At 54.2% G+C, this 57671-nt stretch carries 31 protein-coding genes (2 of these 31 cut by a window edge); 18 read left to right on the top strand and 13 right to left on the bottom strand.

Features of this window, described 5'->3' with window-relative positions; all coding sequences use genetic code 11:
- The 4 genes from H8L32_RS06665 to H8L32_RS06650 form a co-directional block, all read left to right on the top strand.
- Window positions 1-4404, top strand: partial view of a cupredoxin domain-containing protein gene (locus tag H8L32_RS06665; protein WP_186946406.1) — the 3' portion only. The gene continues 1026 nt to the left of window position 1, outside the view; the window shows 4404 of its 5430 coding nt (coding positions 1027-5430); its start codon lies off the left edge, out of view; the stop codon is at window positions 4402-4404.
- Window positions 4404-6365, top strand: coding sequence for a YncE family protein (locus tag H8L32_RS06660; protein ID WP_186946405.1), 1962 nt, complete (start codon window positions 4404-4406; stop codon window positions 6363-6365). Before H8L32_RS06665 ends, H8L32_RS06660 begins: the two co-directional genes overlap by 1 nt.
- 137 nt (window positions 6366-6502) lie before the next feature.
- A complete protein-coding gene (locus H8L32_RS06655; RefSeq protein ID WP_222619247.1) occupies window positions 6503-7462 on the top strand; it encodes an SCO family protein in 960 nt (319 codons plus the stop codon).
- Window positions 7459-8847, top strand: a complete 1389-nt coding sequence (locus H8L32_RS06650; protein WP_186946403.1) for a cytochrome c/ABC transporter substrate-binding protein — start codon at window positions 7459-7461, stop codon at window positions 8845-8847. The genes H8L32_RS06655 and H8L32_RS06650 overlap by 4 nt, the downstream gene beginning before the upstream one ends.
- Before the next feature lie 56 nt (window positions 8848-8903).
- Here H8L32_RS06650 and H8L32_RS27670 read toward each other — a convergent pair whose 3' ends face one another.
- From H8L32_RS27670 to H8L32_RS06630, 5 genes are all read right to left on the bottom strand, one after another.
- A complete protein-coding gene (locus H8L32_RS27670; RefSeq protein WP_230412094.1) occupies window positions 8904-9587 on the bottom strand; it encodes a 4'-phosphopantetheinyl transferase family protein in 684 nt (227 codons plus the stop codon).
- Between the two features lie 11 nt (window positions 9588-9598).
- A complete protein-coding gene (locus H8L32_RS06645; RefSeq protein WP_230412093.1) occupies window positions 9599-11305 on the bottom strand; it encodes a thioesterase domain-containing protein in 1707 nt (568 codons plus the stop codon).
- The gene (locus tag H8L32_RS06640) at window positions 11302-12462 is read right to left on the bottom strand and encodes a Gfo/Idh/MocA family oxidoreductase (protein ID WP_186946402.1); all 1161 of its coding nucleotides are present in this window, start codon (window positions 12460-12462) and stop codon (window positions 11302-11304) included. Before H8L32_RS06640 ends, H8L32_RS06645 begins: the two co-directional genes overlap by 4 nt.
- A complete protein-coding gene (locus H8L32_RS06635) occupies window positions 12455-19570 on the bottom strand; it encodes a beta-ketoacyl synthase N-terminal-like domain-containing protein (protein WP_186946401.1) in 7116 nt (2371 codons plus the stop codon). Before H8L32_RS06635 ends, H8L32_RS06640 begins: the two co-directional genes overlap by 8 nt.
- Before the next feature lie 85 nt (window positions 19571-19655).
- A complete protein-coding gene (locus H8L32_RS06630) occupies window positions 19656-32531 on the bottom strand; it encodes a non-ribosomal peptide synthetase/type I polyketide synthase (RefSeq protein ID WP_186946400.1) in 12876 nt (4291 codons plus the stop codon).
- A gap of 209 nt (window positions 32532-32740) precedes the next feature.
- Here H8L32_RS06630 and H8L32_RS06620 point away from each other — a divergent pair, with 209 nt between their 5' ends.
- From H8L32_RS06620 to H8L32_RS06595, 6 genes are read left to right on the top strand one after another with little or no spacing between them, the layout of a single operon-like run.
- Window positions 32741-34795, top strand: coding sequence for a TonB-dependent receptor (locus tag H8L32_RS06620; protein ID WP_186946398.1), 2055 nt, complete (start codon window positions 32741-32743; stop codon window positions 34793-34795).
- Window positions 34795-36126: an MFS transporter gene (locus H8L32_RS06615; protein WP_186946397.1), complete on the top strand. Its 1332-nt coding sequence runs from the start codon at window positions 34795-34797 to the stop codon at window positions 36124-36126. Before H8L32_RS06620 ends, H8L32_RS06615 begins: the two co-directional genes overlap by 1 nt.
- On the top strand, window positions 36123-37781 hold the full coding sequence (locus H8L32_RS06610) for a thioesterase domain-containing protein (protein ID WP_186946396.1): 1659 nt from the start codon (window positions 36123-36125) through the stop codon (window positions 37779-37781). Before H8L32_RS06615 ends, H8L32_RS06610 begins: the two co-directional genes overlap by 4 nt.
- Complete coding sequence (locus H8L32_RS06605) at window positions 37778-38989, top strand: FAD-dependent monooxygenase (RefSeq protein WP_186946395.1); 1212 nt, start codon at window positions 37778-37780, stop codon at window positions 38987-38989. The genes H8L32_RS06610 and H8L32_RS06605 overlap by 4 nt, the downstream gene beginning before the upstream one ends.
- A complete protein-coding gene (locus H8L32_RS06600; RefSeq protein ID WP_186946394.1) occupies window positions 38989-40821 on the top strand; it encodes an ABC transporter ATP-binding protein in 1833 nt (610 codons plus the stop codon). Before H8L32_RS06605 ends, H8L32_RS06600 begins: the two co-directional genes overlap by 1 nt.
- Complete coding sequence (locus H8L32_RS06595; RefSeq protein ID WP_230412092.1) at window positions 40821-42578, top strand: ABC transporter ATP-binding protein; 1758 nt, start codon at window positions 40821-40823, stop codon at window positions 42576-42578. Before H8L32_RS06600 ends, H8L32_RS06595 begins: the two co-directional genes overlap by 1 nt.
- A gap of 22 nt (window positions 42579-42600) precedes the next feature.
- On the opposite strand, the gene H8L32_RS06590 is transcribed toward H8L32_RS06595, so the two are convergent.
- Window positions 42601-43509 (bottom strand): helix-turn-helix domain-containing protein, encoded by a 909-nt coding sequence (locus H8L32_RS06590; protein ID WP_230412091.1) that lies wholly within the window; start codon window positions 43507-43509, stop codon window positions 42601-42603.
- A gap of 404 nt (window positions 43510-43913) precedes the next feature.
- On the opposite strand from H8L32_RS06590, the gene H8L32_RS06585 reads away from it, so the two are divergent.
- The 4 genes from H8L32_RS06585 to H8L32_RS06570 are packed head-to-tail and all read left to right on the top strand — an operon-like array spanning window position 43914 to window position 48700.
- The gene (locus H8L32_RS06585; RefSeq protein WP_186946392.1) at window positions 43914-46364 is read left to right on the top strand and encodes a TonB-dependent siderophore receptor; all 2451 of its coding nucleotides are present in this window, start codon (window positions 43914-43916) and stop codon (window positions 46362-46364) included.
- A 4-nt stretch (window positions 46365-46368) separates the two neighbouring features.
- Window positions 46369-46674, top strand: a complete 306-nt coding sequence (locus tag H8L32_RS06580; protein ID WP_186946391.1) for an iron uptake protein — start codon at window positions 46369-46371, stop codon at window positions 46672-46674.
- A 15-nt stretch (window positions 46675-46689) separates the two neighbouring features.
- Complete coding sequence (locus H8L32_RS06575) at window positions 46690-48396, top strand: PepSY-associated TM helix domain-containing protein (protein ID WP_186946390.1); 1707 nt, start codon at window positions 46690-46692, stop codon at window positions 48394-48396.
- On the top strand, window positions 48389-48700 hold the full coding sequence (locus H8L32_RS06570; protein WP_186946389.1) for a DUF3325 domain-containing protein: 312 nt from the start codon (window positions 48389-48391) through the stop codon (window positions 48698-48700). Before H8L32_RS06575 ends, H8L32_RS06570 begins: the two co-directional genes overlap by 8 nt.
- 42 nt (window positions 48701-48742) lie before the next feature.
- Here the strand turns inward: H8L32_RS06570 and map are convergent, their stop codons facing one another.
- Window positions 48743-49510 (bottom strand): type I methionyl aminopeptidase, encoded by a 768-nt coding sequence (gene map / locus H8L32_RS06565; RefSeq protein WP_186946388.1) that lies wholly within the window; start codon window positions 49508-49510, stop codon window positions 48743-48745.
- 2 nt (window positions 49511-49512) lie between these two features.
- Window positions 49513-49719 carry a ParD-like family protein gene (locus tag H8L32_RS06560; protein WP_186946387.1) on the bottom strand — a complete coding sequence of 69 codons (207 nt, stop codon included), beginning with the start codon at window positions 49717-49719 and terminating at the stop codon, window positions 49513-49515.
- Window positions 49720-49843: 124 nt separating this feature from the next.
- Here H8L32_RS06560 and H8L32_RS06555 point away from each other — a divergent pair, with 124 nt between their 5' ends.
- Window positions 49844-50419 carry a hypothetical protein gene (locus tag H8L32_RS06555; protein WP_186946386.1) on the top strand — a complete coding sequence of 192 codons (576 nt, stop codon included), beginning with the start codon at window positions 49844-49846 and terminating at the stop codon, window positions 50417-50419.
- A 39-nt stretch (window positions 50420-50458) separates the two neighbouring features.
- Here the strand turns inward: H8L32_RS06555 and H8L32_RS06550 are convergent, their stop codons facing one another.
- The 3 genes from H8L32_RS06550 to metE all read right to left on the bottom strand — a co-directional run bounded on the left by H8L32_RS06550 (window position 50459) and on the right by metE (window position 54308).
- Window positions 50459-51115, bottom strand: a complete 657-nt coding sequence (locus H8L32_RS06550; protein WP_456243403.1) for a phosphohydrolase — start codon at window positions 51113-51115, stop codon at window positions 50459-50461.
- 59 nt (window positions 51116-51174) lie between these two features.
- A complete protein-coding gene (locus tag H8L32_RS06545; RefSeq protein ID WP_222619246.1) occupies window positions 51175-51870 on the bottom strand; it encodes an epoxyqueuosine reductase QueH in 696 nt (231 codons plus the stop codon).
- Between the two features lie 113 nt (window positions 51871-51983).
- Entirely contained in the window at window positions 51984-54308 is a 2325-nt protein-coding gene (metE, locus tag H8L32_RS06540) for a 5-methyltetrahydropteroyltriglutamate--homocysteine S-methyltransferase (protein ID WP_186946384.1), read from the bottom strand.
- A 110-nt stretch (window positions 54309-54418) separates the two neighbouring features.
- On the opposite strand from metE, the gene H8L32_RS06535 reads away from it, so the two are divergent.
- Entirely contained in the window at window positions 54419-55318 is a 900-nt protein-coding gene (locus H8L32_RS06535; RefSeq protein WP_186946383.1) for a LysR family transcriptional regulator, read from the top strand.
- A 111-nt stretch (window positions 55319-55429) separates the two neighbouring features.
- Here the strand turns inward: H8L32_RS06535 and H8L32_RS06530 are convergent, their stop codons facing one another.
- The gene (locus tag H8L32_RS06530; protein ID WP_186946382.1) at window positions 55430-56005 is read right to left on the bottom strand and encodes a hypothetical protein; all 576 of its coding nucleotides are present in this window, start codon (window positions 56003-56005) and stop codon (window positions 55430-55432) included.
- Here H8L32_RS06530 and H8L32_RS27960 point away from each other — a divergent pair.
- A complete protein-coding gene (locus H8L32_RS27960) occupies window positions 56004-56132 on the top strand; it encodes a hypothetical protein (RefSeq protein ID WP_268977616.1) in 129 nt (42 codons plus the stop codon). The two genes, H8L32_RS06530 and H8L32_RS27960, sit on opposite strands and share 2 nt — an antisense overlap.
- Before the next feature lie 130 nt (window positions 56133-56262).
- Window positions 56263-56832, top strand: a complete 570-nt coding sequence (locus H8L32_RS06525) for a TetR/AcrR family transcriptional regulator (RefSeq protein WP_186946381.1) — start codon at window positions 56263-56265, stop codon at window positions 56830-56832.
- A 13-nt stretch (window positions 56833-56845) separates the two neighbouring features.
- Here the strand turns inward: H8L32_RS06525 and H8L32_RS06520 are convergent, their stop codons facing one another.
- Window positions 56846-57671, bottom strand: partial view of an SDR family oxidoreductase gene (locus H8L32_RS06520; protein WP_186946380.1) — the 3' portion only. 2 nt of this gene lie beyond the right edge of the window; 826 of the gene's 828 nt are visible here — the last part of the coding sequence; its start codon straddles the right edge of the window (only 1 of its three bases is visible, at window position 57671); the stop codon is at window positions 56846-56848.

Here is a 57671-nt window from a genome sequence, read left to right as displayed (position 1 = left end):
CTCAAGGTCGGACCAACTGCTGATTGCCCTGAATGCAAGTTTGAAGAGTTTTTCCTCAGTTCCTGGGCCGGTGGTGACCCTGCCATGGTGGTCGATAATCCAGCCAACCTGATATGTTCCCCCAAACCTTGCACGCCGCCAAAAGCCAGCGTGGCTTTGTACCCGGATGATCCATCCAATGTGTATCATACTTACCAGGGCGACCGTGCCCGGTTCCGTGTCTTGCATGCGGGGCAGGGTATCTTCCACGTGCATCATCATCATGCGCATCAGTGGCTGTATACATCTGATAGCGACACCAGCAGTTATCTCGACAGCCAGACCATAGGCCCAGGTTCATCCTACACCATGGATCTGGTGTACGAGGGTAGTGGCAACCGCAATCTGACGCCAGGTGACTCTATCTTCCATTGCCATTTCTATCCTCATTTTGCCAGTGGCATGTGGGCCTTGTTCCGCGTGCATGATGTGCTTGAGTTAGGTACGCCCCTTGGTAGTGATGGCAAGCCAAGACCAGGTTCACGGGCGCTGCCTGATGGCGAGATTGTGGCTGGTACACCTATCCCTGGTGTAGTGCCCTTGCCAACTCGCGCCATGGCACCATTGCCAGCGGCAGTGCATATCGACAAGGGCCAAGTCAGGGTTACTGGTGCAGGCAACCCTGGCTATCCATTTTTTGTACCGGGCATCGCCGGGCACCGGGCGCCACACCCGCCGAATGATTTTGCGGTGGAAAATGGTGTGGCCCTGAATGGCGGCTTGCCACGTCACTTGATTGCCGGTGGCACGATTTCTGTCGATAAGTACACGCCGACTGACTTCACCAAGGAAATGAGTAGCATCAAGGCCATAGAATTGCCAGAGCAGGGCACCGCGACAGAACAGGCGGCGATGAGCATGCATGAACAAAAGTCAGTTGCCACCAGATTACCCGATGGCAGCCCCGCACAATTTGCCATGAATGGCTTGAAGCGTGCGCCTGGCGCCCCCTTTGCCAACCCCGCCAGAGGCGCAGTGGACACGCCACCGTTACGCATCTACAAGGGTGCGGCGATGCAGACTGACGTGGTACTCAATAAAAAGGGCTGGCATTTCCCGCAACAACGCATCCTTGCACTGTGGCAGGATGTCACACCCATACTCAGCGGTGAAAAGCCACCAGAACCATTGTTCTTCCGCGCCAACAGCAACGACCTGGTTGAGTACTGGCATGCCAATCTGGTACCCAGTTATTACGAGCTTGATGATTTTGAGGTGCGCACACCTACCGATATCATAGGTCAGCATATCCATCTGGTTAAATTTGACGTACTTGCTTCTGATGGCGCAGCCAATGGCTTCAATTATGAAGATGGCACCTTCAGCCCGGATGAAGTGCGTAGTCGTATTGACGGCATCAACCGGGCAGGTGGCATAGCAGTGAATGGCAAGCAAGTAAAATTGAGCCCTAAAACCATACCTGCATTTGGCAATGGCCCAACACCAGGCAGCATGCAATGGCTGGGCGCGCAGGCTACGGTGCAACGCTGGTGGGTTGATCCTGTACTGGACAAACAGCAAGCAGACCGTACCCTGCTGACAGTATTTACCCATGATCATTTTGGTCCATCGACACACCAGATGGTGGGGCTGTATGCCGGGCTGGTGGTAGAGCCGACAGGTTCAAGCTGGACCACGGCTGATGGCAAAACCAGGATGGGCACACGCAATGATGGTGGCCCTACCAGTTATGCCGCCAACATATTGCCACGCCAGGGCAAGGCATACCGTGAATTTGCTCTCGCCGTTGCCGACTCACAATTTGCCTATCTGCCAGGTAGCCGCACCAGTTTCGATTGTTATCCTGGGCAAGAGCCCAAATATAGCGGTTGCAAACCAAACGCGAAAGGCACTTATACAGGCTGGGCCGATCCGCTTAACGGTATCAACTGCAATGGTTGCCTGCCGGTGGCCATCAGCAATCCAGTGAACCCACCTGTACCACCCACCACTACGCCCAGCATCATTGCCGGTTTTGGTGTCGGTGTGTCGGTACTCAATTACCGCAATGAGTCATTGGCATTGCGGGTTGCTTCACCTGCTGGAGCTACTAGTCCCACTGGTCCTGCTACCGATTCGGCTATGGCATTCAGCTCCATTCCACGCAATGATGTACAGTTGAATGTGCAGCCTGCGGGTGGGTCAGCCATCAATCCCAAATGCGTCAGGAGTGCTGACAATCCTTGTTTTATCTTCCCTGTACAGGCCATCAGCGCACAAATGGGAAAAACCGATCCTTACACACCGCTCTTGCATGTCTATGAGAATGACCCTGTGCAATTGCGCCTGATCGATGGTGCTCTGGTCGGCAACCATAACCTTACTGTCAATGGCAATAAATGGCTGTTCGAACCCTTTAACCCTGACTCGGGTTACCGTGGCAGCCAGACTATGGGCTTATCTGAGCATTTCGAAGCATTGTTTACTGTCCCGCAAACTGGCAAAGCCCAGAACCTGGATTATCTGGTCAACCCCGGCAGTGCGTATGATGGCTTGCTTAGCGGCGCATGGAACCTGATGCGCAGCTATAACCAGCAAGTGTCCTGGCTGGCTCCCTTGCCCGGCAACCAAAACATCCAACCCGTGCCGACCACCATGCCAAGGCTCAGCACGGATTGCAGTTTGCGTCAGCCCTGCCTGCGTCAGTTCAAGGTATCTGCAACCACAATACAACAATTGCTGGGCCCAAATGGCACACTGCTGTACAACAGCCGTGGGGCTAATCTTGGGAACGCACAATTTTCCACACAAAGCCTGAGCGACCCGAATGCCATCATCTACGTGCAAGACCAGGATCTGAACCCGAATGGCACACTGAAAGCTGGCCTCAAGCCAGAGCCACTGACCTTGCGGGCTGCCGCTGGCGACGTGATCCAGCTGCAATTGAGCAATCGTGTCCATGCCAAGGCGTCAGTGTTTACCACGGGTGAGTCAGCAGCGCGCCCCACCAATGGTTTTACCGATGCCTATGCCAACATCAAACTGCTGCCATCCAGCCAGGCTGGTTTGCATCCGCAATTGCTGGCGATGGATATCAGTCACAGTGATGGCATGAATGTAGGTAATAACCCAGTGCAGACTGTGGCGGCCTGCAACCCGGCACCTTGTACTGGCACACCGCCTTCCGTTACCTATACCTGGTATGCCGGTAACCTGAAAAATGAAAACGGAGTCACCAGGGCCACCCCAATAGAATTTGGTGCCCTGAACCTGACGCCTGCCGATATGCTGATGCAGGCTTACCACGGCTTGTTTGGCGGCATGATCATAGAGCCGCTGGGTTCGCAATGGCAAGACGACACAGGTACCCATGTTTCTGCCACTGTGGTGCCAGCCAATGGCAAGCCTTTCCGTGATTTTGCGGTGTTCATGCAAACCGACATCGCCATGCAGTTAGGGGGTAATTCACTATATGGCGCGGGTATGCCATTGATGGCAGTCAACTATCGTACCGAACCTTTCTTCTACAGGTTTGGTGCACTGCTTAATCCAGGGTTCAAGCAAAACAATTTGTCCATACCTGACTGGAGCAACCTGAAGGCCGCTGATCTGAACAATATCGGCACCAATATCAATGGTGTGCTGCCAAGCACCAATACCACTGCCGAAGTATCAAATACACTCATAGGCAGAGACCCGCAAACGCCGGTTTTCAGCGCCAATGCGGGTACGCCGGTACGCTTCCGCCTGCTTGGCCCGCCGGGTAATGCAGATGCGCTCAATGTCTTCGAGCTGACCGGGCATCAATGGCAATTCGTCCCTTATATCAACCAGTCAAGCAAGATAGGCAGCAACCCGGCGTCACCAGCGACTGGCACCACTTCGGGATATGGGACATCATCACACTTCGATGTCGTCGTTGACAAAGCCGGTGGCAACTTCGCTGTGCCAGGCGACTATTTATACCGTAGTTGGCCCAATGCACAGTATTCGACGGGTGGCTGGGGCGTACTGCGGGTTAACCGTATTGCGCAACGCGAGCCTGTCGATTTTTCGGATACCGTCGTTATAGATGAGGTCCTGGCCAATGGTGACAAGCTGGAACTGGCAGGCCGTGTTACTGCCCGCCCTGGCAATGTGCAATGGTCATTCGCTGAATTTGTAACTATCGTGACCGACGGCAAAGAGATCGCAACAGTCAAAGTTGATCAAAGCGGACGCTGGCAATACAGTGCTACTGCACAGATGCCTCAGATCCTGGAGGTGCGTTCAAACTTTGGTGGGCTCGCACAACATCAGCCAGTTGACTTGGTTAAAACCGCAGGGCTCATGCAAAATGCATTTGTAGAACCAGCAGTACCAAACACATCCGCGCCAGCAAAGCGGATAGTGCCTGAACAACTGAGCAGACGAAGGACGCGTTAATGGTATATGCAAATCAAAAGACCGTTTCCAATGTCGGCTTGCGCTGCTTGCAGCGGCTGTCGGGGTTCGTGTTTGGAGTGGTTTTTTTGATTGCTGGAGTAGAGGTTAAGGCAGCTTCAACCTCAGCCTCAGCCCCCGTAGCAGAGACAGCAGCGCCCAGGCAGGCTATCGCCAGGGCGGCTACCCCGTCTGGGCAAATCATCAAAGATGGCGTGGCTCTGCAACTCGAAGTTTCGCAATCAATGCAAGAAGGTGAAGAAGCACGCTTCACCTTGAACCTGCGTGATGCGGCAAGTTCCAACCCCATCCGCAATGCACGACCAATAGCCTGGGTCGACGGGCAAACCAAGGTGGACGAAAATAGCGAACAGGCTTGCCGTCGCAAGGTCGCCACCTTCATTGGTGGTGATTTGCTGCATGCGCCAGCACTAAGCCTGAATGCTTATTATGTGCTGGCAATGAATGAAGATAACTCCATTTCCGTCATCAATCCACAAACCGGTTTTGGTGGTTCAAAACTGTTGACCATGGTGATACTGCATGGGGTAGCGCAGGATTGGTTGCTGACACCGGAGCAAAACTTGTGGGTCAGTCAGCCGCAAGTAGATGAAGTGGCACTGGTGGATACTCGCATCTGGCAAGTCAGAACTAATGTGTCCGTTCCTGGTCATCCGGGACAGATTGTCTTGCGCCCCGGAGCGCAACAAATATGGGTATTAACCGACGAAGGCGTCACAGTGCTGGCCGCATCAAATGGTCAACTGCTGGCGACTATCAAAACCGGGCAGGGGCGCCACACTATCGCCTTCAGTGATGACGGCAAAAGTGCATTTGTCAGCAACGCCGCTAACAACAGCGTCAGCCTGATTGACGCGAGCAATCTCAGGAAAACCGCTGACCTTGCTGGCGGCATTCATCCCGTGGCCATGGCATGGTCATCCAAAGCACAATTACTATATGTTGCCCACGAAGGTGATGGTCAGATTATTGCCTTTGATGCCGCAGGAAAACAGGCCGCAAGCATCAAGACCTTGCCAGGTATCTCCACTATCCGTTTCGCCCCCGACGGGCGCTATGGTTTTATTCTCAACCCACAAAAAAACCAGCTTGATTTGCTGGATGCAGCCACCAACCAGATCGTACGAGGTGCTGACATCACGCATGGGCCGGATCAGGTCACATTTTCTGACCGGTTGGCTTACATACGGCGGCGTCATAGTGAAATCGTGCAACTGGTGCCACTTGATGCGATAGCGCATGCCATACAAACCGGGCAAGCACTGGCACTGGCATCCGTCAGCAATGGACAAAAAGCGTTCCACAAGGGCAGCAACACCCGCAGCCTGGCAGACACTACGGTAATAGTACCCAACGGCGCAGCCGCCTTGCTGGCAAATCCCGCTGACCGCACCATCTATTACTACCAGGAAGGCATGAGTGCACCTGCTGGCAGCTTTCGCAACTACGGTCACGAACCACGCGCCGTGCTGGTGCTGGACCATAGCTTGCAAGAGCGGCAGCCCGGCCAGTATCAGGCCAGCGCCCGCTTGCCAAAGGCTGGCAATTACCAACTGGTGTTTTACCTCGACTCTCCCAAGATGCTGCACTGTTTTCCAGTTACTGTGCAAGCTGATCCGGCCAAACCATTGTCGGCCAGCTACGCTGTGACACTGACTGGCACTGCGCCTGCTCTGATCAAGGGAATTAACCAGAATCTGCAATTCGCTATCCGCGATGCTGTCAGTGGACAAATCATGTCTGGAGTCTCTGATTTACAAGTCTTACTTTTTAACACGACAAACAACCAGCAACTTCAACTGGATGCGCATGAACAAAAAAACGGTGACTATGGCATTACGTTTACGCCGCCCGGGAGTGGGCATTATTACGTCTATTTTCAGGCAACATCGCTGGGCATGAGCTGGAATCAGACAGCGCAACTGGTGTTGACTGTGAAATAGTTTTCTCCAAAATCGGGATGAATATGAAGCAAATGATGAAAGACCTCCCAGGCATGATAAACCAAGCATTGAGATTCATAGCATGTTACAGCCTTTGGCTGTTGCTGTCGTTTGCATCATCATCTGCGCAGGCAGCAATGCGTCCCATACCTGACGCCCAACTGATCAATCAGGATGGCAAGAATTTATCCTTCTATCGTGATCTTGTGCAGGGCAAGACTGCCGTGGTCAATTTCATCTTTACATCCTGCACCATGATTTGCCCCACACAAACGGCGACCCTGCGCCAGGTTCAGCGTGACCTGGGGACCCGGGTCGGACGCGACGTGGTTTTCATTTCAGTCAGCATTGACCCCAACACCGATCAACCTGCGCGCCTGAAAGCTTTTGCGCAACAGTTTGAAGTAGGCCCTGGCTGGCAGTTTTTGACGGGGAACAAAACAGTGATCGACAAGTTATTACGGTCCCTGAATGCCGGCGTGGGCGACAAAAGCAATCATAGCGGCCTGGTCCTGGTCATCAATGAGAAAAAGAACGCCTGGCAGCAATTGGCCAGCCTGCCTGATGCAAAACTCATCTTGAACACCGTTGAACAAGTGGCCGGACCTGACCCTGCTTTGCAGACAGCTAATGGGCGATATTTTCCCAATGTGCCTCTGCAAACGCAAGATGGAAAAACCGTGCATTTTTTTGATGACGTCATGAAAGACAAAGTGGTGCTGATCAATTTCATCTTTACCTCTTGTCCAGGCATTTGTTCCCCCATGACCGCCAATCTGGCCAAAGTGCAGCCCTTGCTGGATTCTCGCGTTCAAATGGTCAGCATTACCGTCGATCCTGAAACCGACACACCAAAAGTGCTGAAAGAATTTGCCAGCAAGTTCCAGGTGCGTCCGGGCTGGCTGTTCCTGACTGGCAGTGCGGAAAATATTGCCACAGTTGCGCAGAAACTGGGTGGTAGTGGCGTTGACAAAGACGCCCATAGCGCCGTTTTATTGGCAGGTAATATGCAGACTGGCGACTGGAAGAAGTTGCATGCAACCGCCAGACCGGAAGACATTGCCGTAGCGGTAGGGAAGCTGCTGCCAGCACGATGACCAGCAAGATAGCGAACACAATAGCGACAAAACCCTGGGTTGCCTTTTTCAAAAGTGTATTGTGGCTATCATGGCTCTCATGGTTACTGTGTGCAGACCTTGCCACAGCCGCCGATGATCAAGCCTGGCAACGCGGGCAAGCCTTGTATCGAAACGGCTGGAATGGGCAAGCAGCATGCATACGCTGCCACGGCAGTCTTGGTGAAGGCCGTGAAGAAGGAGGCTTGCGCGCGCCAGCCATAGCTGGCAGGTCAGACCGGTTGCCTATACTACGCGCCATGCTTGAGGGAGTGGGCAGTAATGGACAAGTCCTGCATCCGCTCATGCCACGTTACCAGTTTGATGCAGCAAGCCTCGATGATTTGCTTGCCTATCTGAATGTGATCGGTAAGGACACGCCTGGTGTGAGTGAATCGGTGCTGCGCATTGGTGTCATGTTGCCGCCCACTGCCTACGGTACTGCCATACAGGCAGGTTTGAACACGGCATTTGATCAGGTCGTGTATGGGCGCCAGCTACAGTTGCTCATCAATCCGCCGCCAGGCGAAGTGTTGGTCGAAGTTGCCAACCTTCAGGCTACCCACAAGACTGATCTGTCAAACAATACCAATAACGCACGCTACACCACAAATGCAGGCAGTGGCACACCAGTCATCGGCCCTTTGCCTCTGCCTGGTACGGTCAATTTTTCCGATACCGTTTCGCCAGGTAGTTTTCATCTGCTGGCTTCCATGCGCGAGCAAGCCAGGGCTTTACTTACTCAGGTCGCACTGGATTATCCTGGTGGAAAAGCAGCACAACAAATTAAGTTGATATATGGCGCCGACTATGACGCCGGCCATGATCCTGCTTTACAGTTATTGCTGGCGGAATTGCGGGAACAGGCTGGTTTGCTCCACCAATCCCTGCGCGAGCAGGTCTGGCCAGCCAGGCCAGCCAGGAAATCCATACAGGGTGAAGTGGTGATTTTTCTTGGTAGTGCTACCCATTTACCTGACTTGCTTGAAGCCGGTGGCAACGGCCTGATATATGCCAGCGCCATACATTTAGGCCCAGCAAGCTTGCGTCTGACACCTGCGCAGGCAGGGCGGTTACGCCTGCTGTTGCCATGGCGTACAAGAAGCAGCTCATTTGACCTGGCTACCGCCTACGGCGATGCTGCCTATGCGTCCGGCCTGGTACTGGTTGAAGCGCTCAAGCGCTGTGGTCGCCAGTTGGGGCGTGCCGATCTCTTGCAACAACTGGAAAACCTCAGGGATTTTCCGGTTCCAGATTTTGGAAAAATCAGCTTTCGTCCTGATCTGCATCATGGCAGCCATGCCGGACAATTGCTTGCTGTTGACGTTTATCACGGTGTATTCAGGGTATTGCGCACCTGGCAGTGATTCAGGTAATGAAGTGCAGAAGTGCAGAAGCACAAGACAAAGAACCGATTGCACCATCAAGTCAGTTGCACAAGCCGAAGCCGCAAGTCTGCATCGCTACTGGCAACAGCCATGTGCATATCTTCATGAATGAAATGCCTGATGTACCAGGCACCATCCCGGTTAACACAGACATGCTTGCCGCTCCCATCAGGGGTAAGGCGCAGGGAAGGAAAATCCATGGACAAGCCCAGACCCGTGCATTTTGCTACTGCTTCCTTCATGCTCCACGTCGCCAGGAAACCTTGTTCCTCAGTTTTCTCTTCAGTGTATTCCTGTAAGGATATCTGATCTTGTGGATGTGCAATCTGCTTCCACAGGCTGTCATAACAGATGTTTCTTGGCTGTTCAACGTCAATACCAAGCGGATGTCTTACACAGAAAGCAAGTGCAATCCAGTCACCACTATGTGATAAATTAAAATGCAGGTTAACGTCGGCCAAATAGGGCTTACCTGCCGGCCCCGCATGAAACTGCAATGCTGCGGGAGACTTGCCTGTCAACTGCGCCAGCACTTGCCGTTTCAAGCCATGGGCAACCAGATAACGCTGGCGGTCAGCTACAAAAACGAAGGCCTGGTATCTGGCCATTTCCCTGTCATTCAGCAAGTGCAGGGGAATGATACTGGCCATGTCGCGTTTCGCCAATATCACCATGATCTCGTTTTTATCCAAAGCCAGGGAGCCGGCGACTTTTTCCATTGGCCAAACTGCTATTGACACAATAATACTTCTCCCATTTTGTGTTCACTGGCCCTGAGTGCATCGTGTAGCCAGCCCAGCAATTCCTGCCGGCGCTGGCGCAGGAAAAAATGTCCTCCGTCCACCATGCGCCAGTCAAAACCGGCACCGGCATGGCGTCCCCAGCGGCGTGCTTCTTCCACCGTGACCAGATGATCATCGCTGGCGGCCACCATCAGCATGGGGACATTAATCTTGCTATCTGCAAGCGCGGTATAGCCTTCCGCCAGTGCACTATCGTTACGCAATATCGGCATGATGGTACGCATCATTTCAGCATCGGCCATGATCTCTGGTGGCGTACCGCCCAGATGCCTTACCTCACCGGCGAAATCATGGTCGTTATAAGTCGATACGCGACGTTTCAATGGCAGACTGGGGGCAGGGCAGGCCATAAGAAACAGCAATGCCGGCTTGCGCCCCATAAGTTCAAAACGGCGCGCCACTTCATACGCGATCTTGCAACCCAGGCTGCATCCCATCAAGGCCCAGGGCAGATGAGTGTAAGGTGCAATCGCTGCGACAATCTGGTCCACCATGACCTCCATGTCATTGATGGCAGCTTCTGTGAGGCGGCTTTCACGCCCGGGCAGTTGCAATGGACATACGCGCCAGGCTGGTCCCGCATCACGCGGCGGTAATTGCCATTGACGATATACCGATGCACCACCACCAGCATAGGGCAAGGCAAACACATTACACCCACGGCTGGCATCAGGGGTGGAAAATGGAAACCATGCCGACGCCGACGCGGCAAGCGTTGCCGGATTTTCCAGTTGATCAAGCCTGGCAGAACGTTCCAACAGTTGCGCGGCAATGTCCTTACTGACCTTGCCTGCGTTGGTGTAGTCACGCCGCAAATGAAAGATATGGTAGTCAGCACGCCCATCCTGCAATGCATGGAACAATCCGGATTCAGGCTGGGCCAGATAGCGTTCCAGTTCTGCACGCAAACCTGGTTTGTTGAGTGCATTCAGGGCATTGTCCAGGCGAGTCCACAGACCTGCAGGGCTGGCTGTTCTGGCAGCACACACTTGCCTGCTAACAGAGCGTTGACGCTCCAGTACGAAACCTGTTTGTTGCAGCGCCTGGCGTACAGCGTCCAGCGCATCGGCTGCCACTACGTCTGCATAGCAAAAGCGCCCGCCAGGTTTCAATACACGATAAGCATGCGCAAAAAATGCCGGCAAATCCGGATAGGCACCGGATGACTCCAGATTCAACAACACATCCACACTCTGGTCCGGGTAGGGCAGGCGACAGGCATCGGCAACCTGGAAGCGCAAACGGGCATGCTGGTGGCGCTTGCGGCAATACGCAATATTGGCAGCACTCAGGTCTGCACCTGCCAGATTGCTGTCAGGATATAAGCGTGCAAGCAAGGCCAGCGCACCACCACGACCACAACCCACATCCAGCACACGTTTTCCCGTCAGCGGTGTGTCTCCCAGCACTTCCAGTATCAGGCGAGCCTGGGCCATGCCGGTTTCTCCCGGCGGGAGTACGTTTGATGCCCAATCAGGCAAACCAGTTTGTGGAGCGTAACCCCAGTTCAGGTACAGCGCATGTTCTGCCAAACCGGCATTTTCCAGCACCTCGGCCAAGCCTGCGTAAGCCTGACGGTTACGATCCAGTGTAGCGGACGATGAAACTTGAGGTGACATTGCAGCTTGATTCATGTCTGGCACTCCTTTGCATAGGCAAGCGGGTCGGGATAAGGGGGCGCTGGCGGTGGCCGGCTAGTCAGTTGCGCTGGACCGACAGCACGCATGATGCCCAGCCAGGCATCGCCATGCGCTTGCCACCAATGCTCTTGGTGAACCGGCGCGTCTTCCTGCATCAATTCGTCAAGCGCGGCATGAATTGCCAGCGAAAAATCATGTGTTGCTGCTTCAGTCAGACTGGGCCCATGCTGCTTGCCAAATATCGTAGCTGTCGGTTGCCGGTTGAAACGGCTTTCCGCGAAGTGATCTGGTGCCAGCAGATAAGATGACTGGGCGTCATCGCGCTCATAGTCTGGCGCATAGATGGGATGACTCCAGACGACAGGTCCATAACTATTGGCCAGCAAGACATTGCCTTCAGGGCCACCGATAGCAATACGGTGCATTACCAGGCTATGGTGATCGGGGTCGTCCGGATCCAACCAGGTTTGCAGATTCAATGAAAATGGCACGCCACCTATCAAGCCCTGTACAGCACGGAAGGGCCAGGGCGATGTATAGTCAGCAAGCCATTCAGCAAGCTCAGCATGCAGGGCCAGGGGTTGCGAGCATGCAAAAGGGGTAGCCTTACCCAGCGCGCGGCAAACAATGTCCAGGCTGGAATACAGCAGTTGCAAACTCGTCGTTATTTCTACGAAAGCTGGTGGCCGTTGCCTGGCACTCTGTCTTGCATAATCAATGAAACGCTGACCGGCAGGCAGATGCGGATAAAAAGTATTGACGTGATAGCATTTTCCATGTTGTGCCGCCAAGGCACGCAGGCGCAAGATGTCGGTCGGATGCACCGGATGCTCCTGCAGCACATGAATACCTTTTGTCAGCAGACTGCGCGCCAGCGCCGAACCGTCCCCACCAACAATCGCACTGCGCACAACGACACAGGCAATATCAATATCGTCCGGCAGATGGGCGACATCGGTGTACAAGGGTACTGCCAGTTTTTCAGCCAGTGCCAGCGAACGGGCACTGCCACGTGCCACGATGCCTGCCAGGCGATAGCGTGGCAAATGCGCAGGCCGGGCAGACCACAGATGTTCAGCGCAGTTAAGTGCCGCCAGATAATGTTCACCAAAACGGGTACCACAGACAACCACATTCAGAATATCAGCCATGTACCGCCTCTTTGACTGGTTGCAGCAAGTTTTTGGGCGCGGTATTCCAGGCTGCCTGGGAGCTAGCCAAAACCTGCAGGGTAGTGGCCAAATAACGCATCAGCGTATCGCCCAGTTCCCTGGCTAACAAATCTGTACGCAGATCAATGTTATACAGCAGTGCACTTTCTTCCTCCAGTACCTGGAAATGTAGCGCAGTGCCTGGCTGTGTCGCAATCTCATAGGCTGGCATCCCCAGCAAGGGATCGGAGGTTTCTGGAATTGCATAGGTGGTGCGTACACCCAAAAGACTGGTCATGGCGACAGGCGGCAATGGCGGACCATCTACACGTTTTGTACCTGCTACACCAGCAGAACAATACGCCGCCAGCACGCCAGCACCATCCAGCAGATCGGCAGCCAGTCTTTGCCGGATAGCCTCGCCACACGCCTGGGCCAATGCCATAAAGCTGCCAGCATCAATACGGCAACCAATTACGGCACAGTCACTGGCATCCAGCATGACGTTACCTATCTGTGCGTGCAAGGGCTTGCGGTCCGGGTAATCAAGTCGCAGGCTGAAGTCAGCTCGTTCCGAGCATGCTGCAATAGCTGTGGCATACGCCGCCAGCATGACAGCGGTGCCGGTCAAACCTGCTTGTGTGGCGGTCGCTTTCAATGCCAGCCAGTTTGTGCGTGGCAGGGCATCGCGCCATACCGCCGTGTGACCACCAGATATTCCGGATATTTCGTTTTTGGCTGATGCTGTCAAAGGCGGGGGCGGCGGTAATTGCGCCAGTTGCTTGCCATATGTCTCTGACTGTTTTTTATAAACAGAGGTCGTAGTCAAGGCCTGTTCACACGCGTAATAGTCATGCGCACCAAATTGCAAGGCAGGTAAACGGCGTTGCGGATCAAGCACCCACAAATGCAATTCGCGCAACATAATGCGAAAACTCTCTATATCCGTCAATGTTGTGTCAATACGCAGATGTATGCGCAAGATATCCTGATTTTCCAGATAAATCCTGCTGGCGCGCCAATCGAAATGCGGCCACTGCTGAAGATCAGTTTTTGCCAGCGTCATTTCTTCCCGCAGAGCAGCCAGCGCATCATTCCTTTGCTGGATCGACAGACCACGCAGATCAATCGACTGGATTGGATAGTGGCTTGCCTTATCCATGATATGTAAATCTGCCTGTGCGTCAATTGTGCTGCGTAGCGCAGCATGTCGTTCCAGCAGCAATTGCCATGCACGTTCAAAAATATCCAGATCAAAATGGCCTGGTTTATCAAATTCCACATACAACTGCTGCGGCAAATCATTGCTGCGCAACTGCCAGCGCAGCTTGCGCAAGCCTGTCAGCGCTTGCAATTTATTGTCTGAACGTGGCAACACATCGCCATTACCGGCCAGCCAGCCACCTTCGCGCTGTTCCAGTTCCAGCAGTGCCTGGCGCAAACCTGATATGGAAGGTGTTTTTGTTTCGGCGGCCAGTTGTGGATGAAGTGCTTGCACCAATACCGTTGCCAGTGCCGCCAGGCTACCACCTTGAAATGCAACTTCAGCAGACAGTTTGAATCCCAGTTCCTGCTGTATGGTTTCGCTCAACTCCAGGAACAGCAAGGAATCCAGGCCCAGCTCTACCAGTTTGGTGTCTGCATTCACGTCTGCTTCAGCACATTGCAGCAAACTGCCCAAACGACTGCGCAAATAACGGTGTGCTGCCGGCAAGGCGGATGCCGCTTCTGCCTGCAACAAGGCTGTTACCGGATCTGCCAGCCCATCCATCTGCAATTGCAGCGCGGCTGCCAGTGTTTTTGGCGTGTCAGCCCTGAACAGCATCTCGGCAGACAAGGTCACACCATATTTTTGTTTTAACTGCTCTGCCAGATCCAGCATCAGTAATGAATCCAGACCCATCTGCACCAGCTTGCTGTCTTCATTCACCTGATCGACAGGGCAACCAAGCAAGCCGGCAATATGCAGACGTAATTGCTGGGGCAGGGTCATGCCGGAATTGTCAGCCACAGCCTGCTTTTGCATACTTGCGGCGAGCGGTACAACATCTTTCCAGCAAGCGCCAAAACGTGCTTGCTGTGCAGGCGTTGCCTGCGCTGAAAAGCGTTTCCAGTCAACATGGCAGGGCAGGTAAACCGAAGCATTGCCGCCCATGGCTGCTGCGAGCAATGCCCATCCCTGTGCGCTGGACATCCCCAGCATGCCACGTTCGGCCAGATAAGCAGCCAAACCCTGACGTGTCTCGCTTTCTATCTCTCGCCAAAAACCCCAGGCTAGCGCCAGTGTGTCATAACCGGCACGGCTGCGATATGTGGCCAAACCCTCCAGCATGGCATTGGCCAGCGCATGGCTTCCCTGTCCGACCGGACCAAATGCACTGGCAGCGGAAGAAAAATACACTGTCAGCGCTGGCTGCAACTGCGCTTCCAGTGTGTGCAGACGCAAAGCCGCGCGCAATTTGGTCGACAGACTGACTTCCCAGTCTTGCGGTCGTATGGCGCTCAGAGGCGCATCATTCACGACACCTGCGAGATGAAACACAATGCCCAGTGATGGACCATCCTTCAGTCTTTGCAGTGCAACCGTAAATGCTTTTACATCTGTGACATCCGCATGGGCATCAATCTCTACCGTGATACCCTGAACACGCAAGATATCCAGAGCCTGTTTTTCTTTGGCGTCCGGCAGACGACGTGTCAGCCAGAGCAGATCACGTGCGCCGCTGGCAACCAGCCACTTTGCGAGTTCCAGCCCTAGTTCACACAAACCTCCGATCAGGACATGGCGTCCCTGTGGCAGGGTAGCTGCTGCTGGCAAGCGTGATGGCGTCAATTGTTGACGATACAAGCCTCCCTCCCGCAAAGTCAGTACCGGTGCCTGGCTTGACTGTCCATCCCGGCATAACTGCAACAGCGTCTGTACCTGTTCTTGTACGCTGGCGTCGCCAGTATCGAGTTGCACGCAATGCAGACCAGGCATTTCCTGTCTTGCAACTGCCAATAATCCACTAATGCCTGCGGCTGGCCAGGCGGTACATTGATCCGTGTCTGTCACTGCATAGGCATGTGGGCTGATGACGAATAAAGCTGGCACGCCGGGCAGTACTGCCAGTGCAGACATCAAATTCACCAACGGCGTCACGCCTGCGGTTTCAAATAAAGAGACGGCATCGTCGAGATCATTGACGGGTGGTGCTTTATATACGACTGCATCAAATGGTGTATCCAGACCTGACACATCTGTACCCAGATGCGTTAACAGTGCGTCTTTATCCTGTGCAAGTTTGTCCATAGAGAGCAGGCTGCACTCAACACCCGATTTATTTAATACCTGCCTGAACTCTGACTGATTTTCATCACTGATATACAGCACACGCCGAGGTAATGGCAGCAACTGACTGGTCACAGATACTGGTTGCCACTGCCAGTCAAACAGTTCGGCGTCACCTTCGTTGTTCCACAAGGATGGCAGACAGGCAGGGTGGCGCAATATAGTCAAACCACGCAGATCAAGTTGTACCTGACCCGTGGCGTCAGTCACCACAGCCCCATGTTCAGTAATGTATAAACGCAGGCTTTGCAGGGTTTCTGAAGAAACAGGCCAGTACAGGCTGCCTATGCCAGTAAACAGGGATGTATCATCACTTAAAGCCTTGATGACCCGATCAAGCAGGCTGTGGCCGGAAGGATCAAAATGTATGGCCTCAACACCTTGTTTGTCATGCCTGCGCAATCCCCGGGGGTGTGACACTGTCGCAGTCAGCAAAGTTTGCGAAATGCCGCGTTCATCCTTAACTACGGCCCGCAGACTGTCACCGCTGCAAGTCAGTGTTAATTGCAAAGGGGCAGGTGCATTGCTGATATCAAGGTGCCAGCGCAGTTGCTCCAGCTGGCAGCGTGTGGCGGGTGTTGAAGGTGTTAACTTTGACAGCCAGGCGAGTATGGCTGTGATGATATTACCGACAGTTGGCTGCTGTATCTCTAGCACATGTGCCGTATCCGCAGTTATCACTGTACTAGCTGGACTAATCGGGATGAGCGAATTATCTGCAATGCTTGTCGCGACCGCATGTGTACCTGTACCAGGCCAGCGGGCCACCAAAATCTGTTCACCCAGTGCGTGGGCAGGCAAGCCTTCTCCGGGCATGGCGTCGACCTGGGCAAAACCGGCATCTGTCAGTGCCTGCTGCCAGCGCAGGCGGCTGGCGAACAATTCGCCGTCACGCTGATCGCTGTCGCTTAAGGCTGGTACCAGAGGGCCAAAGACAAAGTCGAACAATTTTTTCGGTGTCGTTATTTCACGCATCATCAGCACGCCGTCTGGTGCCAGTGCCGTGGCCAGATTAGCCAGCATGATGCGTAAATCAGGAGCATTGTGCAAAACATTGGCGGCGACAATCAGGTCATATCCACCAGCCGCCAGCCCCTGGGCAATAGCTGCCCCATTCATGTCAAAACTTTGATATTGCATGAAAGGGTAGGCCGCAAATTTCTTGCGTGCCTTTTGCAGGAACAAGATACCCAGATCGGTGAAAGTGTAAAGCTCGCAGGCACCGGCAGGTAATTGCGCAAGGATGTCGCGGGTCGTTCCACCAGTTCCTCCACCCACTTCCAGTATCCGCAATGGGCGGTCATGTGCTTTCGCCAGGCCGGCGACTGTCGCCGCAGCAATGCGGTTCAGGTACACCGAATACGGTTGGTCCTGGTACATATGTTCGACATCATCAGTAGCCGCACCGGGAAAAACAATGCTGACCGCATCCACTTTTTCGGCCAGCATATCGGCCAGACGTGGGCCTGTGCGTTCGACCAGATCAGCCAGTTGCTGATAACCCAGTTCACGCATCAACACCAGCCACGGGCCGGGGTCAGGTCGTATGTCTGTACGCAAGTGACGAAAACTTGTTTGTTCTCCTTCGCCACGTTTTTGCAGCAAACCAGCATCGGCATGGTCACGCAGCAGGCGTGTAAACAATTGCCGGTAACGCGCTGGCGCTCCGGCTGCCTGCAGGCAAGCATCCACATCCATCCATTTATCGTTGTCATTGCTTTCAAACACACGCAGTGTGGCAAATGCCTGGCCAACATAGGCGGCATGCAGCGCATCAACCCCTTCATTTTCGCGAGGCAGGGCCGACAAATCCAGGTCGGCAGCCAGCATCGCAGCGCTATGATGGCCAGCATTACGCATGGCATGCCATGCCGGATGTCCATCATCGCTGGTGGCGACCGGGGTGTTGACTGAGGTGGTAACTGAGTTGGCCACTGATGCAGCCCCCGGTTTTGTGTACCAGCAACGCTCCCCTTCAAAAGGACAAGTCGGTAACAGGGCGCGTGCAACCGGGCGAATGGCAGAAACAGGATGCTGATCCCATGCAGGCCGTTCGGCAATTGCCTGTACTGCGACAAAATCAGACAAGACCTGGTTGTCAACTCCAGGTGTCAGCGCATTGGCTACCCAGGCCTGGATCTGATTGCTTTGCAGCTTTTTCGTTTTGGCTCCATCGCCATCAATAAAGGCATACAGCAGGCTGATGAGGTCATCTGCACCATCGGCCAGCAAAGCCAGACGATAAGGATACACACTGCGATGATGGACGCCGGTGGCGCAATAATCTGCCAGTGACTGATCGGCAGTCCATTCACACAGACGCCATGCATGACGCTGCGCCAGCGTCTTCAAAGCTGCTTCACTGCGGGCACTGAGCAACAACAATACCGGTGTTCCATTCGCCGGTGTCAGTGCAGCACGTAGTGGAGCCTGTTCCAGTATTGCATGACAATTGGTACCGCCTATGGCAAAAGCACTGACTGCTGCGCGGCGTGGGCCTTCGTTGAGGGGCCATGGCAATAGCATTTGCGGAACAAAGAAAGGGCTGTTTTCAAAATCAATGGCAGGATTGGCCTGTTCATAATGCAGGCTGGGCGGCACCTGGCCAAAGTGCAGTGCCATGGCCGCCTTGACAAAACTGGCTACACCTGCTGCCGTATCCAGATGACCCAGATTGGATTTGACTGAACCCAGGGCGCAATACTGGCTTGCCCCGGTGTGCCGGCGCCAGGCTCGGGTCAGGGCTTCCACCTCGATAGGGTCGCCCAGAGGAGTTGCCGTGCCGTGCGCTTCGACCAGGCCTATGCTGGCTGGATCTATCTCGGCCATGACCAGGGCCTCACTGATGACGCGTGCCTGGCCTTCTGGCGATGGTGCGGTGAAACCAGCCTTGCCGGCACCATCATTATTGACGGCAGAACCACGTACGATCGCCAGCACCGGGTCGCCATCGGCCAGAGCACGCTCCAGCGATTTCAACAACACCACCGCAACACCATTGCCTATCGTGGTGCCACCGGCATCTGCATCAAAGGGGCGACAATGGCCATCGTGGGAAAAAATCATGCCTTCGCGGTGTACATAACCGGATTCTTGCGGAAAGCCGATACCGGCACCGCCCGCCAATACCATATCGCATTCACCGCTGGCGATCTGTTCACAAGCCAGATGTATCGCCACCAGGGAACTGGAGCAGGCTGTCTGCACCGTCATGCTGGGGCCGGTCAAACCCAGCTTGTAGGACACGCGTGTGGCAAGATAATCCTTGTCATTGCCGATCAGGCGGGCGAAGGTGGATGGTGAGGCGATTTCTTCCATTTTGTCGAAAGTAGCTGCGGGATAGCTACTCATCTTGCAGGCGCCGATCACGCCTATCTTCAATTCATCTCCTCTGGCTGCCAGTTCGGCAGGTGTATGCCCGGCCATTTCCAGCGCTTCCCAGGCACACATCAGAAACAGCCTTTGCTGCGGATCAATGGATTCTGCTTCATGACGCGAATAGCCAAAGAAACCCCAGTCAAAGCGGTCGGCATTTGCCACCACCGCAGCAGCGGGTACATAACCCGGGCGCTGCAACAGGGCAGGGTCAACGCCGGCTGCAGTCAATTGTTCTGCATCAAAAAAATCGATTAATTCCTCGCCATCTGCCAGTCTGCGCCAATATTCGAAGATATCGTCAGCACGTGGCATGCGGCAACCAGCGCCGATGATGGCGACAGGCATGGTGTCGCCATAGTCTGGTACGGACGCCGGTTTGTTGTGATTGCTTGTATTCATCATATTCCTTGAGTTCATTGTCTGTTGGTAGTGGGGCGCGATACCACTGAATACCACTGCAGCCCCACTGCAAATATTGGCTATGTCAGGCCCTTGATTGCTGGCTGCGCTTGCGACGGCGCTCATTCTCCAGGCGTTGACGCTTGCGGGCTTGTCCCGCTTCGTCGTTGGATGCATCTTCCGAAGGCAGTGATTGATCCAGACTGCGTAAATGGGCCGCCAGAGAAGCAATGCTGGTGTGCTGGAATACTTCGGTAATACTCAGTGCCAAGCCTGTCTCTGCCTGCAATTGTTGACGTAGTCGTATCAAGTCCAGCGATGTCGCACCCAGTTCAAAGAAGTTGGTCTGTGGTGCGAGTTCATCATGACCAAGCAAGGCAGCAAGGTGGCTGCTGACTGCTCGCAATAATTGGTCATCAATGACGGGTGCTGTATCTGGTGATGCTGTAGTTGAAATGCTGGTAGCCGCTGTGGCAGCTGTGACAGGTGCAGCAGACCAGCGGTTTTCTGGCATGACGACATTGCTTTGCCATGCATCACTATGCTGTGCCAGATTCAGCAGCAGCTTGTGATATGCCTGGAACATGTCGTCCAGCAAGCCGTCGGGGAACAGTGCATCAACCGAATCCCAATTGAATACCATGGCGCCATCGCGTTCGACTACCTGCTGGTCGATCCAGACCTGTGGCGTCTGACTGATGCCATAAACAAATTCACCGAGCCAGTCAAGCTCTGCCGCGCCGTCGCTGGCCAAATTCAGCCCCAGCCCACTGGTGAACACTACCGGCATGGCGACCTGATTCAGGCGACGGTTACGGCGGGCCGTTTCGCGCAATACGCGCACGGCAGATACCTGCATGTGTTCCAGATCAGCCCATATCTGCCGCTGCATGGAAAATGCCCTCTCAGCAAAACTGGCGGTCACACCTGCGTCAAAGCCGAGCAATACCAGCGACGTGAAATCACCGACCAATGCATCGATTTCTTCATGTACCGGTGGACGGTTGAACAGTGTCAGGTTCAGCGTGAAGCGCTGTATTGCTGACCAGTTCGCCAGTACTTCACCGTATGCGGCCAGCAATATGGCATTGACTGTGACACCATGTGCTGCCGCCTGCGCCTGCAAGCCCTGAGTGGCTTGCGGCGTCAGGCTTGCTTCACGTCGTGTAAAACGGGGTGGCGACACATCTTCGCGTTGGTACTGTGTCAGTGGCAAAGCTGGGGCAGGGGCCAGGGTGCTCAACTTGTCATGCCAATAGGCCAGCGACCGCTGATAAGACGGTAGCAGCTCGATTTGCTGCGTCAGCATGACGTAGTCACGGAAGCTTGCTGTCAACGGTGGCAATTGCAAACCAGGATCGCGTGCAAATTGCGCCCATTCTGCCAGCAGCGTACGCATGGAACGTCCGTCACACACCAGATTGTCAAGGCTGACAAACAAGCGCACCCGGCTATCCGTCATCTGTGCGGCACGCACGGTAAACAAGGGCCAGCGCGCGGTATCGAATACTTCATGCGACAGTTCAAGACGTGCGATTTCCAGCCATTCAGACACCTCGACCGCATTGGCCTGGCGTAAATCGTGGCTGACAATAGAATAAACCGGCAAATCCTGTACTACCTGCTGTGTGCCATCGGCATTAATCACCGCACGCAGCATGTCGTGGCGCGCCACTACCTGTTGCCAGCCACGTTCCAGGTCAGCCAGGGCAAGCTGTTCCACCTCAATTTCTGCATACAGATGTGTGGAGACACCACCGAGTTCAAAACTTTCATCCCGTCCTATCCAATAGGCCTGCTGTACATCAGTCAATGGGAAGGGCGCATAGCGTGCAGCCGGATCAGTCAACAAGGGCGGCAGATTATCTTCATACGGTGCTGCATTTGCTACTCTTTCTGCAAAGGCAGACAGACTGGACGCATCGAACAGGTCAGACAAGGCAACATGTGCATTCATGCCATGGCGTACCCGTTCTATCAGGCGTACCGCGATCAGGCTGTCGCCACCAAGATCAAAGAAATCATCATCACCATGCAGGTCTGCAACACCCAGCAATTCCTGCCATATCCTGAGCAGATCGTTTGCTGGCGGTGACGTGTCACTGTTTGTATTGCGGGCAATACGGCGTGTGCTTCCCATTTCTGGACGTGGCAGTTGCTGGCGCATGACCTTGCCGGTGGCAGACAGCGGCAGCGCATCAAGTTCAACAATAGTCTGCGGTACCATATACGCTGGCAATAAGGTCGCCAGATGTTCAATCAGCCGGCGTGGCGCAAACCGCAGCACTGTGTCGGTCTGGCGCGCTGCCAGCAAATGCATGCCTGCGTCGGCGCCAATGCCCGACGTGGCTGTTGCTGCAAAGCCTGCCTGCATCAATTCAAGCCGCCATGCATCTTCCGGCAAGAGCGCCAGGCCATTTACCTGGCGGCAGTCTTCGAATTGCGTATAACCACCTTCCAGCAAGGCTACGGTCGCCAACTGAAAATCGCTGTTGCGCGTGATTTCCGGCGCCAGCAAGAGGCCACCTGCATTCAGCAAACTGCGCAGACGGCGTAGCAAGACAGGTATATTGCGGCTACGATGCAGGGCATTGAATGCGATGACCACATCGAATTCATATTCCGGCATGCCCTGCGTTGCTGCTGCCCGTTCATGCTCGAATACACGGCAATGGATGGTATGCAAAGGATTGGCATCTTGTGCAGAAAATGCCTGTTCAGCCTGCTCGACCAGGCTGCGCGCAGGGTCGGTCAACGTATAGTTGATGGGGCAATCACTTAATTGCGCCAATAAATCTCGTGTTGCAGCGCCACTGCGTGCACCAATTTCCAATATTCGTACAGCATGCCCCTGATGTTGTGCAAGCTTGCGTATGGCTGCAGCCAGCGCGCTTATGCAAAGGCCGGACAAGGGGTTCATGCGCGTCATCTGTTCTGGTGCCAGCGTATCATCTGCACCATAAAACACTTCCAGCGCGCTGGAATGACCGCGCAATACTTCCAGCCTTTGGCCAGCACCTGAACGCAGACGTTGCAGGACAGTACGTGACAAACCAAAATCCAGCGCAGCCGGTGTCAGCTTATTCCATGCAGCTTCACTATCGTAAGGTACATTGAAATCCAGAGTGCTTAACCAGCGCTGTGCCAGCACGAGCAAATCGGGTGCTGGTGCGAGCATACGCATAATGTGATCCGTATCTGCGTCGCCAGATGTCAGGTCTGATGTCAGTCCAAATTTCAGACCGGCTGCCAGCAAGGTATCGCGCATCATGCACTGACCGGCATGGTCCATCAGGGCCCAGAATTGCTCCAGTTCTTGTGATTGCTGCCCTTGCTGTAATTGTTGTGCAGCAGATAAAGCTGACGCCTGTTCAAAAGTCTTGCGTGCTGCCTGCATGACAGCATCCCAGCGCTGAGCATGCAAAGCAGGGTTGCCATCAAAAGCATCGTATAAACTGGTATCTGCCGTGTCCGGCACTACCCAGGCCGCCAGTCGTTTGTTGCCACGTGCGGGCCCGACTGCATCGGCAACAGCCTCACGCACGCCCGGGTGACTTAGCAGGGCACTTTCAATCTCTCCCAACTCTATGCGATTGCCAGCGATTTTTACCTGGAAATCACGCCGCCCTAAAAATTCCAACGTACCATCACCCCAATAACGTGCCAGGTCACCGGTACGGTACAGACGCTCACCATGCACAGGGTGGATAATGAAGCTGGCATCCGTCCTGTCCGGGTCATTTTCATATGCGACAGCCAGGCCAATGCCACCGATATACAAGTCACCGCTGACATGGTCAGGACAATCGCGCAAGCGCGTATCCAGTACGCGATAATGCTGATTGGCAAGCGGATAACCATAAGGAATGGAACGCCATTGCGCTGGCAAGGCTTCCGGTACGATAAACCAGTTGGACCAGATCGATGCCTCGGTCGCACCGCCCATCGCAACCAGTCTGGCCTGTGGTGCCTGGGCGCGCAATCGTGCTGGCAGACCCAGTGCTATCCAGTCACCACTCAAGAATACCTGGCGCAGACCAACCAGTGATGTACCGGCAGCATCGGCTTCATCCAGCAAGAGCTCAAGCAAAGCCGGTACCGAATTCCAGACAGTGATACGATGACGCAACAGCAAATCCAGCCAATGTGCAGGATCGCGTGTGCCGCTTGCCGCAGGCAACACCAGCGCGGCACCAACTGCAAATATACCGAACAGGTCATATACGGATAAATCGAAATACAGTGAAGACAGCCCCAGCACGCGGTCAGTATGGACTATGTCAAAGCGGCGATTGATATCCAGCACCGTATTCGCAGCACCGCGATGATCAATCAATACTCCTTTCGGGATACCTGTAGAACCTGATGTATAAATCACATAGGCATGATCTGTTACCGCGCGTTCGACTTGCGGCACATTGACAGGCCACACCTGTGCTGCAGCATAGCTGGCATCCAGCACTGCCACATCGCGACCGGCACACATTTCCTGAACTATGGGCAGGCAATCTGTTTGCGTCAACACCAGCTTTATATGGCTACCGTCAAGAATTGCCTGCAGGCGCGCCGCTGGCACATCGGCATCGACTGGTACATATACGCAGGCAGCAGCCAGGATACCCAGGCAGGCAGCTACCTGTTCAGGCCCCTTGCGCATTACGATGGCAATGCGGTCGCTACGTTTTACGTCATGCTGTAACAAAGCCTGCGTCAGGCGCAATGACCAGTCTGCCAATTCTGCATAAGACCATTGCTGCTCATGAGCGATCAGGGCGATAGCACGGGGAGTATGGTGAGCCTGTTCAAAGAACAGTTGATCAAGGCAATGTTCGGGTATGGTTGCTGCGCTGGCATTGACTTGCGCACGAATTGCCTGCTGTGCCGGGGGAAGTAAATTTGGCAATGCCTGTTGCCAGGCTTGCGGCTGAGTCGCCAGCTTTTCCAGTATGGCATGATATGCATTGAACATGGCATCCAGCGTCCCAGGCTGAAACAGGGCATCGACAGCATCCCAGTTATACATCAGCGCGCCATCCAGTTCACATGCCTGATGATCGAGCCATACTTGCGGGGTCTGACTGATGCCATAGACCACGGTGCCAAGCGCACTGTCCGGTGCCGCACCTTTTGTCGGATCGCTCATACTCAACTGGCTGGTGAAGACGACTGGCATGGCAATTGCGTCCTGACGTTCGCGCCCGCGATTCCATTCACGCATCACATCAACGGCACTGAAAGCACGATGCTGTAAATGTTCAAGCACAGTCCCGTTGACAGCAGCGGCGCGCTGTCCGAATGGCAGCGCGTCACTGCAATCCAGAGGCAACAAAGTGACAGCAGTAAAGTCACCCAGCAGGCGCGGCACATCGGCATGCCATGGCAAGCGATCAAAAATAGTCAGGTTCAGCGTAAATTGCGGTTCTGCGCTCCATGCTGCCAGTACTTCAGCAAAAACAGCGATCAGCAAAGAAGCCGGGGTACAACCAGCTTGCGCCGCCTGTTCACGCAGGCTCTGCCATAGCGGCGCCGCCAGTTGTTGCTGCCGGCGTGAGAAGACCGGGCTGGTCTGACGCAATGCCTCGGCCCGCAATGGCAGTTGAGGTGCAGATGGCAGGGCAGGGATGCGTTCCAGCCAAAATTTTCTGGCGGATTCACGTTCGGCACGGCGCTGAGTGCTGTGCGTGTATTTTGCCAATACATAATCACGGAAGGAAATCTGGAAAGGTAATAATCCAGCAAGCTGCAAGTCAGCTTTGGCCTGGTAGAGCGCAGCCAGCTCTTCCCAGATGATCTGGCCGCTGGTGGCATCATTGATCAGCATGTCGATACCGATATGCAGCCTGACTGCACCGCCAGGTAGGCGGCTGGCACGCAGGTCAAACAAGGGCCATTGTGCGGCATCCATCACCTGATGCGACATGGTTTCACGCCATTCTGTACAATGCGTATCAACTGCAGTTTGTGTCGCGTCACGCAGATCCGCCGTGTGCACGGCATAGGCTGGAACATGTGGCAATACACGTTGCTGACCATCTTCACCGATGACCAGGCGCAACGCGCCATGACGGGCAACCAGCATATTCCAGCAACGTTCCAGCAATGCCAGGTCCAGTCCATCCGGTGCGTCGGCCTCCAGATATGCATGACAAGCCACACCTCCCAGTCCATAGTGACTGTGGCGGCCTATCCAGTATGCATGTTGCAACTCGGTCAGCGGGAAGGGGGCGTTAGCATTGGCCGGATCGGCAATGATCTGTTCAGCGGCAAGCTGATTGTGACTATCAGGCACTTGCCTGCTCAATTGTTCCAGCAGGTAATCGGTCAGGCCTTGTGGCGTGTTGCGTTCAAAGATGGCTTTTAATTCGCATTTGACACCCAGACCGGCTTCACAGCGACGCGAAAAATCCATGACCAGTATTGAATCCATGCCCAGTTTCAGTAACTGTATATCCGGTGTCAACTGTGCAGGAGTGACACGCAGGGTGCGGGCCAGTTCAGCAATCACAAAGACATGCACGGCTGTTTGTCGGGCCTGTTCATCCAGGGCATGCAGGGCACTCGGTGTATCCGTGGTAGCTGACACCGCCATTGCACTGGCCTGACTGGCTGTCAAACACCGCTGGAAAGTATTGGCCGGGTTATACAGTGCATATAGAGGTACGAATTGCTGCCAGTCGACATCAACGGCGACACAAGTGCCATCGTCTGTTATGTTTTTTTCGCCATCCAAAACACCACCCAGCAGGTGATCCAGCGTGGCGAGATAACGTGCCGGTGCCAGTCGCCGTATGCCGGCGGCACGCAGTAACTGCAATAAGTCTTCATCTACTTCTGACATGCCGGCACCGCCTCCCCATGGTCCCCAGGCAATCGCCAGCGCAGGCAGGCCCTGATGATGACGCAGGCGCGCCAGCGCATCCTGGAAGGCATTCGCAGCGCCATAAGGAATTTGCAGGCGTGAACCCCAGATACCAGAAATCGAGGTGAAACAAACAAAATAATCCAGTGCACGGGAAACTGTATGTTCGTGTAACAGCCATGCGCCCTGTATTTTTGCCCGGCTGACTGTGCTGTAGTCTTCACTTGTGATCGTCGCCAGGTCGTTGAAACGGCTGGTACCGGCGCAATGAAAAACGCCAGCCAGTTTGTGGCCCGTATCGTGCTCCATGCTGCTGATGCGGACAAATACCCTTGCCATGTCATCAGCGTCAGCCACATCGGCAGCGATATGCGTTATGCGTATCCCCTGGGCTTTCAGCAATGCCAGCCTTGCTTGCCAGCCAGATGGCGCAGCATGGCGCGCCAGCAATACCAGGTGACGTGCGCCACGTGTCGCCAGCCAATCGGTGGCATGGCGCCCCAGGGCACCATACGCACCTGCGACCAGATAGATGCCATCCTGTTTCAACACTGGCAGGCTGTTTTTTTCAGACGACGGTGCACTGACCCGGTCAAGACGCGGGTGCAGCCATCGTCCTTCACGCAAGGCCACAGCTTCTTCACTGCCAAATAGAGTGAGCAGGGCAGGCAGTGCGGATACCAGCGGTGTAAGGCCAACATCGCTGTCGGCCATCAACCAGCGTGGGCCAGCATATTCAAGCGCCAGTGCCCGCGCAGCACCCCACAAAGTCGCCTGCGAAGGGTCGCCCGGGGTACCTGCAATCGCCTGACCTGCCTTGGTCGGCAGCAGGATACGCGGTTTCTTTTCCAGACTTTGCAGGACCTTGACGAATTCTGTCAATTGCCAGCCTGATTGATCTGCTGACAGTGCTGCATGAGCAGTTTGAGTTCGCCAGCCATCCAGATAAATCACCACGTCTGTGTCTTGCAACTGCGTTGCCGCCACTGGCCATTCGCCCGCTGTCAGCAAATAGATATCGGCACCAGTTGCTTGCAGTTCTGCGGCAAAAGTGGATGTATCTGCGATGTTGCCACCCAGCAGAAAATAGCGCGGAGCATGGGTAGCATTTTCGGTCAGCGTGAAATGTTCCCACTGCATGGTATACAAATCGACTGGTCGTGCTGCTGCACGTTCTGGCTGTGGTTGCATTTGCAAAGACTGATGCGGCGCATCGTCGTCATAATCCAGCCAGTAACTCTGACGTTCAAACGGATAACGCGGCAAACTGCGTGGCGATGGCAGTTTGCCGGAAAACACATGCGCCCAGTCAAAGTCCTGCCCAGCGATGTAGAGGGCAGCACAGGCATCCCCGATAGCGACAAGATCACTACCGCCACGGCGCAAGCTTGCCAGGCAAGTGACTGCCTGCGGCCATTGCTGGGCTGCCTGATTACGTTGCGATACTGCACTCAGGATGGCATTCGGGCCTATCTCCAGCAGAATGTCACAGGCACTGGCCACACGTTTCAGGGCATCATCAAATCGAACCGGCTGGCGTGCGTGATTTCTCCAGTAAGCTGCATCGGGTGCCTGCTCCAGCAGTTCAGCAGTCAGACTGGAGCAGACTGCAATGCGTGGCACCTGCATCAATTGTTTTGCACATGCACTTTCCCAGGCACTGAGCATGGGGTCCAGCAAAGGGGAATGGAAAGCGTGCGATACCTGCAAGGCGCGGGCATGCAATTGTCGTGCCGTCAGCAAAGCCTGCACGGCGTCTATTGCTGCGGCAGAACCAGAAAACACCACGTCCTGCGGGCCATTAAAGGCAGCTATCGCAATGTCGTCAGCCTGGCCTGTCTTCACGGCCTTCAATTCAGCCAGCACTGCCAGCGCCTGTTCTGGCGTCGCACGTGCGGCCAGCATCGCGCCACCAGACGGCAGGGCCTGCATCAATGCGCCACGCCTGATGATCAGGCTTGCTGCTTGCTCCAGTGTCAGGGCACCAGCGATGACCATGCCTGCAAATTCACCGATGGAATGTCCCAGTATGATATCCGGCTGTACACCAAAAGCCTGCCACATTTTTGCCAGCGCATAGCCCAGTGCAAACAGTGCCGGTTGGGCAAATGCGGTTTGCTGCAAACGTTCATTGTACGAGTCATCATGCATCAGAGCGACGACAGACATGCCGAGATCTCGTGCCATGGCAGCATCTGCGGCATCCAGCGCCTGACGGAAATCAGGCTGCTGCGCATACAGATCACGTGCCATGCCGCTGTATTGCGAACCCTGTCCTGTAAATAAAAATCCTATGCGTGGATTGCGTGCGGCTTCAGTTACGGCATGTCTGGAGGCTGATAACTGCTGCAGACCAGTAGCCAGCTCTTCGCGGCTGGATGCCAGTACGGCTACACGCATGCCATGGTGTTCACGCTGACGTGCCATGCCGCGTGCCAATGCCGGCAAGTCGTCGCAGGCAGGCAAATTTGCTACGTGGCTGGATGCCAGCATGCGCAATGATTCTGCTGATCGAGCCGACAGCAGGAAAAGCTGTGGTGTCGTTATTTGTGTTGGTTCTGATATAACAGATGATGTTGTAACCGCAGCCAATACTGGCGCCTGTTCCAGCAAGACATGAGCGATAGTTCCGGCGAAACCATAAGAGGTCACGCCAGCACGTCGCAAAGCCTGGCGCATGGGCCAATTGATTGTTTGTGCAGGCACGCGCGCCGGGATGATGTCCAGATCAATCAGCGGATTGACTTCATGCAGCTCAACCGCAGGGGGTAACTTGCCATGTTCGATCGCAAGTATGGTTTTGACCAGACCAGCGGCACCGGCGGCCGCTTCCAGATGGCCGATATTGGTTTTGACCGAGCCCAGCCACAAAGGATCATCAATGGCACGGCCACGAAAAACATCGGCAACGGATTGATATTCAATCGGATCACCCAGACGGGTACCGGTGCCATGCAATTCTATATAGTCAATGTCGGCTGGTGTCAGTCCGGCTTTTTTCAGTGCCAGTGTCAGCAGGCGTTGCTGGGCAGCGCCATTCGGTGCCGACAGGCTGCTACCGGCACCGTCCTGGCGCACGGTCGTATCACGAATAACGGCACGCACCGCATCGCCATCGGCCAGCGCATCCGACAGACGTTTCAGCACCAGTACCACACAACCTTCCCCGCGAACATAACCATCGGCACGGGCATCCAGTGTTTTGCAACGGCCATCTGCTGCCAGCATGCCAGCCTTGTGTAATACCAGGTCAACCTCAGGCAATAACTGCAGTTTGACGCCAGCAGCCAGTGACAAACCAGATTCACGCGCACGCAGACTCTGCACTGCCAAATGCAATGCGCTATGTGAAGCCGAACAGGCCGTATCAACCGCCATCGATGGGCCTTCCCAGCCGAAGCTGAAAGACAGGCGACCACAGGCTGCCGCAAACGAGGTGCCAGTACCCCAATAGGCATCAAAGTGCGAGGGCTCACCGCTGATGAAGGGTAAATGGCCATAGTCACCGGTACCTATACCGACAAATACGCCGGTATCACTACCGCGCAACGCCGCAGGACGCTGGCCCGCGTCTTCCAGTGCATGCCAGGCGACTTCCAGCAGCAAGCGTTGCTGGGGATCAGTATTCATCGCTTCACGTGGTGACATACCAAAAAAAGCCGCGTCAAACTGATCAACATGATTCAGGTAAGCGCCAAAACCAGGGATGTCTTCACGGGTACGAAAACGTTCTGACGGTGCAGGGCGGATGGCGCAGCCACCTTGTTCCAGCATGTCCCAGAATGCAGCGTCGTCGCTGGCGTCTTGCCCATCCTGACCCGGCAGGCGAAATGCCATGCCGATGACGGCGATCGCTTCCCTGTCTGTAGAAACTGGTGCCGCCACGCCCTTGTCAGCATCAGGCGCTGACGTTGAATGGATTGAGGCGGAATGACTTGAAGATATTGCGTCGGCAGCAGGTGGCAAACCTGCCTGATCAAGCATGGCAATCTGTAACCAGGCTGCCAGTTGCATCAGGCTGGGGTGATCGAATATAAGACTGTCAGGCAGTGTCAGGCCGCAAGCATTGGCTGCCGTGCTTACCAGGCGTGCCGCCGACATCGAATCCAGTCCATAATTAAACAGACTGGCTTCAGGATGAATTGCTCTTGCAGCAACCGTCCCCAGTATGGCAGCAGTTTCATTTGCCAGCCAGGTTCGCAAATGTAGATGACGCTGGGCCAATGACAGCGGACGCAAGGTATCCAGCAAGCTTATGTCCCGGGATATCTGTTGTGCTTGCTGCGTGTCGAGTACATGCTGATGCAGGACTGGCAGGCTGCCATCGAGATAAGCCTGACGCACTGCGGCACGTCGCACTTTACCACTGGTGGTACGTGGCAAAGTGCCTTTACGTATCAACACGATGGCATGGCTACTAAGTTGATGTTCTTCTGCCACCGATGCACGTATGGTGTTGACGATGTGCTGGTAATCGACACCAGTCTGCTTCAGAATTTCCTGCACGATGACCAGACATTCTGCATCCTCATCACCCGGGGTAACCGAGAATGCAGCACCACTTTCTGGCACGGCTGCTTCATGGCTGCGGCCACTGGTGGCTTCAATATCATTCGGGTAATGGCACTGCCCGCGAAACAGCAGCATGTCTTTCAGTCGGCCGGTGACAAACAAGTGCCCCTGATGCATGAAACCCATATCGCCAGTGCGCAAATAAGGCTTGCAATCTTCTTCATTGATGTTGATGCTGGCAATACAGGCAGCAAAAATATCGCGATTCAATTCCGGCTTGTTCCAGTAACCGCCAGCAACGGCTGGACCGTTGATCCATATTTCACCAACCTGATCCTCACCCAGGTCAACATGGCTTTCGGCATCAACAATGCGGACATCCTGGCCACCGAAATCATTACCGTTGCTGGTATAGCGACGCAAGCCGGCAGCTATATGTTCGTCATGAACAGCGCTGACGACCGCATGACCACGTTCCAGTTTCGCCTTGTCCACATCAATAAAATAGGGATTGTGACGATCGACGTGGGCGGACACCAGCAAGGTCGCTTCAGCCAGACCATAGGCAGGCTTGATGGCATCGCGCTGCAAGCCATGCGCCCCAAAAATGGCATAAAAACTTTCCACCTGTGCAGGCAATACCGGCTCTGCGGCCGGCATCAGACAAGTGACCTGTTTCAGGTCGATCGCAAGCATTCGTTGCGGTGCCGTTCTTGCTTCATCAGCGCACAGGCGCAAGGCAAATGACGGACAGGGCAGGGCGGTCGCCCGTTCCCGCGTAGCCAGTTCCAGCCAGCGCAAAGGATCGGCCGCAAAGGCCATGGGTGCCATGTAAACAGCACGTCCGCCATACGCCAGCGGCAGTAAAATACCCATGATCAAGCCAAGATCATGGAATAAAGGTAACCAACTGGCAATGACCGTGTCACTGGCCGTCCGGGTATTGACTGCCGTCAGTCGGCCCAAAAATTCCAGATTGTGCAATAAGGGACCATGGCGGTTGATTACCCCTTTGGGCTGTCCGGTTGACCCTGATGTATATTGCAGGAAGGCCAGTGCGGCACCATCCAGTTGCGGACGTTGCCAGCGTTGTGAGTCGTCCTCCTGCATGTCTTCGAGTTGCAGCAAACGCAGTTCATGTTCATCCGCAAAAACTTGCAGATCGCTGCCACTGGCCGCCGCAACCTGGCTGTTACTGATGAGTAAAGCAGGTCGGCAATCGCGCGTGATGTCGCCCAGCTTTGGCAACACGCGCTTCACCCTCGCGGCACCTGGTAAATTGACTGGTACTCCGGTCACTCCGGCATAAAAACAGGCCAGCAGGGCGACTACATAATCTATTCCCGACGGAAAAAGTATCAGCGCACTGTCGCCCGGTCTGGCATGCCTTTGCAGACTGGCTGCACAACACCTTACACGTTCAGACAAGTCAGCATAAGTCAGGCGCAAGTCATTAGTGGCACCATTGACATCGTTACGTTGGCCGATAAAGCACAGCGCTTCGGCGTCAGGCCGGTGTTTTGCATGGTGTTCTATCCAGTCAACCAGGGTGGCGTGCTGGCGCAGGGAAATGGCAGGTGCAGGGATCATCTCTTACCTCAATATCGGTTGGCATTGGTGGAAACGCGTCTGTTTCGCTTGAAGGCTTATAGGCTTTCCGCATTAGCATATGAATATCTTCCAAATGCGAATGATTATCAATTAAAAGTACTGATCACGATATTTTCGGCACTGATCACGGTAGTGCGTCTCGAAATTGACGTGGATACTGCAGCCACTGATAAAAGAGGAGTGAAATAATGAAGTTGAGTTATTTGCGGGGTGTTTTACTGGCCAGCGGTGCGCTGGGTGCAAGTGGTATGGTGGCCGGAGCAGAAGCGCAGCAGCGTGAAGATTATGTCTTGCCAGAACTGGTGGTGACTTCCACCAAACTTGATGCCACCGGGCTGACCCCGGATGTTGCCAGTTCTGTGGCGACAGCGGCGCGCCTGAATGCCGCTGGTGTCGTGCGTACCGATGAACTGGGAAAAATATTCCCCGAGTTGACCGTCATGCCACGCAGTACACGTGTGTATTCCCTGTTCAGCATGCGTGGTGCGCCCGCGATTGATTTTTACAATCCTGCCGTGACCGTGTATGTCGACGGCATACCGCAGGATATGACTTACTTTGCCCAGCCATTGACTGGCGTCGCACAAATCGAATTGTTGAAAGGGCCACAAGGTAGTCTGTATGGTCGTTCAGCACAGGGGGGCGTGATCAATATTGTCACCAGCAAGCCAAATAACACCAGCAAGGCGCAAATGACCCTGGATGTCAGTAATATGACGCGTCGCCTTGATGTCATGGCCAGCGGGGCTTTGGTCAAAGACAGTCTGTATGGTGATATCAATGTCTATGCCGATGAATATCCTGGTCGTTTGCGCGCCGCCACTGGCGCAGATGATCTGGGTTCCAGCCGCGAGGCATTGGGCCGTGCACGTTTGCGCTGGGCACCTATGGGCGGCAACCTGGATGCCATGCTGACCGTCAGCCGAGACCGCTATAGCGCACATGATGAATATTTCCAGTCCTTCCCACTGAAATACCGTCGTGCCATAGCCAGTACACCGTTTGATTTCGCTGAACCGGCGCTGACCCGTACGGTCAGCCAGGTCGGACTGGGTGTCGATTATTTCATGAACGACTGGAAGCTGACATCCAGTAGCTCCTACCAGGACAGAAAGTTCGAACGTGTCATCACCACCGGTAATTCAGATCCGGAAAACCAAAAAACCTACTACCAGGAATTGCGTCTGGCAACCAGCGGTGGCAAGCGTGCAGTGGATGGTGTGTTCGGCCTGTATTATGAAAAGCAGGATTTTGAACGCCTGCGCGGTGTGGCCGTGCCAACCGTGCCAGCCTTCCTGTTCCCGGGTCCGAGCAAAAGTGCCTCAACCATTACATCCACAGCCATCTTCGGTGAAGCTGTCTGGCATCTGGATGAACGCCTGGACCTGACAGGAGGCCTGCGTTATAGCGTAGACAAAGCTGATATTGACTATAAACGTACTGGTGCTGCGGCATTGTCTTTCGCGGCAGACAAGCGTTTCAGCCATGTCAGCCCCAAACTGGCACTGGGATATCAATTGACGCCAGAATGGCGCGTGTATGGCCTGGTCAGTGAAGGTTATAAAGCGGGTGGTTATAACCGTGTGGCAGAGAACACTGCAGGTGGCATCCCGTATGACGCAGAAACCATACGCAACCTGGAAGCAGGCTTCAAGGCCGATCTGATGGGCCATCGCCTGCAACTGGATGGCACAGTCTTCCACAGCAAAACACGTGATCTCCAGGCACCTGTGCAATCAGGCCCTTTCCAGATGCTGGCAAACGTCGGTGATGCCAAAGCGAATGGGCTGGAAATCAATGCTGCCTTTGCTGCTACGCAGGACTTCAGCCTGCGCGGTGGTGCCAGCTGGACGCATAGCACGATAGAAAACTTCCATGCGCCAGCCGGCAACATCGATTTGAACGGCAAACGCGTTCCCTATGTCGTCCCACTGAGCCTGCGGGCCGGGACTGAATTGCGTTTCCAGATGGCTGGTGCAGGCTTGTTGCGCTGGAATACCAGCCTGACTTATTCCGGTGATCTGTGGTTCGATACTGCCAATACCTTAAGCCAGCCGACCTACACCTTGCTTGACACCTCTATTCAGTGGGAAGTCAGCAAGCGCCTCAGCCTGACTGCGTATGTTGACAATGTAGGCGACCGCATCGTGCCTAACTATGCATTTTCTTTCGGGCCACTCGGTGATTTCGGACAATATAATCGTGGACGCACAGTCGGCTTACGTCTGCAAGCGCAATTATGATGAAAAAAATTGGTACGCCAATGGCTGCCGGCAGCCTGCTTACGGTATTGGGTGGGCTATATGCCACCCAGGGTTTGTTGAGTGGACTGGTGCACGAAGGTCTGCCGGTATTATTGCGTGCACGCGGCATAGGGCTGGACAAGATAGGTCTGCTGTCATTGCTATTTTTACCGAGTGCCCTGAAGTTTTTATGGGCGTCAAGAATAGATCGCCTGACTGCCGGCCAGCCTGAACAAAGCCTGTGCTGGGCAGGCAATTTTCAGTTGTTCTTGTTGATTGGTGTGCTGATTCTGACCTTATTGCCACTGGAATCAGCATTGTCAGCCATTATGCTCTTGCTACTGGTGCTGATGGTTGCATCGGTGACGCAAGACATCGTCACCGATGGCATGGCGGTGCAGGCACTGCCCGTCTCACAGCGCGGACTTGGCAACAGCATGCAGATAGGCGGCAGCTACCTCGGTTACATACTTGGTGGCGGCTTACTGGTTACGGCAGTGGGCTACCTGGGCTGGGAAACCGGCATACGTGCACTGGCAGTATTGGTTGCACTGTGCGGCTTACCCGCATTGTGGTTGCGCCGCCGACGCGTGATGCCAGTAGTACCAGTAGTGCCGGTCACCACGATGACTGCCACAACACCAAGTTTGAAAGCCGCCTGGCGCAGACCATCCATACGCTGGGGCATGGCAACCATCATCAGTTGCCAGGCATCGCTGCGCTGGTTCAGTGCCATCATGCTGACTTATCTGGTGGACCGTGGATTTGCAGTAGTGGAAATCGGCATACTGTCCGGTGCCGGTGTTGCCGTTGCCGGTGTCGTCGGCGCCTTGCTGGGTGGTGTTCTGCTGAAACGTTATCAGCGTTTAAGCATGCTGAAAGCCAGTCTGATTGCCTATCTGGTGTTGCAACTCACCTACCTGTTGATAGAAACTTTGGGTTGGCACGCCAAACCTTTGTTGGCTGCTGTGTTTTTGTTGTTCTGCACCACAATGTCGTTGGGCTTTGTCGTCTTGTACACCATCATGATGGACTGGGCATCACCGGCACAGGCAGGTACCGACTATTCTTTGTTGCAGTGTACCGACGCTTTTTGCGCACTGGTATTCGGACTGAGTGCAGGTGTGGTCACGTCCAGACTTGGCTATGGTGTCACCTTCATGATTACCAGCGGCCTCGCATTCACGGGCTTGTTGCTGGCACCCCGCATGTATGCAAGGGCAGCGGCTGGTGCCACAGCAGAAACTGCATCGGTATCAAACACCATCACCGGTGATGGGCAGGCCGAAGAAAATACAGTAAATAACATGCTGGCCGAGGCGGGTTCATGACCGCTGCCCCACTGCAAGTCCAGGAAGGCGTCATGCTGACACGTCTGGTCTATGCACGCCTGAACGACCTGGTAACTGCGCTGGATGCAGGGCAGCGTTTTGAATTCATGAATCGCGGTTATGCCACGTCTGAAAGTCGCCAAAGCACACGCGATATGCAAGAGCGTTTGCTATGGGAAATCATTGCTGATACCCCGCTGGATGGGCTTCACATTCTTGACGCGGGTTGCGGTCGTGGAGGTGCGCTGGCAGCGATTGCAGACAGGCATAAACCTGCCGCGTTGACTGGTATTGACCTGTCAGCAGAGCAGATCGAAGCTTGTCGTAACCGTTTCGGCAGACTGAAAATACGCTGGCAGGTGGCCGATGCCGCCAGCCTGCCGCAGCAAACAGCCAGCCAGGACGTAATACTGGCGATAGAACTGTTTCAAGAATTGCAGTCACCATCTTCCTTTGCACGCAGCGCAGCGCAGACCCTGCGTACCGGTGCCTGCCTGCTGATTGCTGATCTGCTTGATGACAGTACCTGGGCCACGCTGGTCAGTCAGCTTGAGAATTGCGGCTTCAAACTGGATTCCAGTCGCGACCTGAGTACGGGCGTACTGGCTGCCGCCACATGCAGACAAAAACAGTACCAAAAAAATCCGGCAGATGCTGATGCTGGAAATAGCGAAGAAAATTTCCTGAGAACGGTACTTGGTGAAGAGCTGGCTGCGCAACAGACCGCATTGGCAAATGCTGACCTGCGGTATCAGGCCATGCGCTTCATACGCGACAGCAGGCCAGTGAATCAACATGCACCCGACTGGCATTTACCGCAGCCAGCAGTCACATGCCGCGCCGTTCAACAAACGGTTTTGATCATGCCGGAACCGGTTGAACAGGTGTTTCCGTATGGTGCCCCGACCGGTGATACGCGTTTGCCGGTATTTGCGTTTCCTTTTGCGGGTGGGGGCGCCTCTGTATTTCGTGGCTGGCATCAAACGCTGTCCGATGAAATGCAATTCTGCCCGGTACAGTTGCCCGGTCGCGAAGGCTTTCTCATGGATGCGCCTTTGCAGACCATGGAGCAATGGGTCGCCTGGGCCATGGCACAAATCCAGCCGCAACTGCAGGCAATAGGCAGTGAACGTCCGTTTGCACTGTTTGGTCATTGCCTTGGTGGCTTGCTGGCATATGAGCTGGCGCTGGCATTGGCTGAGGCAGGCAGGCCACCTGCGGCACTATGGCTGACGGCAACCAATCCGCCGCATCTGCCATTGTCTTCGATGTTGATCAATTTATTGCAAATTGCTCCTTTTGATAATGCCGACCTGGCAGTCGTGCTCAGGGTATTGGGTGGTACGCCACCGGGCGTGCTGGCAGCACCAGCCATGATGCGGGCCGTACAAAAAACCATGCAGGCAGACTTTGCCGTCGGTGCACGTTATCAGCGGTTTGACCGGCGACGTTTGCCATGCCCGGTACATACGCTGGCAGGCACACGCGACAAACTGGTGACGCCAGCACACATGAGCGGCTGGCAAGCTTACAGTGCCACACCGATCGCGCCAAAAACTGTGGACGCCGAACATTTTTTTTTGCGAGAAGCCCGGCTGGAGGTACAAGCCATGTTGCGTACCCAGGCCGCGACAATCAAAGAGGGTGTGGCATGAGCAGTATGAATAACACAAATGGCAAACGCATACTGGTGTCCGGTGCCGGCATTGGTGGTTTGTGTGCTGCATGGTGGTTAAGCCGTAGCGGCTATGCCGTTACGATAGTCGAACAGGCAGCCACATTGCGTGACGAAGGTTATATGCTCAGCATATCCGGTGCGGGCCGTCGCGTGATTGAAGAAATGGGCCTGCTGCCAGATTTGCGTCAGGCCGCCTTGCCGGTAGACCGCAATCTTTATCTCGATGCCCGTGGACGTACCATCATGCAGCTCAATCATGGCAAGCTGCTGACCCAACTTGACCATCAAGTGGTGCTGCGTGGCGACCTTGCAGATATCCTGCACCAAAGTCTGAATGATGCAGTCAATTTACAGCCAGGTACCCGGATTTCTTCCCTGCAGCAAGATGCACACGGTGTCGATGTGCAATTCAACCATGGCAATACGCAACGCTTTGACTATGTGATTGGTGCCGATGGCTTTCGTTCAGCCACACGGCGACTGGCATTTGGACCGGATACCGACTTTTGCCAGCACATGGGGATGCAGGCGGCAGCTTACTGGATCAATGGCGGCACCGCGCTGGAAGAAGACATGGTCGCCATCGCCGAGCCACGCCGTATGAGCATGTATTACCAGCTCGGCAGCAAGGGAGTTACTGCATTGCATATCTGGAAATCAAATCTGGATGCAGCACCTGCGCAACACACACGCAGGGATTACCTGCTCAGCGAATTTGCCGGCAGCCATCCACGTGTGATTGATTCAATCACAAAACTGTCGGCCAGCAGCTCTGTCTACATGGATGCCCTGATGCAGGTACATATACCTGACTGGAGCCGTGGCAGGGTTGTGCTGCTCGGTGACGCCGCGCATTGTCTGACGCTGGCAAACGGGCAGGGTGCAAGCATGGCACTGGCTGGCGCTTATTGCCTGGCACAGGAACTGGCTGCCGATTCAAGTCCGGCAGCCCTGTTGCGCTACCAGCAACGCATGCGTCCTGGTATAGCTGCTTTGCAATTACGCGGGCGCAAAGCTGCCAGGCTGTATTTGCCGGACAGCGTCTGGTCTTTCCGTTTGCGCAATTGGATCATGAGCGCCATGCCCAAGTCCATGCTGCTCAATTATTTTATCAAAAGCGCGCAAGAAGAACTTCATATGACAGACCATATTCAACTACAGCAGGCAAGCAGACGGGCCGCATAATGAGTGATCAATCAACTACCAGAGCGCCCATGCCTGCCCGCAAACGCGGGCTGGGAGCATTACTTGCACTGGCAGGAGAACGCAAGACCAGCTTGATCTGGGCTACCGTGTTAAGTGCAATGAGCAGCCTGCTGTCACTGGCGCCGCTGCTGGTGATTTACCTGGTGCTATTGCATCTGGCACACCCGCAACAGGAAAAAACGCTGACAGAACTCTGGTCCATATTGGGCTGGGGCGCACTGGCGATGGGCTTGCGCTGGCTGCTACAGGTCAGTGGCGGCGTATTGGCGCATCTGGCGGCGTTCAACATCCTGTTCGACTTGCGTCTGGCGGTGGCAGATAAACTCAGACGTGTTCCCATGGGCTGGATCACCGCACGCAACGCAGAATCCATTAATAAAGTCTTGCGTGATGACGTAGACCGGCTTGAACTGTTCATCGCCCATCACCTCAACGACAGTGCCGCCGCCCTGACTTTGCCTGTGGTCAGCGCGATTGCCCTGTTTTATCTGGACTGGCGCATGGCCCTGGTGACTCTGGTGACAGTACCTTTGGCCATCGTGGTACAGCTGCTGTTATGGAAAAAAGTACCGGAAGTCATGCGTGAATATAACGAAGTCAATGCCATCCTGGCCAGCCAGGTTGTGCAATATGTGCAAGGTATTGCTGTGATCAAGACTTATCGCCAGGGTGCGGCAAGCGCCGCCAGCGCGGTACGCTTACCGCAGGTGGTTGCCGCCTATTTTGACGTTATCGTGCGCATGGTAAAACTGACCGTACCGGCCTGGTCCGCCTTTACCGTGGTCATCGGTGCCAACATGCTTTGCATATTGCCATTTGGCGGCTACTGGTATTTACAGGGTAGCCTGTCACTTGAACTGTTTGTGCTTTGCCTGTTGCTGGGGTTGGGCATTACCCGGCCATTGTTTCAACTGGCATTTTTTGGCAGCCTGATGCGGTTGATACAGGACGGTTATGGACGTGTACAGGATTTGATGGAAGCACCTGAATTGCCTGATGCGGCCAATGCTGCAAATATGCAGACCCCGGCAGACAATAGCGTAGAATTTGACGGTACAAGCTTTGCTTATGGCGAAATAACGGTCTTGCAAGATATCAGTTTCAAAATCCCAGCTGGCAGTTTAACCGCCATCGTTGGTCCCAGTGGTGCGGGAAAATCCACGCTGGCCCAGTTGCTGGTGCGTTTTTGGGATGTACAGCAGGGAGCAGTTAGAATCGGTGGTGCAGATGTGCGTGAAATACCGCTGGCAGACATGCATTCCCAGGTTGCGTATGTGATGCAGGATGTATTTCTGTTCCACGACACGGTCTTGGAAAATATCCGTCTTGGTCGTGAAGATATCAGCGAAGAACAGGTAGTCGCAGCAGCAACTGCAGCCCAGGCGCACGACTTCATCAACTGTCTTCCACAGGGTTATCAAACCGTACTGGGTGAACGTGGTGCCCGTCTGTCTGGCGGCGAAAAGCAGCGTTTATCAATTGCCAGGGCGCTGGTCAAAAATTCGCCTGTCATCGTCCTGGATGAAGCCACTGCATTTTCCGACCCTGTCAATGAAGCGCGATTATTGCAGGCTCTGGGTGTGCTGACCCGCGACAAAACCGTCATGGTGATCGCCCACCGCTTATCAACCATTATTGATGCCGATCAGATCGTGGTGCTTGACACTGGTCGTGTCATTGCCTGCGGCAAGCACGCGCAATTGCTGCAGGACTGCACTTTATATCGCCATTTATGGCAATTGCAAAGCGATAGCGCCACCTGGAAGATCAGGAGCACGCCAACCGATGAACACGTCAAGGGAGCTGCCTGATGCAGATGATATTTGGATTAATGCGCATGGTACGTAGCGACGCCATACCCAATAACACAGCCCGTTTCCGCCGCAGCATTGCCTGGCGGGTGGCTGAATCACTGTTTGCGACTGTGCCCTATGTCGTGCTGTTTGCGGCATTGAATGCCATGTTCAGCGGCTATTTTGACATGAGTCTCATGATCAGACTGACGCTGATGCTGGCAGCCAGCCTGATGCTGCAATTATTGTGCAGCGTCGCAGCCAATGTCGATGGCTTTGTCGGCGGCACTGGCATGATGTGCGATTTACGTCTGCAAATTGCCAGCCATCTGCGTCGCCTGCCACTGGGTTTTTATGCGCGCCGCCAGACAGGCGAATTGACAGCAGTCATGACAGAAAACCTGCTTCATGTGGAGGAAGCCTTTACCCATCTGGCAGGTGAATTATGCGGCAGACTAACCATCGCCGGGCTGACCGGGGCGTTATTACTGTATATAGACTGGCAACTGGGCTTGCTTTCCATGGCCAGTGTTGCAGTTGGCTTGGTACTGTTTCGCCTGGTAAAAGAGTCCGTCAACAAGATCAGTCGCGCCAAAATCACGCAGAAAGCCGCAACCAATAGCCGCTTGCTCGAATTCATACAGGGTATTAAGGTGATACGTGCCTTTGGCCGGTCTGCGCGTGGTTACGATAAGGTATTGAGCGCTTTACAAAACCTGCGGGCATTGTCCATACGGGTGGAAATTATCGCCGGCATAGCTGCCATCGGTTTTTCCATCTTGCTGGAAATCGGTTTTTTACTGGTATTGGCACGGGCTTTTCAGTTGAATATCAACGGCAACCTGGGACATGCCACGCTCGTCATGTTCCTGGTCATGAGTCATCGCTTCTACGCCATGATGAATGAATCTGCGCTGTTGATGGCACAACTGGCTTTCTATGAAAAAAGTTTTGAAAGAATCGCCGCCTTACTCAATGAAAAATGCTTGCCCGAACCCGCCCTGGCTTTGGTGCCAGATCGTCATGATATCGAATTCTGCAATGTCAATTACAGTGCGGAAGCTGGTACGCAAACCCTGAGCAATATTTCGTTTAGCGCCCGACCCGGCACAGTGACTGCGCTGGTAGGCCCCAGCGGTGCAGGCAAAACCACCATCGTGCATTTGCTGGCCCGTTTTCATGACGTGGCAGGTGGAAAAATACTCATAGGCGGTGTTGATATTCGCAGCATGCACCAGGATGATCTGCTTGACCGGATCGCCATTGTTCTGCAAGAAAGTTATCTGTTTAACGACACCATAGAAAGCAATTTGCGCATCGCCCGGCCACATGCGACGTATGCAGAATTGCAGGCGGCCACGCGTGCTGCCTGCTGTCACGATTTCATAATGGCATTGCCACAGGCTTATATGACCGTAATAGGCGAGGGCGGTGGCAGCTTGTCTGGCGGTGAGCGGCAACGCCTGTCGATTGCACGTGCCATACTGAAAGATGCTCCCATCGTCCTGCTGGACGAAGCCACGGCATCCATAGACGCCGGTAATGAACATGCCATACGTCAGGCCATGGCAGCACTGGTGCGTGGCAAGACCGTATTGATGATTGCGCACCGCCTGCATACCGTCGCTGATGCTGATCAGATACTGGTGCTTGATCGTGGCGCTGTGGTCGGGCAAGGCCGACATGCTGACCTGATACAGCAAGATGGCTTGTACGTGCGTCTTTGGGAACAGCAGGAAAATAGCCGCCATTGGCGCTTTCGCCAGGCAGCTTGAAGTGACAACGTGACAAACACCCTCAGGTAGACGTTTTCAACTGCGTGAATTCACGCGGCGACATGCCAAAGTGCCGCCTGAACAATTTTGAAAAATGGCTGGGATTGGCATAGCCTGTTTGCATCACTACTTCGGTGATGCTGAGCTCTGTGCAACTGAGCAAATGCGCCGCAGCCTGCATGCGTTTTTCCTGCAAATACGCATGCACTGAATTGCCGAACAAGGCTTTGAAGCCTTCTTTCAGCTTGCGCTCATTCAGGTTGGAGGCATGTGCCAGTTCAGCCAGTGACCAATTGTGATCCAGCCGCGCCAGCAGGCATTCTCGCGCACGATCAAGTTTTTTATGATCGCGCTTTTGCAGGGCAGGCTTATCCGTACCTTGCGGTGTGGACAATATGGACAACAAAGCCTCGACCATCAGTGACAATAATTCCAGCGCCTTGCTGTGCAGGAAAAGTTGTTGCACACCCTCAGGCGTACGCTGGCGAAAAATCTGCTCAGCAATCGCCCGGATCGCTGCCGAAGCAGGGAACTGGTATAGAAAGCTGTCTGTTCCAGCCGGCCGCAGGCTGGCATTCGCTGCCAGACGTTGCAGCATGGGCTGGATTTGCATGCCTCTTATCTGCTCCAGCGTCTGCGCAGTGAAATGAATTTCTATCGCCCGCAGGCGTTGATGTCCGGGCAGATTGGTTTCTGAACAACTGCTGCTCGGCGAAGCAAACAGCAAAGCCTGGTCCGGGGCGAAATTGATACGTGAACGGTCAGCCAGTATAGATTCACCACTGCCTTCCAGAAATACGCACAGTGCTAGGCAGGGCGGTGATTCGGATTTGACGCTGCGATATTGCTGCGGCGTGTAATCGATGTGAGAAATCTTCACTCCGGGGCCAGTACTGATCTGGTGCCGGGTTTCCTCAAACTGCGTTGACATTGGTCGCAAACCGCTCATAAACGCTCATTGCAAAATACGGTTGAACAAATGAGCCTGCATGGCTCATCAAATTAAATTGAATGTCACACAAGCAACATGGATAGTGTAAATGAGAATCAATATTATTACCAGCCATTTAAGCGATGTTCGATTAATAAAATAGCATGAGCAAAATGCATGCCTCATGTTTTTACATACCCTGGAAGCGGTGCCTACTTTCGGTCTTTTTTTGTAGCCATCAGAGGTGAATCATAGGTAAGCACCGCGTAGCAGTGTGGCACAGCAATAGAAATGATTCCCGTGAACAATATTTACCATGTTTATACCTTACTCATATCTACCCAATTTGGTGCATTTAATATATAATGCGAATCATTCTCATTCACGATGATATTAAATAACCCATGCATCTCCTATCGCCGCTTCGGACCGCAGCTCTTACTCCGCGCTTTGCTCCCCGTTTTGCCCCCATCTCCGCTACGCTGAGTGTCTGTGCTGCACTGGTTGCCAGTACTCTCTTACCCCAGGCTGCCAGTGCGCAGACTGTGGCAACGGCAAGCCGTCCATTTAATATTGCCGCACAACCACTCGGTGATGCGCTCAATGCATGGACGCGTCAGACAGGCGTGCAGCTGTCATTGCAGCAAGCTTTGGTGGCGGGCAAGACTGCGCCAGTGGTTCAGGGTAATTTCAATGACCGTGAAGCGCTTGATTTGCTGTTGGCCGGCAGTGGTTTGACCGCCACTCAGGAGGGGGCTGCACTGGTGATCAAGGCTGCTACTGTAACTAGTGTTGCGACCGCCCCGGCATCGCCGGTGGTCGCCATGCAGAATGTCAATGTGACAGCGAACCGGCTGGGCCGCATTACAGAAGGCAGTGCATCCTACACGCCTGGCACCATCGCCACCGCAACACGCATGGTGCTGACTCCGCGTGAAACGCCGCAATCTATCAGCGTAGTGACACGCCAGGAAATGGATGACTTTAATCTGAATTCCATCGACCAGGTAATGATGCATACCCCGGCTATCAGCATCGTCACCTATGACAGCGAACGTACGGAATACTATGCACGTGGTTTCGCCATCCAGAATTTCCAGTACGATGGTATTCCGATGACACGCAATTCATCCTATTCAGCAGGCAACACGCTAAGTGACATGGCACTGTATGACCGTGTGGAAGTGCTCAAGGGTTCCACCGGTTTGCTGACCGGCAGTGGTATGCCTGGTGCAACCATTAATCTGATCCGCAAAAAACCAACGCGCAACTTCAGCGGCAATGCCTCATTGTCGGCAGGCACCTGGAACACATATCGTGGCGAAGTAGACGTGGGCGGCGCGGTCAATGATAGCGGCAGCGTACGTGTGCGCGGTGTCGCTGCCTATCAGGATCGCCAGTCAAATCTTGACCGTTATTCACGGTCGACTGCTACCTTGTACGGCATCCTTGAAGCCGATATAGCACCAAACACACTGTTGACCCTGGGGAGCGATTTCCAGAACAATACGCCCAAGGCATCTACCTGGGGCGGTATCCCTTTGCTGAATTCCAAAGGTGAATTCAATGACGTACCGCGCTCACATAATAATGGCACCAACTGGAGCCATTGGGATCAATATACCCGCACCGCCTTTGCGACGCTGGAACACAAATTTGCCAATGGCTGGATCGCCAGAGTGCAGTACAACCACCAGATCAACGGCTATGATGCGGCACTCGGTGCTGCTGCCAGTGGTTACCCCAACCCGGCAACCGGCAAGGGCGTGTCCATGTGGATAGGCAAATACGTTGGCCGTACCGTCAGCGACGCACTTGATGGCTATGTGAGTGGTCCATTCACCCTGGCCGGACGCGAACATGAACTGGTGATCGGTGGCAGCATGGCCAAATCCCGCTGGACCAATAGTGGCTATATGCCACAATCGGGCTACAGCACCACCGTGCCGGACTTTTACAACTGGCAGGGTAATGTCCCGGAACCAGTGTGGCCTGCTGCACGCAGTTTTGGTGATGATGAAACCACGCGTGAACGCGGTCTATACGCGGCAGTGCGCTGGGATTTGCACGATAGTCTGAAACTGATCACCGGTGGCCGCTGGTCCAGTTACGTCAACCGCACACAAGGCATGGATGAATCAGGCGTGTTCGTACCTTATGTAGGCGCGATATACGACATAGACAAAAACTACTCTGCCTATGCCAGCTACACCAATATTTTCAGCCCGCAATCAAATCAGGATGTACAAGGCCGCACCCTGGCCCCGGTTGAAGGTAAAAACTACGAACTTGGCGTCAAGGGGGCCTTCTTTGGTGGCCGTCTGAACGCTTCGGCAGCAGTGTTTGAATTGGTGCAGGATAACTTCGCCATAGAAACCAGCGGCCTGACACCGTCTGGTGGTGTTGCCTATCGCGCCGCGCAAGGGGTCAAGACCAAGGGCTATGAATTTGAGCTGTCAGGTCAACTGACACCAGGCTGGCAGATGCATGCGGGTTATTCACACAATATCTCTCGCCAGCAGGGGCAACGGGTTGCCACCCTGACGCCATCCAACCAGTTCAGCCTCTACACAAGTTATAAGCTGAACGAACTGACGCTGGGTGGTGGTGCTCGCTGGCAGGACAAGACCTGGGGCGATATCAGTAAACCTACAGGCGAAACCATACGTCACACGGTAGACAGTTACTGGTTGTTCGATGCGATGGCGCGCTACGAGTTCAGCAAACAATTGTCTGCCTCCGCCGGCATCAAGAACCTGTTCGACAAAAAGTACTACACCATCTTCAACTGGTATAGTACTTACACCTGGGGTGAGCCACGCAGCGTGAATCTGAACATGAACTACAAGTTCTGACACCATGGCAAGCCACGCGCCCGCCGGGCTGGCCCTGGCCCATCGTCTCACAGCCGCCATTTTGGGAGCTTACATCTTCGCCTGGGGTTTCATCACCCTGGCGATGGCAGGACTGTTTGCGTTGGGCATGTCCTTTCATGATGCCGAGCATCTGAGCAGCATTCTGGTTTTCCTGGTGTATCTGGGAGCCTTTTTGTGGGCCTTTATAGCAAAAAGAGCAAAAAATATGTTGCTCGTATGGCTGTTGCTGGGCGGCGGCGGGGCGCTGATGGCGGCTTGTGCGTCATTGCTGCAGTACATCCTGGTTTGAACGGAGAATAAATCCATGTTCCAAAATTCCCGTCTTGCGCTGGCCTGGCTGCATACCTGGCTTGGCTTGATACTTGGCTTCGTGCTGATTGTGGTGTTTTTCTTCGGTGCGCTCTCGGTATTTGACCGCGAAATAGACCGCTGGGCGATTCCGCAATCGCGTTTTGAACCACAGCCCATGCCCTCGTTCGACAAAGTACTGCGCCCGGTGTTTGAAAGCATGCAGCCTACCCAGGCGAGTGTGGACACCATGCGTGACCGCGTCAATGGCCCCATGCCCGAACGTTTCGACACCGTACGTCGCTGGGGTGCATACACCACCCATCGTGATCCGGTGCTTGGCATTTTCTCTGGGTATGAAGTCCCCAACGCCAAAGATCCGGAAGATGCAGTCTGGGGTTCTCGTACCATAGACCCGCGCAACGGCGCTGCCTTGCCTGATGACCGCCTTAAAATAGGCAGCCAGTTTTTTTATCCGCTGCACTATAGCCTGCACCTCAACTGGCTCAGCTTGGGGTATTGGATAGTCGGATTTTCTGCCATGGTCATGCTGATCGCGCTGATCAGTGGTGTGGTCATGCACCGCAAGATATTCCGTGAGCTGTTCACCTTCAGGGCCGGCAAACGTGGTCAGCGCCGCGTGCTGGACCTGCACAATATGACTGGTGTGGTGGCACTGCCTTTTCATTTTTTCTTTGCCCTGACCGGCCTGATTATCTTTGCCGGGATTTATTTTCCCGTTACCCATACCCAGCTTGAACCCTTGCATGAGCTGCATGAAAAGCTCGAAGCAAAAGAAACTGGTTTGCCCCAGCATCGGTCCGGCATCGCCGCTCCACTGGCATCGGTAGACGCCATGATGGCGGAGGCACAACGTCGCTGGGCCGCACGTGGGATGGCGGGTGAGATCGGTTTCCTCAGCGTGCAGCACGTCGGTGACAGCAATGGCTATGTCAGCATTTATCGCGCTGGCACTGATCGCATTGCACTTACTGGTGAAGGCATACACTTCAAGGCTGCAACTGGCACAGTATTGCATGAAGACCCGCCACAAACCGCCGTAGCCAGCCTAAACGAATTTCTTACGGGCCTGCATCTGCAACATTTCCGCCACTGGTTATTGCGCTGGCTGTATGTATTTGGTGGTTTGTCTGGTTGTGTCTGTATCGCCACCGGCTTCATTTTCTTTGTCGAAAAACGCAAACTGCAACATGCCAGGCAAGGCGGGCAGGGCGCACGCATAGTTGATGCGCTGGCGGTAACAACGGTAACAGGCATGTTGTTGGCTACCCTGGGCATGCTGGCCGCAAACCGTTTGCTGCCAGACGCACTGCCAACGGGCTGGCCCGCACGTGGAGACCTTGAGCAATATCTGTTCTGGGGTACATGGCTGCTGGCGATGGCTCATGCGTTCTGGCGCTCTGTACCAGTGGCCAGGGCAGGGGCATCGCCTGCGTGGCACGAACAGTGTTGGGCCGTTGCCGCCATGGCCGTCATCGTCGTCGTGTTGAACTGGGCCACTACCGGTGATCACCTTGTGCATACGCTTAGCACCGGTTACTGGCCAGTGGCCGGTGTCGACCTGTTCATACTGGTGAGCGCTGCCGTGGCAATACTGGCAGCACGCAAGCTGCAGCATCGTGCAGCACATCCGGCAACCGGTGACAGCAAACCAAATCAGACAACTCCAGAAAATCAAGACAAAGGGACGGCCCATGCTTAATGCTTTACTTTTGTTTGCAGCCCTGGCAGCGAATGTCGCCGGTATGGGCTGGCTGGCGCTGGCAATGGAAGTACACTGGGAACAGGTGCGTGGAACCAGCCCACAACCGGCACGTCTGGTTAACCGGCTAAGATGGCTGGGTGCAGCCGGGCTGGGGACATCGCTTTTGCTCTGCCTGCGGGTTGATCATGCTTCCATGGCCAGCCTGGTATGGGTGATGGCACTGGCTGTCGCCGCAGTCAGCATTGCCTTCACGCTGACATGGCGGCCACGCTGGCTAAGGGCGCTGGTGATCTGGGCGTGATCTGACGCTGGCACGCAGTGAAGTAAATTCAGTGAAGCAAATTCAGTGCGGCATCTTTTCATCAGGACGCAAGGTCAGGACCCGTACGCCATTCCGGGTCACGGCGACGGTGTGCTCGAATTGTGCGGACAGTTGGCCATCACGTGTGACTACCGTCCAACCATCGTCTTCGGTTTCAACGGCACGCCGCCCCTGATTAATCATGGGTTCGATAGTGAACACCATTCCTTCTTCCAGCAACAGGCCTGTTTTCGGCTTACCCCAATGCAGCACCTGGGGAGGTTCATGCATTTCGCGGCCTATGCCGTGTCCGCAATATTCCCTTACGACCGTATAGCCGTTTTTTCGTGCGTGCCGCTCAATGGCATGCCCAACATCGCCAAGCCTGGCACCGGGACGTACGGCCTTGATGCCTTTCCACATGGCTTCATAGGTTACTTGCACTAGCCGTTTAGCCAGCGGTAGCACTTCACCAACGAGGTAAGTTTTGCTGGAATCAGCGATGTAGCCATTTTTTTCCAGGGTGATATCGAAATTAACGATATCTCCGCTTTGCAATATTTCAGCAGGGGATGGAACACCGTGGCAAACCACACTGTTGCGGGAAGAGTTCAGCGCGTAGGCATATCCATACTGCCCTTTGCTTGCCGGGCGAGCCTTCAGTTCATCCACGATCAGGCCATCGACCAGATCATTGACCTGCATGGTTGACATACCGATCAGGCTCAGCTTGTCCAAATAGCCAAATACATCCGCCAGCAATTTGCCTGACTCTGCCATCAATGCAATTTCTTCTGGTCGCTTGGTCATGTCTAAGCCACCCTGACGGCTTGCGCCACAATGCCTGCGTCTCGCAGCTCCCGAGCGACAATCTCATTGAAACTCTGCGTCGGATGCATTTCGCATAACATGCCAATCTTGATCCAGAAGGCTGCTTGCCCATTAATTGACCGGCACGACACCACGCTCGCTTTGCGCAACTGATCATGCAAATCATCGTCGATATTCACAATACCCATACCACACACTCCATATATGAAACATATACGAATTATATGCGCACATGCAAAGATGGTACAAGTGATCTTTGTTGATACGCAGATATGTCAGAATACTGGTTAGCGTCAAACCTCCTAAAATACTATGAAGTCCCCCAATTACACTGATCGCGAAATAAAATCCGGCTCTACTGAACGGCTGGAGTTATACAGGCGCCGCTGGGGCGCCTACTTTTCGCTCCCTTTTGGCATCGCCATGTGCATTGAGGGTATCTGGGCACTCATCTTTTGCATCACCGTATTTCGTGGTCTGGCTGGTATTGTGATCGGCATCTTTGCTCTGGTACTGTCTCTGGCTTTTGGTATTTCGCTGATACAGGGGGCTGTAAAAACATTTAAGGCCAGAGGCCCAGCCCTGGTTTTTGATGAAGCAGGCATCACTCACATGAATGACGGCGAGGAATTTATTCCCTGGGAAGCGATTGAATATATTTCATCGAATGAAGGCGAGGGTAATGATTTAGGTATCTGGTTCAAATCGAAGAATACATCGAAGAATACATCGGGAAATGACAAGCCAGCGTCCGGCAGCTTCATCAACAAATTGAAGCGTAGCCTGATTGGTGCAGATAAAACCATACAACTTGGCGGTATCGTGTATAACCCGCAGGCACTCGCCAAAACCATTGCGAAACTTCACCAGCAAAGCCGTGAGTCTTGAGCGACAGGCCTTGAGTGACAGCCTGCCGGTTCAGAGGGTTCAGAGTTGTGTCGATTGCATGGGAAGCCTGCCTGGTGCATGACTGGCATGACTGTTCAGCGAAAGCATTTTTACTAAAAATCGTTCACAGGCCACGTCTGGCGCCCACGGTTCCCATGGTTGGCAATCATAGATACTGGCCAGTGGGTCATCTTCGAGTATCGGAAGTTTGATTCCCAGTACATCCAACACCTCATTGCGTGGCCATCCGGCACAATGCACCGCTTCAGAAGCCGCTATAAGCTCATCTGCCAATTTGTGCCACTTGTAGTCGATATCGTTCCAGACAGGTAGCTGATAGCGTTTGACAATTGCATCCGTCAACCGGTCGCTGACTTCCTTGAACGGCGCTCCCAATACTGCCTTGAGTGGTGAAATACAATCGAAGGCCAGCAATCCTTCTTCACCATCATGCAAGAGTTCGCGTAGTGCTTCTCCCGCATGTAAGGCCGTGTCCGTCATGGTGCTGCGCAGGGCCAGCACATTCAGGCTATGCTGTGCGACTGACAGCGGCCTGGCCCAGCAAGATTCGCCACCCCAGCGGTAAGTACGGGACAGCCTGTCGGCCAAGTCGCTGTCCAGCCATGCCTGGGGATCGGGGTTGATCAGATCCAGATGCTTGCCCGATGGCAGCCTGATCCATGCTCTTGTTTTCAATAGAGTATCCTGAATTGCCATGCAAAATGCGTGGCCTTAAAAGCACTATCTTATCTTATTCAGGTTTCCTTATCTTGAGGAACATGAGAATCCGGCAAGCCGGAAAGCAGTTCTTCCTTGCCATAGAATTTGACGCCCATCTGTATTCTTTCTCTGCCGGTTTTGCGGCGGTGGCGGTTGGTATCGCGCAATGAGTAAACGCAGCCGCAATATTCCTGCTGATAGAAATTCTCGCGCTTGCTGATATCTACCATGCGTGATGAGCCACCGGCCTTGCGCCAGTTATACGTCCAGTAGATCAGGTCATCATAACGCGCTGCTGCACGCTCACCACAGCCATTGATCTGCTTCATGTCTTTCCAGCGTGAAATGCCAAGCGAGCTCGTGATAGTGTCAAAGCCATGTTCATGTGCATACAGGGCAGTGCGCTCAAAACGCATGTCAAAGCAGGTCGTGCAACGTTCGCCGCGTTCGGGTGAATTTTCCATACCCTTGACGCGCTCAAACCAGTTATCCAGATCATAGTCGGCGTCGATGAACTCTATACCATGCTGCTCGGCAAAGCGGATATTTTCCTGTTTGCGGATTTCATATTCACGCACCGGATGAATATTGGGATTGTAAAAGTAAATCGCATAGCTAATACCGGAAGCCTGCATGGCTTCCATCACTTCACCTGAACAAGGTGCGCAGCAAGAATGCAAAAGTACCTTGTTGCGGCCTTCTGGCAAAATCAGGGGAGGGCGCTCAATCATGAAAATCCTGTCCGGAAAATGAAATGTCCCGGAGAAATTTCCGGGACGGTTTTAGTGCGTGAAGAATTGACATATTAGCGAAATATGTCAATTCTTACTCCTACACGGCACTTTTACGCTGCATTACGCAGGGCTTTAGCCGCCGCCACCATATTGGTCAGCGCAGGGATCACTTCTTCCCATGCGCGTGTCTTCAAGCCGCAATCCGGATTGACCCACAGGCGTTCCGCCGGGATACGTTCCGCCGCTTTCTTCATCAATTGTTCGATATGTGCCTGTGTCGGGATATTCGGCGAATGGATGTCATAGACGCCAGGGCCGATCTCGTTAGGATAGTTAAAGTGATCGAATGCATCCAGCAACTCCATGTCAGAGCGCGAAGTTTCTATGGTAATCACGTCAGCATCCATGCCTGCGATAGATTCAATGATGTCATTGAATTCTGAATAGCACATATGGGTATGAATCTGCGTTTCATCCTGCGCACCATTGGCCGTGATGCGGAAAGATTCCACTGCCCAGCCCAGGTATTCCTGCCATTGTGATTTACGCAGTGGCAAGCCTTCGCGCAATGCTGCCTCATCGATCTGGATCACGCGCACGCCTGCTTTTTCCAGGTCCAGCACTTCTTCGCGGATTGCCAGCGCAAGCTGGTAACAGGATACCGAACGCGGCTGGTCATCACGCACGAAAGACCAGTTAAGGATGGTGACCGGGCCAGTCAGCATACCCTTCATGGGTTTTGCAGTCAGCGACTGGGCATAGCGGCTCCATTCCACCGTCATGGCTTTGGGGCGGGCGATGTCACCGAACAGGATGGGCGGCTTCACACAACGTGAACCATATGACTGTACCCAGCCAAACTGGCTGAAGGCGTAACCATCAAGCTGCTCACCAAAGTATTCAACCATGTCATTGCGCTCGGCTTCGCCATGTACCAGCACGTCCAGGCCCAGTGCCTCCTGTTCGCGCACACTGCGGGCAATCTCGGCCTGCATGGCGACTTTATAGCCAGCTTCATCCAGTCTGCCCGCCTTGAATTCACTGCGTGCATGGCGGATTTCTGCCGTTTGCGGGAAAGAACCGATAGTCGTCGTCGGATAGGCTGGCAGCTTCAGCAATGTGGCTTGCTTGCTGGCGCGCTGCGCATAGGTGCTCTGGCGTTGCCCCATGCCTGCAGTAATGGCGGCAACCGCGGCTTTGACGGCTGCATTGTTCACCCTTGGTGAGGTGCGGCGTGCGGTAATGGCTGCCTGGTTGGCTTCCAACTCATTTTTGACGGCGACGCTGCCCTGATTCAGTGCCGTTGCCAATACCTTGAGTTCATCGAGCTTCTGGATCGCAAAAGCCAGCCACGAACGAATATCGGCGTCCAGTTTTTGTTCACTGTTCAGATCAACTGGTACATGCAGCAATGAACAACTAGGCGCTATCCACAGACGATTACCCAGGCTTTGTGCTACCGGCGTAAGCCATTCCAGCACGGCGTTGAGATCAGTTTTCCAGATATTGCGGCCATTGATGACACCCAGTGACAGTACGCGGTCTTGTGGTAATTGTTCAACGACAGTGGCAACTTCTGCACGTGCATTGATGGCATCCAGATGCAAGCCCTGTACTGGCAACTGACATGCCAGCGCCAGGTTGTCTTGCAACTGACCAAAGTATGTTGCCAGCAGCAATTTGACTTTGTCGGTGGCTAGTGTTGTGTATGCAGTCTTGACCGCATCCTGCCATTCTGCTGTCAATTCAGTGACCAGTATGGGTTCATCGATTTGTACCCATTCCACACCCTGTGCCGCAAGCTGGTTCAGCAATTCCGCATAGACTGGCAGCAGGCGCGGTAGCAGGGCAAGCTTGTCAGTATCATCCTTGGCTTTGCCCAGGGACAGATAAGTGACCGGGCCAATGATGACAGGCTTGGCGTTCACACCCAAGCGTTTGGCTTCTGCCAGTTGTTCCAGCAGGCGAGTAGCATCCAGCGCAAACTTGGTGTCGGCAGTAAATTCAGGGACGATATAGTGATAATTGGTATCAAACCATTTGGTCATTTCACCGGCTGCGACTCCATCAGTTGCGCCATCACCTGCGCCATCGCTGGCACCGCAGCAGGCACTGTGATCTTCCAGCCCTTTGACAGAACGGCCACGAGCAACGCGGAAGTAATTATCCAGCGCATCGCCATGAAAACCGCTGACACGTTCGGGCAGATTACCGAGCGTGAAGCTCATGTCCAGCATCTGATCGTAAAACGCAAAGTCGCCGACCGGTGTCAGGTCCAGTGGAGACTGGTGACTCCAGTGGCGCTGGCGCAATTCTGCACCCAGCCCCTTCAGTGCATCGCGTGAAGATTCACCTTTCCAGTAAGATTCCAGCGCAAACTTGAGTTCACGTTTGGCACCGATGCGAGGAAAGCCCAGATTATGTGTAGTGACCATGATGTTGTCTTCATTTCATTGAGATTATTGAATGAAGGCTATGCTATAGTCAGCAAATCATGAAGTAAAATGATGTTTTCTCATTATTCGATTAGTTTTACTCATACATCATGCTTGAACGCATACATCTGTCCATCATCCAGGAAGTAGAAAAACAGGGTTCGCTGACCGCCGCAGCGTCTGCCTTGTTCCTGACTCAGTCAGCGCTTAGCCATGCCATCAAAAAGCTGGAGCTGCAACTGGGCACCGATATCTGGCTGCGTGAAGGGCGCAGCTTGCGACTGACACAGGCAGGTGAATATCTGCTGGCCGTCGCCAACCGCGTGCTGCCGCAACTGGCAATGGCCGAAGAGCGCATGAGCCAGTACGCCTGCGGTGAGCGCGGCACCTTGCGCATAGGCATGGAATGCCATCCCTGTTACCAATGGCTGTTGAAAGTAGTGTCACCCTATCTGGCAAACTGGCCCGATGTTGATGTCGATGTCAAACAAAAATTCCAGTTTGGCGGCATTGGTGCCTTGTTTGGTTACGAAATCGATTTGCTGGTGACGCCTGACCCACTCTATAAACCTGGCCTGCATTTTGAACCTGTATTTGATTACGAGCAGGTACTGGTCGTCAGCCGCAAACATGCGCTGGCCAAAGTCGCTTATGCGCAGCCAGCACAGCTTGGTGACGAAGTGCTTATCACTTATCCCGTGGCGATAGACCGGCTGGATATCTATAACCAGTTCCTGATGCCCGCCGGGATCAGCCCGCAGCGGCACAAGACCATAGAGACCACTGACATCATGTTGCAAATGGTGGAAAGTGGCCGCGGCGTTGCCGCCTTGCCGCGCTGGCTGGCAGAAGAATATGCAGAAAAAATGGACGTAGTGGCAGTGCGCCTGGGTCGCCAGGGTATCGCCAAACAGATATTTTTAGGGGCACGCGAAGCCGATGTCGATATCGATTATTTGAAAGCCTTCGTTGAACTGGCACGCCATTTGAGCCTGGTACCGATCAATTGATCACGTTAATTGATCACGTTAAGCAGGAATTGATTTCAATATAAGTCATTGTCCTGAAATCAAAATGCCGTCCACGTCACATTAAGCATGAATGGCACTGCATCGCAAATATCAATTACTGCCTTTACGCACCAAAGGTATCTGCAGGTTAGTTGGCCGGTTTGCCTCTGAGTTAAAGCCGCGACCATCAATATTGCGCGCTCCCCAGAAAAGCAAATTATGCGAGAGATAAACCAGATCATACTCCATGAAGTTGTTGCCCTCGACCAGACCGAATGGCGCGAAGGATTTGCCGAATATGCTCTGTGTCCCGCCGACTTCCCAGTGAGCATAGTCTTTGCCTGCCACCTGGTTGAGCAGATCGGCAAAACCCTGGATCAGTGGTGTGACCTCATAAGCCTCGTCAGCCACAAAGTCTACTTTCTGCGCACCTGCCGCAACAGGATGATCGCCAACCCAGGTCATGTGACCCCGGATCAGAATGCGTGCCAAGGGGACCTTGCCATAAGGGTCGGCGAAATTAATGATGACCAACTCGAAACGATCGTCGGCCTCATACCTGAAGTCACGCTTTAAATAGAAAGGCTTGAGGCTGCCGTCCTGGTTCTTAAGCGAGCTGGGCCGGATTTCGGTAGCCAGGCTACTCCATTCGCCCACAAGGGCCTGCTTGGTTTGATCAAGATTCATGACATGGTTTCCTTCACGGGGTGGGGTGGAAATACGGGTGGGAATATGGGTGGAAGTCGGGGCAGAACCGCAGGCCGATAAGGCCGACATGAGCAATAGCGAGAATAGCGACAAAAAAGCAAAGTAGGGTTTCAACATGAAAATCATTCCTTGTTTTTAACTATGACGATCATCATAATGGCACCGATTATAATGACCGTCATAATTTCTTTTTCCGGCATTTCGGTATTAAATAAACAATAATATGAAAGCGGCCTATGGCCAGTGATGTTCGTCAACGTATGATAGAAGGGGCAATGACCCTGCTGGCACAGCGCGGGCTGCAGTCAACGTCGTTCTCTGAAGTGGTAGCAACGACCGGTGCTCCGCGCGGATCCCTGTACCATCACTTTCCAGATGGCAAAGACCAGCTCGTCGCTGCCGCCATCGATTTGGCAGGCGACGTGCTGATCGATTTCATGAACCGCTGCCCAGGCTCTTCTGCTGAGGCAGTAGTGCAGCACTTCCTGTTGATCTGGCGTACCGTGCTTACTCGCTCAGGCTGCGAATCCGGCTGTGCCGTACTCGCGGTGACCGTGGCCACCGACTCGTCCGACCTGCTGGCGCACGCCACCGCCGTATTCCGTACATGGCGCACATGCCTGGCCGATTTGCTCAAGCGAGCAGGGCTACCGGATGACGACGCCCGCCGTTTCGCCATGGTATTAATCGCCTCAGTCGAAGGCGCGGTCGTGCTAAGCCGGGCTGAGCGCAGCCTGGAACCGTTTGAGGCGGTCGCACAGCAATTGGTGGAACAGGCCAGGAGATTGCAGGAGCACATAAAGTGAATATACTCGTAGCTTAATTTGGGGCGAGCTCTCCAAACCAATAAGATGCCGTCACCCCACCATCCATAAGAAAATCGCTGCCTGTGATGAACCCGCCATCCGCCCCCATTAGCAATGCGCCGACAACTCCAACCTCATCCGGAGTGCCTCCACGTCTGGCGGGCGACAAATCGATCATGCGACGGTAGCTGTCACCCCGTGGGCCGTTCAGTTCGTCTCTGGCAAGGGGCGTGAAGATGATGCCCGGGCTGATCGTGTTGATACGCGCACCGCGCTTGCCCCACCTCACAGCCTCGGCCATCACCCGCAAAGAATTTCCACGTTTCGAGAGCTGGTAGGCCTGCAGCGAGTCCTTGACCTGTTCAGCTTGCAACATAGGCAGACCCAGCAAGTCTTCAACAGGGCTAGTTGCGAGAGCCGCATTTTCCTCAATACTCAGGCCGGGCAAGCGATGTCCGGATTGCGAGGCGATAACAACGCCTGCACCTCCGTCCGCGATGACGTTGCCGAACTCTTCCAGCACCAGTGCGGTGCCATACAGGTCGACCTTAAGAATTATTGCCGGGGTAGCCTGCGACGGCGAAACACCAGCAGCATGGATCAAGCCCGTCACGCTTCCGAGTGCTGTAGCAGTCCGAACAAGTGCGTGAACTGATGCGCGTGACGACACGTCAACGACAGCAGTCGTCACCTCGAAACCTGCATCGGCAAGCGTCTTTGCTGCAGCATCCGCGTTTTCCTGGTTCAGGTCGGCGAGCAGCACATGTTTGCCTGCACTGACGCGGCGTGCGATAGCCTGGCCGATTGAGCCGGCCCCGATAACAACAATGACATTGGTC

The sequence above is a fragment of the Undibacterium hunanense genome (assembly GCF_014284335.1).
GTDB classification, from domain to species: Bacteria; Pseudomonadota; Gammaproteobacteria; order Burkholderiales; family Burkholderiaceae_D; genus Undibacterium; species Undibacterium hunanense.
The sequence above is the reverse complement of the archived record's forward strand: the minus strand, read 5'-3'. Positions and strand labels throughout refer to the sequence as shown.

Excerpts from the sequence above, each read along its gene's own strand:
- H8L32_RS06560 (WP_186946387.1), bottom strand. The coding sequence starts at position 49,719 with ATGGGTATTGTGAATATCGACGATGATTTGCATGATCAGTTGCGCAAA.
- H8L32_RS06650 (WP_186946403.1), top strand. The coding sequence starts at position 7,459 with ATGACCAGCAAGATAGCGAACACAATAGCGACAAAACCCTGGGTTGCC.
- H8L32_RS06600 (WP_186946394.1), top strand. The coding sequence starts at position 38,989 with ATGAGTGATCAATCAACTACCAGAGCGCCCATGCCTGCCCGCAAACGC.
- H8L32_RS06525 (WP_186946381.1), top strand. The coding sequence starts at position 56,263 with ATGGCCAGTGATGTTCGTCAACGTATGATAGAAGGGGCAATGACCCTG.
- H8L32_RS06635 (WP_186946401.1), bottom strand. The coding sequence starts at position 19,570 with ATGAATACAAGCAATCACAACAAACCGGCGTCCGTACCAGACTATGGC.
- H8L32_RS06590 (WP_230412091.1), bottom strand. The coding sequence starts at position 43,509 with ATGTCAACGCAGTTTGAGGAAACCCGGCACCAGATCAGTACTGGCCCC.
- H8L32_RS06585 (WP_186946392.1), top strand. The coding sequence starts at position 43,914 with ATGCATCTCCTATCGCCGCTTCGGACCGCAGCTCTTACTCCGCGCTTT.
- H8L32_RS27960 (WP_268977616.1), top strand. The coding sequence starts at position 56,004 with ATGACATGGTTTCCTTCACGGGGTGGGGTGGAAATACGGGTGGGAATA.
- H8L32_RS27670 (WP_230412094.1), bottom strand. The coding sequence starts at position 9,587 with ATGGAAAAAGTCGCCGGCTCCCTGGCTTTGGATAAAAACGAGATCATG.
- H8L32_RS06580 (WP_186946391.1), top strand. The coding sequence starts at position 46,369 with ATGGCAAGCCACGCGCCCGCCGGGCTGGCCCTGGCCCATCGTCTCACA.
- H8L32_RS06605 (WP_186946395.1), top strand. The coding sequence starts at position 37,778 with ATGAGCAGTATGAATAACACAAATGGCAAACGCATACTGGTGTCCGGT.
- H8L32_RS06645 (WP_230412093.1), bottom strand. The coding sequence starts at position 11,305 with ATGAATCAAGCTGCAATGTCACCTCAAGTTTCATCGTCCGCTACACTG.
- metE (WP_186946384.1), bottom strand. The coding sequence starts at position 54,308 with ATGGTCACTACACATAATCTGGGCTTTCCTCGCATCGGTGCCAAACGT.
- map (WP_186946388.1), bottom strand. The coding sequence starts at position 49,510 with ATGACCAAGCGACCAGAAGAAATTGCATTGATGGCAGAGTCAGGCAAA.
- H8L32_RS06640 (WP_186946402.1), bottom strand. The coding sequence starts at position 12,462 with ATGGCTGATATTCTGAATGTGGTTGTCTGTGGTACCCGTTTTGGTGAA.
- H8L32_RS06530 (WP_186946382.1), bottom strand. The coding sequence starts at position 56,005 with ATGAATCTTGATCAAACCAAGCAGGCCCTTGTGGGCGAATGGAGTAGC.
- H8L32_RS06630 (WP_186946400.1), bottom strand. The coding sequence starts at position 32,531 with ATGATCCCTGCACCTGCCATTTCCCTGCGCCAGCACGCCACCCTGGTT.
- H8L32_RS06595 (WP_230412092.1), top strand. The coding sequence starts at position 40,821 with ATGCAGATGATATTTGGATTAATGCGCATGGTACGTAGCGACGCCATA.
- H8L32_RS06545 (WP_222619246.1), bottom strand. The coding sequence starts at position 51,870 with ATGATTGAGCGCCCTCCCCTGATTTTGCCAGAAGGCCGCAACAAGGTA.
- H8L32_RS06655 (WP_222619247.1), top strand. The coding sequence starts at position 6,503 with ATGCGTCCCATACCTGACGCCCAACTGATCAATCAGGATGGCAAGAAT.
- H8L32_RS06570 (WP_186946389.1), top strand. The coding sequence starts at position 48,389 with ATGCTTAATGCTTTACTTTTGTTTGCAGCCCTGGCAGCGAATGTCGCC.
- H8L32_RS06660 (WP_186946405.1), top strand. The coding sequence starts at position 4,404 with ATGGTATATGCAAATCAAAAGACCGTTTCCAATGTCGGCTTGCGCTGC.
- H8L32_RS06615 (WP_186946397.1), top strand. The coding sequence starts at position 34,795 with ATGAAAAAAATTGGTACGCCAATGGCTGCCGGCAGCCTGCTTACGGTA.
- H8L32_RS06575 (WP_186946390.1), top strand. The coding sequence starts at position 46,690 with ATGTTCCAAAATTCCCGTCTTGCGCTGGCCTGGCTGCATACCTGGCTT.
- H8L32_RS06555 (WP_186946386.1), top strand. The coding sequence starts at position 49,844 with ATGAAGTCCCCCAATTACACTGATCGCGAAATAAAATCCGGCTCTACT.
- H8L32_RS06535 (WP_186946383.1), top strand. The coding sequence starts at position 54,419 with ATGCTTGAACGCATACATCTGTCCATCATCCAGGAAGTAGAAAAACAG.
- H8L32_RS06610 (WP_186946396.1), top strand. The coding sequence starts at position 36,123 with ATGACCGCTGCCCCACTGCAAGTCCAGGAAGGCGTCATGCTGACACGT.
- H8L32_RS06620 (WP_186946398.1), top strand. The coding sequence starts at position 32,741 with ATGAAGTTGAGTTATTTGCGGGGTGTTTTACTGGCCAGCGGTGCGCTG.